At 64.2% G+C, this 57,671-nt stretch carries 47 protein-coding genes and 1 pseudogene (2 of these 48 only partly in view); 32 read left to right on the forward strand and 16 right to left on the reverse strand.

From position 1 onward, the window contains the following. Together QP552_RS08580 and QP552_RS08585 are read left to right on the forward strand one after the other, a co-directional pair. Window positions 1-580: the 3' portion of a LysR family transcriptional regulator gene (locus tag QP552_RS08580; RefSeq protein ID WP_286075576.1), read on the forward strand. It extends 296 nt beyond the left edge of the window; the window shows 580 of its 876 coding nt (coding positions 297-876); its start codon lies off the left edge, out of view; the stop codon is at window positions 578-580. 288 nt (window positions 581-868) lie between these two features. Further along, window positions 869-2,752, forward strand: a complete 1,884-nt coding sequence (locus QP552_RS08585; protein ID WP_286075578.1) for an ATP-binding cassette domain-containing protein — start codon at window positions 869-871, stop codon at window positions 2,750-2,752. 314 nt (window positions 2,753-3,066) lie between these two features. Here QP552_RS08585 and QP552_RS08590 read toward each other — a convergent pair whose 3' ends face one another. Both QP552_RS08590 and QP552_RS08595 read right to left on the reverse strand, forming a co-directional pair. Then, window positions 3,067-3,528: a cytochrome c gene (locus tag QP552_RS08590; RefSeq protein WP_019661289.1), complete on the reverse strand. Its 462-nt coding sequence runs from the start codon at window positions 3,526-3,528 to the stop codon at window positions 3,067-3,069. A gap of 9 nt (window positions 3,529-3,537) precedes the next feature. Continuing rightward, window positions 3,538-3,927: a c-type cytochrome gene (locus tag QP552_RS08595; RefSeq protein WP_286075579.1), complete on the reverse strand. Its 390-nt coding sequence runs from the start codon at window positions 3,925-3,927 to the stop codon at window positions 3,538-3,540. Between the two features lie 205 nt (window positions 3,928-4,132). Here QP552_RS08595 and QP552_RS08600 point away from each other — a divergent pair, with 205 nt between their 5' ends. From QP552_RS08600 to QP552_RS08610, 3 genes and pseudogenes are all read left to right on the forward strand, one after another. After that, a complete protein-coding gene (locus QP552_RS08600) occupies window positions 4,133-5,284 on the forward strand; it encodes a MexH family multidrug efflux RND transporter periplasmic adaptor subunit (RefSeq protein ID WP_021204157.1) in 1,152 nt (383 codons plus the stop codon). A gap of 62 nt (window positions 5,285-5,346) precedes the next feature. Then, a pseudogene (locus QP552_RS08605) lies at window positions 5,347-8,802 on the forward strand (efflux RND transporter permease subunit); the annotation flags it as partial. Continuing rightward, the gene (locus QP552_RS08610; protein WP_286075581.1) at window positions 8,799-11,879 is read left to right on the forward strand and encodes an efflux RND transporter permease subunit; all 3,081 of its coding nucleotides are present in this window, start codon (window positions 8,799-8,801) and stop codon (window positions 11,877-11,879) included. The pseudogene QP552_RS08605 and the gene QP552_RS08610, both read left to right, overlap by 4 nt. 85 nt (window positions 11,880-11,964) lie before the next feature. Here QP552_RS08610 and QP552_RS08615 read toward each other — a convergent pair whose 3' ends face one another. The 7 genes from QP552_RS08615 to ykgO all read right to left on the reverse strand — a co-directional run bounded on the left by QP552_RS08615 (window position 11,965) and on the right by ykgO (window position 17,373). Continuing rightward, a complete protein-coding gene (locus tag QP552_RS08615) occupies window positions 11,965-12,810 on the reverse strand; it encodes a phytanoyl-CoA dioxygenase family protein (protein ID WP_286075583.1) in 846 nt (281 codons plus the stop codon). Window positions 12,811-12,872: 62 nt separating this feature from the next. Then, entirely contained in the window at window positions 12,873-14,105 is a 1,233-nt protein-coding gene (locus tag QP552_RS08620; RefSeq protein WP_286075584.1) for a TraB/GumN family protein, read from the reverse strand. After that, the gene (locus QP552_RS08625) at window positions 14,098-14,628 is read right to left on the reverse strand and encodes a GNAT family N-acetyltransferase (protein WP_106550995.1); all 531 of its coding nucleotides are present in this window, start codon (window positions 14,626-14,628) and stop codon (window positions 14,098-14,100) included. Before QP552_RS08625 ends, QP552_RS08620 begins: the two co-directional genes overlap by 8 nt. Window positions 14,629-14,641: 13 nt before the next feature. Beyond that, the gene (locus QP552_RS08630; RefSeq protein WP_005409280.1) at window positions 14,642-15,529 is read right to left on the reverse strand and encodes a carbon-nitrogen hydrolase; all 888 of its coding nucleotides are present in this window, start codon (window positions 15,527-15,529) and stop codon (window positions 14,642-14,644) included. Between the two features lie 165 nt (window positions 15,530-15,694). Further along, a complete protein-coding gene (locus QP552_RS08635; RefSeq protein ID WP_286075585.1) occupies window positions 15,695-16,732 on the reverse strand; it encodes an agmatine deiminase family protein in 1,038 nt (345 codons plus the stop codon). Window positions 16,733-16,771: 39 nt separating this feature from the next. Further along, the gene (locus QP552_RS08640) at window positions 16,772-17,071 is read right to left on the reverse strand and encodes a hypothetical protein (protein ID WP_258179566.1); all 300 of its coding nucleotides are present in this window, start codon (window positions 17,069-17,071) and stop codon (window positions 16,772-16,774) included. 176 nt (window positions 17,072-17,247) lie between these two features. Further along, window positions 17,248-17,373 (reverse strand): type B 50S ribosomal protein L36, encoded by a 126-nt coding sequence (gene ykgO / locus QP552_RS08645; RefSeq protein WP_005409283.1) that lies wholly within the window; start codon window positions 17,371-17,373, stop codon window positions 17,248-17,250. 197 nt (window positions 17,374-17,570) lie between these two features. Between ykgO and cmk the strand changes: the two genes are divergently transcribed. From cmk to galU, 8 genes are all read left to right on the forward strand, one after another. Then, on the forward strand, window positions 17,571-18,248 hold the full coding sequence (gene cmk, locus QP552_RS08650; protein ID WP_286075586.1) for a (d)CMP kinase: 678 nt from the start codon (window positions 17,571-17,573) through the stop codon (window positions 18,246-18,248). 198 nt (window positions 18,249-18,446) lie between these two features. Beyond that, complete coding sequence (gene rpsA / locus QP552_RS08655; protein ID WP_005409285.1) at window positions 18,447-20,132, forward strand: 30S ribosomal protein S1; 1,686 nt, start codon at window positions 18,447-18,449, stop codon at window positions 20,130-20,132. A gap of 88 nt (window positions 20,133-20,220) precedes the next feature. Further along, window positions 20,221-20,526 (forward strand): integration host factor subunit beta, encoded by a 306-nt coding sequence (locus tag QP552_RS08660; protein ID WP_005409286.1) that lies wholly within the window; start codon window positions 20,221-20,223, stop codon window positions 20,524-20,526. 77 nt (window positions 20,527-20,603) lie between these two features. After that, entirely contained in the window at window positions 20,604-20,888 is a 285-nt protein-coding gene (locus QP552_RS08665) for a LapA family protein (RefSeq protein WP_106550992.1), read from the forward strand. A 6-nt stretch (window positions 20,889-20,894) separates the two neighbouring features. Further along, window positions 20,895-22,073 (forward strand): lipopolysaccharide assembly protein LapB, encoded by a 1,179-nt coding sequence (gene lapB / locus QP552_RS08670; protein WP_049428020.1) that lies wholly within the window; start codon window positions 20,895-20,897, stop codon window positions 22,071-22,073. A gap of 3 nt (window positions 22,074-22,076) precedes the next feature. After that, entirely contained in the window at window positions 22,077-23,066 is a 990-nt protein-coding gene (locus QP552_RS08675) for a glycosyltransferase family 4 protein (protein ID WP_106550991.1), read from the forward strand. A 3-nt stretch (window positions 23,067-23,069) separates the two neighbouring features. After that, window positions 23,070-24,983, forward strand: coding sequence for a nucleoside-diphosphate sugar epimerase/dehydratase (locus QP552_RS08680; RefSeq protein WP_286075587.1), 1,914 nt, complete (start codon window positions 23,070-23,072; stop codon window positions 24,981-24,983). Continuing rightward, window positions 24,980-25,858 (forward strand): UTP--glucose-1-phosphate uridylyltransferase GalU, encoded by an 879-nt coding sequence (galU, locus tag QP552_RS08685; protein WP_106551443.1) that lies wholly within the window; start codon window positions 24,980-24,982, stop codon window positions 25,856-25,858. Before QP552_RS08680 ends, galU begins: the two co-directional genes overlap by 4 nt. 460 nt (window positions 25,859-26,318) lie before the next feature. On the opposite strand, the gene QP552_RS08690 is transcribed toward galU, so the two are convergent. The 3 genes from QP552_RS08690 to QP552_RS08700 form a co-directional block, all read right to left on the reverse strand. Further along, complete coding sequence (locus QP552_RS08690; protein WP_057500646.1) at window positions 26,319-27,527, reverse strand: acetyl-CoA C-acyltransferase; 1,209 nt, start codon at window positions 27,525-27,527, stop codon at window positions 26,319-26,321. Window positions 27,528-27,635: 108 nt separating this feature from the next. Continuing rightward, window positions 27,636-30,008 carry a 3-hydroxyacyl-CoA dehydrogenase/enoyl-CoA hydratase family protein gene (locus QP552_RS08695; RefSeq protein WP_286075588.1) on the reverse strand — a complete coding sequence of 791 codons (2,373 nt, stop codon included), beginning with the start codon at window positions 30,006-30,008 and terminating at the stop codon, window positions 27,636-27,638. Between the two features lie 39 nt (window positions 30,009-30,047). Then, window positions 30,048-30,701: a TetR family transcriptional regulator gene (locus tag QP552_RS08700; RefSeq protein ID WP_075674688.1), complete on the reverse strand. Its 654-nt coding sequence runs from the start codon at window positions 30,699-30,701 to the stop codon at window positions 30,048-30,050. Window positions 30,702-30,983: 282 nt separating this feature from the next. Between QP552_RS08700 and ndk the strand changes: the two genes are divergently transcribed. From ndk to QP552_RS08780, 16 genes are all read left to right on the forward strand, one after another. Then, window positions 30,984-31,409: a nucleoside-diphosphate kinase gene (gene ndk, locus QP552_RS08705; protein WP_008265389.1), complete on the forward strand. Its 426-nt coding sequence runs from the start codon at window positions 30,984-30,986 to the stop codon at window positions 31,407-31,409. Window positions 31,410-31,419: 10 nt separating this feature from the next. Continuing rightward, entirely contained in the window at window positions 31,420-32,625 is a 1,206-nt protein-coding gene (gene rlmN, locus QP552_RS08710) for a 23S rRNA (adenine(2503)-C(2))-methyltransferase RlmN (protein ID WP_005409296.1), read from the forward strand. Continuing rightward, complete coding sequence (locus QP552_RS08715) at window positions 32,612-33,397, forward strand: tetratricopeptide repeat protein (protein WP_049427441.1); 786 nt, start codon at window positions 32,612-32,614, stop codon at window positions 33,395-33,397. Before rlmN ends, QP552_RS08715 begins: the two co-directional genes overlap by 14 nt. Before the next feature lie 18 nt (window positions 33,398-33,415). Further along, the gene (locus QP552_RS08720) at window positions 33,416-34,288 is read left to right on the forward strand and encodes a RodZ domain-containing protein (RefSeq protein ID WP_286075590.1); all 873 of its coding nucleotides are present in this window, start codon (window positions 33,416-33,418) and stop codon (window positions 34,286-34,288) included. A gap of 65 nt (window positions 34,289-34,353) precedes the next feature. Beyond that, entirely contained in the window at window positions 34,354-34,992 is a 639-nt protein-coding gene (locus tag QP552_RS08725; protein WP_043884373.1) for a tetratricopeptide repeat protein, read from the forward strand. Continuing rightward, window positions 34,992-36,200 carry an outer membrane protein assembly factor BamB gene (bamB, locus tag QP552_RS08730; RefSeq protein WP_106549641.1) on the forward strand — a complete coding sequence of 403 codons (1,209 nt, stop codon included), beginning with the start codon at window positions 34,992-34,994 and terminating at the stop codon, window positions 36,198-36,200. The genes QP552_RS08725 and bamB overlap by 1 nt, the downstream gene beginning before the upstream one ends. Window positions 36,201-36,215: 15 nt before the next feature. Continuing rightward, window positions 36,216-37,613 carry a ribosome biogenesis GTPase Der gene (der, locus tag QP552_RS08735; protein WP_106549640.1) on the forward strand — a complete coding sequence of 466 codons (1,398 nt, stop codon included), beginning with the start codon at window positions 36,216-36,218 and terminating at the stop codon, window positions 37,611-37,613. A 280-nt stretch (window positions 37,614-37,893) separates the two neighbouring features. After that, the gene (moeB, locus tag QP552_RS08740) at window positions 37,894-39,030 is read left to right on the forward strand and encodes a molybdopterin-synthase adenylyltransferase MoeB (RefSeq protein ID WP_286075591.1); all 1,137 of its coding nucleotides are present in this window, start codon (window positions 37,894-37,896) and stop codon (window positions 39,028-39,030) included. 223 nt (window positions 39,031-39,253) lie between these two features. Beyond that, window positions 39,254-41,086: a monovalent cation:proton antiporter-2 (CPA2) family protein gene (locus QP552_RS08745; RefSeq protein WP_286075592.1), complete on the forward strand. Its 1,833-nt coding sequence runs from the start codon at window positions 39,254-39,256 to the stop codon at window positions 41,084-41,086. A 95-nt stretch (window positions 41,087-41,181) separates the two neighbouring features. Next, window positions 41,182-42,057, forward strand: a complete 876-nt coding sequence (folD, locus tag QP552_RS08750) for a bifunctional methylenetetrahydrofolate dehydrogenase/methenyltetrahydrofolate cyclohydrolase FolD (protein ID WP_010484605.1) — start codon at window positions 41,182-41,184, stop codon at window positions 42,055-42,057. A gap of 326 nt (window positions 42,058-42,383) precedes the next feature. Continuing rightward, a complete protein-coding gene (gene guaB, locus QP552_RS08755; protein ID WP_005409308.1) occupies window positions 42,384-43,841 on the forward strand; it encodes an IMP dehydrogenase in 1,458 nt (485 codons plus the stop codon). A 107-nt stretch (window positions 43,842-43,948) separates the two neighbouring features. Next, the gene (locus QP552_RS08760) at window positions 43,949-44,425 is read left to right on the forward strand and encodes a hypothetical protein (RefSeq protein WP_049452660.1); all 477 of its coding nucleotides are present in this window, start codon (window positions 43,949-43,951) and stop codon (window positions 44,423-44,425) included. After that, on the forward strand, window positions 44,422-45,987 hold the full coding sequence (guaA, locus tag QP552_RS08765) for a glutamine-hydrolyzing GMP synthase (RefSeq protein WP_005409309.1): 1,566 nt from the start codon (window positions 44,422-44,424) through the stop codon (window positions 45,985-45,987). The genes QP552_RS08760 and guaA overlap by 4 nt, the downstream gene beginning before the upstream one ends. 192 nt (window positions 45,988-46,179) lie before the next feature. After that, complete coding sequence (locus QP552_RS08770) at window positions 46,180-47,898, forward strand: Eco57I restriction-modification methylase domain-containing protein (RefSeq protein WP_286075594.1); 1,719 nt, start codon at window positions 46,180-46,182, stop codon at window positions 47,896-47,898. Beyond that, window positions 47,899-48,639: a PaeR7I family type II restriction endonuclease gene (locus QP552_RS08775; protein ID WP_286075595.1), complete on the forward strand. Its 741-nt coding sequence runs from the start codon at window positions 47,899-47,901 to the stop codon at window positions 48,637-48,639. A 408-nt stretch (window positions 48,640-49,047) separates the two neighbouring features. After that, window positions 49,048-50,058 carry a DUF4917 family protein gene (locus QP552_RS08780; protein ID WP_286075596.1) on the forward strand — a complete coding sequence of 337 codons (1,011 nt, stop codon included), beginning with the start codon at window positions 49,048-49,050 and terminating at the stop codon, window positions 50,056-50,058. A 725-nt stretch (window positions 50,059-50,783) separates the two neighbouring features. On the opposite strand, the gene QP552_RS08785 is transcribed toward QP552_RS08780, so the two are convergent. From QP552_RS08785 to QP552_RS08795, 3 genes are all read right to left on the reverse strand, one after another. After that, window positions 50,784-52,469: a hypothetical protein gene (locus QP552_RS08785; protein ID WP_286075597.1), complete on the reverse strand. Its 1,686-nt coding sequence runs from the start codon at window positions 52,467-52,469 to the stop codon at window positions 50,784-50,786. Between the two features lie 363 nt (window positions 52,470-52,832). Beyond that, entirely contained in the window at window positions 52,833-53,189 is a 357-nt protein-coding gene (locus QP552_RS08790) for a hypothetical protein (RefSeq protein ID WP_286075598.1), read from the reverse strand. A gap of 548 nt (window positions 53,190-53,737) precedes the next feature. Further along, entirely contained in the window at window positions 53,738-54,661 is a 924-nt protein-coding gene (locus QP552_RS08795; RefSeq protein WP_286075599.1) for a LysR family transcriptional regulator, read from the reverse strand. 95 nt (window positions 54,662-54,756) lie between these two features. On the opposite strand from QP552_RS08795, the gene QP552_RS08800 reads away from it, so the two are divergent. From QP552_RS08800 to QP552_RS08810, 3 genes are all read left to right on the forward strand, one after another. Then, window positions 54,757-55,596 carry a type 1 glutamine amidotransferase domain-containing protein gene (locus tag QP552_RS08800; protein WP_286075600.1) on the forward strand — a complete coding sequence of 280 codons (840 nt, stop codon included), beginning with the start codon at window positions 54,757-54,759 and terminating at the stop codon, window positions 55,594-55,596. Window positions 55,597-55,693: 97 nt separating this feature from the next. Further along, window positions 55,694-56,431, forward strand: coding sequence for a hypothetical protein (locus tag QP552_RS08805; RefSeq protein WP_286075601.1), 738 nt, complete (start codon window positions 55,694-55,696; stop codon window positions 56,429-56,431). Between the two features lie 253 nt (window positions 56,432-56,684). Then, complete coding sequence (locus QP552_RS08810) at window positions 56,685-56,996, forward strand: hypothetical protein (RefSeq protein ID WP_286075602.1); 312 nt, start codon at window positions 56,685-56,687, stop codon at window positions 56,994-56,996. Window positions 56,997-57,122: 126 nt separating this feature from the next. Here QP552_RS08810 and QP552_RS08815 read toward each other — a convergent pair whose 3' ends face one another. Then, on the reverse strand, window positions 57,123-57,671 hold the final stretch of the coding sequence (locus tag QP552_RS08815) for a hypothetical protein (RefSeq protein WP_286075603.1). Its footprint extends 828 nt past the window's final position; 549 of the gene's 1,377 nt are visible here — the last part of the coding sequence; its start codon lies beyond the right edge, outside the window; it ends in the stop codon at window positions 57,123-57,125.

The raw sequence follows: 57,671 nt of genomic DNA on the forward strand, positions 1-57,671 counted from the left end.
GCTGGCGGCCAGTACCACCATCGGCAACTACCTGCTGCCACAGCGCATCGCCGAGCTGCTGCGCCAGGCGCCGCAGGCCGAGGTTGATCTGCGCATCGACAACAGTGCCGGCGTTGTCGCCGCCGTGCAGCGCCTGGACGTCGACGCCGGCCTGATCGAAGGCCCCTGCCACGAGCGCGGCCTGCAGGTGACCGCCTGGCAGCAGGACCCGCTGGTGATCGTGGCCGCCGCCGACGCCCCCGCTCGCTGGTCGCTGGATGAACTGCGCCGAGCACGCTGGCTGCTGCGCGAGCCCGGCTCGGGCACCCGCGAGGCGGTGGAGCAGGCGTTGTTGCCGCATCTGCGTGGCTTTGCCCAGACCCTGCAGCTGGGCAATACCGAAGCGATCAAGCAGGCCGCGATCGCCGGCCTCGGCCTGGCCTGCCTGTCGCGCCATGCCTTGGAAGAACCCTTGGCCCTCGGCCGCCTGCGCGTGCTCGAGACCTCGCTGCCCGACCTGCAGCGTACCCTGTGGCTGGTACGGCATCCCGGCAAGCAGTGGCTGCCGGGGCTGCAGGCGTTGTTGGGGCAGGTGGGGTAATTCATCAGATTCCCATGTGTCGACCAAGGTCGACACCCACCAGAGCAGAATGCCGTCACGGCAGATCGCAGGAAATTGTCGAAGGCGGGGTGGGTCCGGTTGCGGGGGCGTGAGCCGCATGGATGCGGCGACCGAGCTTACATGGACGTACTTGCAGCGTCCCCCGCAACCGGACCCATCCCGCCATCCCACAGGAAACCAGCTTTTGACGTTGCTTTGGCTGCGGCCGTTGCCTCTGCGGGTGCCGGGTGCAACCCGGCCGACGCCCCCAACCCGTACAATATGCGGATGCCTCTGATTACTCTGCAGAACGTCGACTTCAGCGTCGGCGGCCCGTTGTTGCTGGAAAAGGCCGAACTGTCGATCGAGCCGGGCGAACGCATCGCCCTGATCGGCCGCAACGGCGCCGGCAAATCCACCCTGCTCAAGCTGCTGTCCGGCGACCACAAGCCCGATGACGGCGAAGTCCGCGTGCAGCAGGGCGTGCGCGTCACCCGCCTGGAGCAGGAGGTGCCGCACGGCGCCGCCGGCTCGGTGTTCGACGTCGTCGCCGATGGCCTCGGCGAACTGGGCCAGTGGCTGGCCGAATTCCACCACCTCAGCCACGCCGAGGTGTTCGATGGCGAAGCCCTCGGCAACGTGCAGGCCAAGATCGATGCCGCCAACGGCTGGGGCCTGGACCAGCGCGTCAGCGAAACCCTGACCAAGCTCGACCTCGACGGCGAGGCCGAGTTCGGCCGCCTGTCCGGCGGCATGAAGCGCCGCGTGCTGCTCGCCCGTGCACTGGTCTCCAGCCCGGACGTGCTGCTGCTGGACGAACCGACCAACCATCTGGACATCGAAGCCATCGATTGGCTCGAAGCATTCCTGAAAGGCTGGAGCGGCAGCGTGGTGTTCGTCACCCATGACCGCCGCTTCCTGCGCGCACTGGCCACCCGCATCGTCGAGATCGACCGCGGCCAGGTCACCAGCTGGCCGGGCGACTGGGCCAACTACGAGCGCCGCCGCGAGGAACGCCTCAACGCGCAGGCGCAGGAAAACGCGCGCTTTGACAAGCTGCTGGCGCAGGAAGAAGTGTGGATCCGCCAGGGCATCAAGGCGCGGCGTACCCGTGATGAAGGCCGCGTGCGCCGCCTGAAGGCGATGCGTACCGAGCGTTCGCAGCGCCGCGATCTCAGTGGCAACGTCAAGATGGAAGCCGCGCAGGGCGTCAGCTCCGGCAAGAAGGTCATCGACGTCAAGGACATTTCGTTCGCCTTCGGCGAGCGCACCATGGTCCGCGACTTCACCACCACCATCCTGCGTGGCGACCGCATCGGCCTGATCGGCCCCAACGGCAGCGGCAAGACCACGCTGCTGAAGCTGCTGCTGGGCGAGCTGCAGCCGGCCAAGGGCGAGGTCAACGCCGGCACCAACCTGCAGATCGCCTACTTCGACCAGTACCGTGCGGTGCTGCGCGAGGACTGGAGCGCGATCGAGAACGTGGCCGAAGGCCGCGATTTCCTCGAGTTCAACGGCAAGCGCAAGCACGTGCATGCCTACCTGCAGGACTTCATGTTCACCCCGGAACGCGCGCGCGCGCCGATCACCCGCCTGTCCGGCGGCGAGCGCAACCGCCTGCTGCTGGCCAAGCTGTTCGCGCAGCCGTCCAATCTGCTGGTGATGGACGAACCGACCAACGACCTCGACGTGGAAACCCTGGAGCTGCTGGAAGAGCTGCTGGGCGAGTACACCGGCACGCTGCTGCTGGTCAGCCACGATCGTGACTTCATCGACAACGTGGTGACCTCCACGCTGGTGATGGAAGGCGATGGCGTGATCGGCGAGTACGTGGGTGGTTACAGCGACTGGCAGCGTTATGCGGCCAGCATCGCGGCGCCTGCCGCGGCCCCTGCGGCCAAGCCGGCGGTCGCCGCACCGGCCACCCCGACTGCCGCAGCTCCGGCCGCACCCAAGCGCAAGCTGGCCTACAAGGAAGCACGCGAACTGGAGCAGCTGCCGAAGACCATCGAAAAGCTGGAAGGCGATGTCGAAGGGCTGACATCGGCGATGAACGACCCGTCGTTCTACACCCGCAGCAGCGCCGAAGTGACCGCGCACACCCAGCAGCTGGCCAAGGTGCAGGCCGAGCTGGACGCCGCGTACGCGCGCTGGGAAGAACTGGAAAGCTGAGCGCCGGTCGGCGCCAGCGGCGAGGCTATTGATGTAGAGCCGAGCCCATGCACGGCTCATCGCGATCTGGCCCGAGTGCAGCCGAGCGTAGGCTCGGCTCTACCGAGGCATGCCAGCAGGCGATGTAGAGCCGAGCCCATGCTCGACTGGTAGATCCACGCCATGCGTGGATAGCGCGATCAGTGCGGACCAACGGCCCGCACCTACCGACGCCGATGCCTGTTAGATCCACGCCATGCGTGGAAGTCTGCATCTGTGCGGACCAAGGTCCGCACCCGCCAAAGCGGATTCCGCACCCACCGGGGGGCCAGCGGTTATTTGACCCCGTGCAGGTCCCGCAGCTGGCTCGGCCGGCTGCCAAAATACGCCGCCAGATCGGCGATGTCCTGATCGCTCAGGTCCTTCGCCTGCGGCGTCATCAGCATGTGCTGGCGGTCACCGGCGCGGTAGGCCTGCAGCGCGTGCGCCAGGTAGTCGCCGTACTGCCCACCCAGCTTGGGGTAGGTCGGGTCGATCGGCGCATTGCCGTCGGCCCCGTGGCAGTCGATGCAGCTCTGGTTGGTGGCCTTGCCCTTCACCTTGGCGCGGGCTTCGCCGGCGGCCTCGCGGCCTGCAGGCAGGCCAGCCGAAGAGGAAGAGCCATGTTCGCCGCTGGCATGGCCCGGGTCGGCGGCGGATTTCTCGCTGTTTTCCACCTGCGACTGCGAACAGGCGGCCAGCAGCAGGGCAACGGACAGAGCGATGGCATGACGCATCGGATGCGCGGCTTTCGACATGGGCGGGCCTTACTTGACGGTGGACAGGTAAACAGAGAGATCGGCGATCTCCTGTTCGCTGAAGCTCATCGACTGCGCCTGCATCGTCGGATGCCGGCGCTTGCCCTGGCGGTACTCGGTCAGGGCCTGGGCCAGGTACTGCTGGGTCTGGCCGCCGATCTTCGGCACCCGGTAGCTGGGGTAGGCGTTCTTGTAGCCGGTGATGCCGTGGCACCCCTGGCAGGTGTAGGCCAGCACGCGGCCATTGTCGAAGTTGCCGGTGGGCGCGGCAGGCGCCGGCGTAGCGGCAGCAGCCGGGGCCGGAGCGGGTGTGGCAGGAGCAGGAGCGGGCTGTGCGGCGGCCCCAAGGGGCAGGAGGACGGCCAGAGCGAGACAAGCGGCGAGCGGCTGCGGGCGCATGGTGTCGTTTCCGGGGATTCGGGTCTGGTCGTTCCGGCGTGGGGTACGGAACGACCCGAGTATAGCCTCAGGTTTCATCTAGCTGAAATGGGGTCGGTCCGACCGATGGCGTGAAGGCACCATGACCTTTGGGATATGGTGTGGCCGTGAAGTGGTGCATTACTTTGCTACCACACCTGTCCACGCATCCTCCAGGGACCTGACGATGTCGCACCCAACCTTCCTGTCCGGCCGTCGCAGCGGAATCTGTGCCGCCGCACTGCTGATCTCCACCTCCCTGCTGCTGGGCGGTTGCGCCGCAGGGCCCAATTCCGAAGCCAAGGCCGCCGAGACCAAGGAGGAGAAGAAGGTCGACGCGGTGCCGGTCGAAGTGGCGGTGGCCAGCCACCGTGCGGTCGCGGCCAGCTACACCGGAACCGCTGCGCTGGAGCCGCGCGCCGAATCGCAGGTGGTCGCCAAGACCTCGGGCGTGGCGCTGGCGGTGCTGGTCGAGGAAGGCCAGCGGGTGACCGCTGGCCAGCCGCTGGTACGCCTGGACCCGGATCGCGCACGCCTGGCTGTTGCCCAGAGCGAAGCGCAGATGCGCAAGCTGGAAAACAACTACCAGCGCGCCCAGAAACTGGTTGGCCAGCAGATGGTCAGTGCCGCCGATGTCGACCAGCTGCGCTTTGATCTGGAAAACGTCCGCGCGCAGTACCGCCTGGCGACGCTGGAACTGTCCTACACCACGGTGGTGGCGCCGATCTCCGGCGTGATCGCCTCGCGCTCGATCAAGACCGGCAATTTCGTGCAGATCAACACGCCGATCTTCCGCATCGTCGACAACTCGCGCCTGGAAGCCACCCTCAACGTGCCCGAGCGCGAACTGGCCACGCTGCGTGCCGGCCAGCCGGTAACGTTGGCCGCCGATGCACTGCCGGGCCAGAGCTTCACCGGCACCGTCGACCGCATCGCGCCGGTGGTGGATTCGGGCAGCGGCACGTTTCGCGTGGTCAGTGCCTTCGATGGCGCCGCCCATGCGCTGCAGCCCGGCATGTTCGGGCGCATCCGCATCGATTACGACCAGCGTGCCGATGCGCTTGTGGTGCCGCGCCTGGCGCTGCTCGACGACGGTGAGCCGGCGGTGTTCCGGGTGCGCGAAGGCAAGGTCGCACGCGTTCCGGTCAAGCTGGGTTACGCCGAGGGCCCGTGGGTGGAGATCCGTGATGGCCTGGCGGCCGGTGATCAGGTGGTCACCGCCGGCAAGGTCGCGCTGCGCGACGGTACCGCGGTGCAGGTGATCGCCGATCCGAAGGCAAAGGCGAAGACGGTTGCAGCGGCCGCCAAGCCGGCGGACAAGGCCGGGAGCAAGCAATGACCGCCCCGGGCCACGACCACGGTGCCTCGCCGGCGAGCGACGGCGCCGCCGCCGGCATGCGCGGCGGCCTGGTGGAATTCGCCACCCGCCGCCGCGTGACCATCGCCATGTGCACGGTCACCCTGCTGCTGTTCGGCCTGATCGCGCTGGGCAACCTCAAGGTCAACCTGCTGCCTGACCTGAGCTACCCGACGCTGACCGTGCGCACCGAGTACACCGGTGCGGCGCCGACCGAAATCGAAACCCTGATCACCCAGCCGGTCGAAGAAGCGGTGGGCGTGGTCAAGAACCTGCGCAAGCTGAAGTCGGTCTCGCGCACCGGCCAGAGCGACGTGGTGCTGGAATTCGCCTGGGGCACCAACATGGACCAGGCCAGCCTGGAGGTGCGCGACAAGATGGAAGCGCTGAACCTGCCACTGGAGGCCAAGGCCCCGGTGCTGCTGCGCTTCAATCCGTCCACCGAGCCGATCATGCGCCTGGTGCTGTCGAGCAAGGACGCGCCGGCCACCGATGCCGATGCGATCCGCGAGCTGACCGGCCTGCGCCGCTATGCCGATGAAGACCTGAAAAAGAAGCTGGAGCCGGTCACCGGCGTGGCGGCGGTCAAGGTCGGTGGCGGCCTGGAAGACGAGATCCAGGTCGACATCGACCAGCAGAAGCTGGCGCAGCTGAACCTGCCGATCGACACCGTCATCAAGCGCCTGAAGGACGAGAACATCAACATCTCCGGCGGTCGCCTGGAGGAGGGGTCGCAGCGCTTCCTGGTACGCACCGTCAACCAGTTCGCCGACCTGGAGGAGATCCGCAACCTGCTGGTCACCACCCAGGCGTCGAACGGCAGCGCGGCCGACTCGGCGCTGCAGCAGATGTTCAACATCGCCGCGTCGACCGGTTCGGCGGCCGCCATCGCGGCGGCCTCGGCGGCGCAGAGCGCATCGTCCGGCGGTGGCTCCAGCGTGGTCGCCAATGGTGTGCCGGTGCGCCTGAAGGATGTGGCCACCGTGCGCCAGGGCTACAAGGAACGCGAAGCGGTGATCCGCCTGGGCGGCAAGGAATCGGTTGAACTGGCCATCTACAAGGAAGGCGATGCCAACACCGTGTCCACCGCCGAAGCGCTGCGCAAGCGCCTGGAGCAGATCAAGGGCACGTTCCCGTCCGATGTCGAGATGACCACCATCGAGGACCAGTCGCGCTTCATCGAGCACGCCATCGCCGACGTCAAGAAGGATGCAGTGATCGGCGGCCTGTTGGCGATCCTGATCATCTTCCTGTTCCTGCGTGATGGCTGGAGCACGTTCGTGATCAGCCTGTCGCTGCCGGTCTCGATCATCGCCACGTTCTTCTTCATGGGCCAGCTCGGCCTGAGCCTGAACGTGATGTCGCTGGGCGGCCTGGCACTGGCCACCGGCCTGGTGGTGGACGATTCGATCGTGGTGCTGGAGAGCATCGCCAAGGCCCGCGAGCGCGGCCTCGGCATCCTGCAGGCGGCGATTGCCGGTACCCGCGAAGTGAGCATGGCGGTGGTCGCCTCGACCCTGACCACCATCGCGGTGTTCCTGCCGCTGGTGTTCGTCGACGGCATCGCCGGCCAGCTGTTCCGCGACCAGGCACTGACCGTGGCGATCGCCATTGCGATCTCGCTGCTGGTGTCGATGACACTGATCCCGATGCTGAGCTCGCTGAAGGGACGGCCGCCGCTGGCGTTCCCGGAAGAGGCGCCGAACGAGCCGTGGCAGCCACAGAACCGCTGGCAGAAGCCGGTGGCACTGGGCCGTCGTGGTGCCGTCGCAACCGTGCGCTGGAGCTTCTATGCACTGGCCTGGCTGGTCGTGCGGGCGTGGCGTGGCGTAGTGGCGGTGGTCGGCCCGGTGATGCGCAAGGCCAGCGACCTGGCAATGAAGCCCTACGCCGGTGCGGAGCGCGGCTACCTGCGCCTGCTGCCGAGCGCGCTGGCCCATCCGGGCAAGGTGCTGGGCGTGGCCACGATCATCTTCGTGGCGACCATGGCGCTGGTGCCGATGCTCGGTGCCGACCTGATCCCGCAGCTGGCACAGGACCGCTTCGAAATGACGGTGAAGCTGCCGGCCGGCACGCCGCTGAAGCAGACCGATGCGCTGGTGCGCGAGCTGCAGCTGGCCCACGGCAACGGCGAGGGCGTGGCGTCGCTGTACGGCGTCAGTGGCAGCGGCACCCGTCTGGATGCCAGCCCGACCGAGAGCGGCGAGAACATCGGCAAGCTGACCGTGGTGATGGAAGGCGGTGGCAACGCGCGTACCGAAGCGGAGATCACCGAGCGCCTGCGTGACACCATGGGCCAGCATCCAGGCGCACAGGTCGACTTCGCGCGGCCGGCGTTGTTCAGCTTCTCCACGCCGCTGGAAATCGAGCTGCGCGGGCAGGACATGGCGACGCTGGAAGTGGCTGGCCAGCGCCTGGCGGCGATGCTGCGTGGCAATGCGCACTACGCCGACGTGAAGTCGACGGTGGAAGAGGGCTTCCCGGAAATCCAGATCCGCTTCGACCAGGAGCGCGCCGGTGCACTGGGCCTGACCACCCGACAGATCGCCGATGTGGTGGTGAAGAAGGTGCGCGGCGACGTAGCCACCCGCTACAGCTTCCGTGACCGCAAGATCGACGTGCTGGTGCGTGCCCAGGAGGGCGACCGCGCCAGCGTGGAGAGCATCCGCCGGCTGATCGTCAATCCGGGCAGCACCCGCCCGGTCACGCTGGACGCGGTGGCCGACGTGGTCGCCACCACCGGCCCCAGCGAGATCCATCGCGCCGACCAGACCCGCGTGGCTGTGGTCTCGGCCAACCTGCGTGACATCGATCTGGGCGCCGCCATGCGCGAAGTGCAGCAGATGGTGGCCGAACAACCGCTGGGCGCAGGCGTCGGCCTGCATATCGGCGGCCAGGGTGAGGAGCTGGCGCAGGCGGCGAAGTCGCTGATCTTCGCCTTCGGCCTGGCGATCTTCCTGGTCTACCTGGTGATGGCCTCGCAGTTCGAGTCGCTGCTGCATCCGTTCGTGATCCTGTTCACCATCCCGCTGGCACTGGTCGGCGCGATCCTGGCACTGATGCTGACCGGCAAGCCCATCTCGGTGGTGGTGTTCATCGGCCTGATCCTGCTGGTCGGCCTGGTCACCAAGAACGCGATCATCCTGATCGACAAGGTCAACCAGCTGCGCGAGGCCGGCGTGGCCAAGCACGAAGCACTGGTGGAAGGTGCGCGCTCGCGCCTGCGGCCGATCATCATGACCACGCTGTGCACGCTGTTCGGCTTCCTGCCGCTGGCGGTGGCGATGGGCGAGGGTGCCGAAGTACGCGCACCGATGGCGATCACCGTGATCGGTGGCCTGCTGGTGTCGACCCTGCTGACCCTGCTGGTGATCCCGGTGGTGTACGACCTGATGGATCGCCGCGGTGATGCCTATTACCGCGAGCGTGGCCGAAAGCACGCCGGTGAGATCGAGCCGGGTGCGGCGGGCAGCGCGGCGGGCGCGGAGGAACCGGCATGAGTGTTGCCGAGTTCTCCATCCGGCGCCCGGTCACCACCATCATGTGTTTCGTGTCACTGGTGGTGATCGGCCTGATCGCTTCGTTCCGGCTGCCGCTGGAAGCGCTGCCGGACATCTCCGCGCCGTTCCTGTTCGTGCAGATCCCGTACACCGGTTCGACACCGGAGGAAGTGGAGCGGACCATCATCCGCCCGGTGGAGGAATCGCTGGCGACGATGACCGGCATCAAGCGCATGCGCTCGTCGGCCACCTCCGAAGCGGCGTTGATCTTCATCGAGTTCAGCGACTGGGACCGCGACATCGCCATCGCCGCCTCCGATGCACGCGAGCGCATCGATGCGATCCGCAGCGACCTGCCCGATGACCTGCAGCGCTACAACGTGTTCAAGTGGTCCAGCAGCGACCAGCCGGTGCTGAAGGTGCGCCTGGCCAGCACCACCGACCTGACCACCGCGTACGACATGCTCGACCGCGAGTTCAAGCGGCGCATCGAGCGTATCCCCGGTGTGGCCCGCGTCGACATCACCGGCGCGCCGCCGAACGAAGTCGAGATTGCCATCGACCCGAACCGGCTCAACGCGCACGGCCTGAGCATCAATGAGCTGAGCGAGCGCCTGCGCACGCTGAACTTCTCGATCTCGGCCGGACAGATCGACGACAACGGCCAGCGCGTGCGCGTGCAGCCGGTGGGCGAGATCACCGACCTGCAGGAAATGCGCGACCTGGTGATCAACGCCAAGGGCCTGCGCCTGGGCGACATCGCCGACGTGCGCCTGAAGCCGGCGCGGATGAACTACGGGCGGCGCCTGGACGGCAACCCTGCGGTCGGCCTGGACATCTTCAAGGAGCGCAGTGCCAACCTGGTGGAGGTGTCGCGCGCGGCGCTGGCGGAGGTTGAAGCGATCCGCGCCGAAGCATCGATGCGCGACGTGCAGATCAAGGTGATCGACAACCAGGGCAAGGCGGTAACCTCCTCGCTGCTGGAGCTGGCCGAGGCCGGTGCGGTGGGCCTGATCCTGTCGATCACGGTGCTGTTCTTCTTCCTGCGCCATTGGCCGTCCACGCTGATGGTGACCCTGGCCATTCCGATCTGCTTCACCATCACCCTGGGTTTCATGTACTTCGTCGGGGTGACGCTGAACATCCTGACCATGATGGGCCTGCTGCTGGCCGTGGGCATGCTGGTCGACAACGCCGTGGTGGTGGTGGAGAGCATCTACCAGGAGCGCGAGCGCATGCCCGGGCAGCCGCGGCTGGCCTCGATCATCGGCACCCGCAACGTGGCCATCGCGCTCAGCGCCGGTACGCTGTGCCACTGCATCGTGTTCGTGCCGAACCTGTTCGGCGAGACCAACAACATCAGCATCTTCATGGCGCAGATCGCGATCACCATCTCGGTCTCGCTGCTGGCCTCGTGGCTGGTTGCGGTCAGCCTGATCCCGATGCTGTCCGCGCGCATGGCCACGCCCAAGCTGGTGCACTCGCAGACCGGCCTGATCGCGCGGCTGCAGCGCCGCTACGCCAGGCTGCTGGACTGGTCGCTGCACCATCGTGGCTGGAGCCTGCTCGGCATTCTGCTTGTCGTGCTGGTCAGCCTGGTACCGATGAAGCTGACCAAGATCGACATGTTCGGTGGTGACGGCGGCAAGGACATCTTCATCGGCTACATGTGGAAGGGCGCCTACACCTACCGGCAGATGTCCGAGGAAGTGGCGCGGGTGGAGAACTGGATCGATGCCAACCGTGAACGCCTGCACGTCAAGCAGGTCTATTCCTGGTACAGCGAGCAGGAAGGCAGCTCGACCGTGGTCACCCTGGACGAGAAGTACGCCAAGGACATCAAGGCACTGCAGGAAGAACTACGCAAGGGCCTGCCGAAGTCGGCGCGTACCGACTACTTCGTCGGCAACCAGGGCGGCGATGGCGGTGGTGGCGGCAACCAGGGCGTGCAGGTGCAGCTGGTCGGCGATTCCAGTTCGATGCTGCAGGAGATCGGCCAGGAAGTGGTGCCGCTGCTGGCCCAGCGCGCCGAGCTGCGCGACGTGCGCATCGACAACGGCGAGAAGGGCGGCGAACTGAAGGTGCGCGTTGACCGCGAACGTGCGGCGGCGTTCGGCTTCAACGCCGAACAGGTGGCCAGCTTCGTCGGCCTGGCGCTGCGCGGTGCGCCGATGCGCGAGTTCCGCCGTGGCGACAACGAAGTGCCGGTGTGGGTGCGTTTCGCCGGTGCCGAGCAGAGCAGCCCGGAAGACCTGGCCGGTTTCAGCGTGCGTACCGGCGATGGCCGCAGCGTGCCGCTGCTGAGCCTGGTTACCGTTGATGTCGGTTCGTCAGCCACCCAGATCGGCCGCACCAACCGCCAGACCACGCTGACCATCAAGGCCAACCTGGCCGAAAAGGTCACCGCACCGGATGGCCGCAAGGCGATGGAGTCGGTGCTCAAGCCGATGAACTTCCCGGCCGGCTATGGCTACACCTTCGATGGCGGCGATTACGGCAATGATGACGAGGCGATGCAGCAGATGGTGTTCAACCTGCTGATCGCGCTGGTGATGATCTACGTGGTGATGGCGGCGGTGTTCGAGTCGCTGCTGTTCCCGGCGGCGATCATGAGCGGCGTGCTGTTCTCGATCTTCGGCGTTTTCTGGCTGTTCTGGATCACTGGCACTTCGTTCGGGATCATGTCCTTCATCGGCATCCTGGTGCTGATGGGCGTGGTGGTGAACAACGGCATCGTGATGATCGAGCACATCAACAACCTGCGGCGCGGTGGCATGGGACGCACGCAGGCGCTGGTGGAGGGCTCACGCGAGCGATTGCGCCCGATCATGATGACGATGGGCACGGCGATCCTGGCGATGGTGCCGATCTCGTTGACCAATACGCAGATGTTCGGCAACGGCCCGGAGTACGCACCGATGGCGCGCGCGATTGCCGGCGGCCTGGCGTTCTCGACGGTGGTCAGCCTGCTGTTCCTGCCGACGATCTACGCGGTGCTGGATGACCTGCGCAATGCCGTGACGCGGCTGATCCGCCGCGCGCGCGGTCTGGAGGTCGTGGCGGGGACCGCGGTGTAGTGGTCGAGCTTGCTCGGCCGTAATGCGCGACAACGTGTTGTGGTGTGGGGGAGGCCGGTCGTAGTGGGGCGGCCTCCCCCTTTTTTCAGGCGCGTCGCAGGAACCAGGTGCGCCGTGTGTATTCGTGGCCAAAATCGACCTGGCCGAAGCGGGCGATTTCACGGTCTCCCCGCCGGTAGTAGCGCCAAGGTGCCTTGCTTTGTGCGGGCTTGGCGCCGTAGAACACGTCCATGTGGCCAACCGGCATTGATTTGGGGGTGACGTGCATGACGACGCTGCGGCGGGTGCCGACGGACGAGTGGGGCGCACCACCATGGAACAGCTGCGGGTGCCATACGATCACGTCGCCCGGCTGCATATGCACCGGCTGCGCCTGTAGCCCGGCCTCTTCGCATTGGCGCGCCACTGCATCCTGGTAGGCGGCCCAGCCTTCGCCCGACATCGGGCTGACTGGCCCATCACCAAACACCTGGTGGCGCAGCGCCTGGACGTCGATGGCGGGCAGCAGATGGCTGCCCGGCACCACAAGCAGGGGGCCGTTGCTGTCGTCTACCGCATCCAGCGCGGTCCAGACGCCCAGATAGCGTTCGCCGGGCGAAGTGCAGAACATCGGTGTGTCACGGTGCAGCGGCTGTTCCGAGCCGCGCTCGTAATAAAGGCTGGTGTAGAGGGCGGTCTGCTCGCCAAGGAAGCGATCACAGACTTCGATCGCTCGATTCTCGGTGAGCAGGCGGGTGATTGCATCCACGACAAGATGCAGATTGACAACTCTGTACAGGCGCTGCTGCTCGTCCAGGTTGCGCCCGACCGCGCCGGGGTTACGCACCTTGAAACGATCGATGCGCTGGTTGATGTCCTGTACCAACTCAGGCGCGATGGATTGGCGGATTACGACATAGCCATCGCGCATCAAGTCGTCGAATGCTTCCATTGCCTGCCCTCATCCTTAAAGGAGTTGAGTATAGCGGGCCTGCGCCGATGCGAAGAGCTGGGTTATCCCGCCACCTTGCCCCAAACCTTGAACGTGGTGAGCCACAGACCGAGCATGCTGCCGATGTTGGTCAGCATGAAGGTCAGCACCACGCGGGTGACGCGGTTGCGGTACCAGCCCTTCAGACTCTGCGCATCGTCGCGCAGTTTCAGGAAGTCCTCGTAGGCCGGCTTGCGCAGGCGCGCTTCCACCAGCGCCGAGAACGCGCCGGTGGGGATGCTCAGGCGGAACGGCTTGAACGGGGCCACCGCGATCGCGGTGAGGATGCTCAGCGGATGGCCGCCGGCCAGCAGGCAGCCCAGGCCCGCCAGGCCGCCGGTGTACATCGCCCAGGTTGCCAGCAGTTCGGTACCCACGCCGAGGCCGCCTCGGTAGAAGCCCACGCCGATGCCGGTCGCCACGATGGCCAGGATGCCCAGCGTGAACCACGGGATGTTGCGCTTCTTCGGTACCGCTTCCAGTTCGGCACGCAGTGGCGCCGGTGCTTCGGTGTCGGTTTCCAGGTAGCGCGCCAGGCCTGCAAGGTGACCTGCACCGACAACCGCCAGCACTTCACGCTGCTGCGGGTTGTGTTCCTCGCGCAGGCGCGTGGCCATGTAGCGGTCGCGCTCGCCGATGATGGTCTCGTACAGCGCCGGGCTCTCGCTGGCGAACTCGCCGAAGCTCGACTCCAGCATGTCGCCCTGCTTGAGCTTCTCGATCTCGTTTTCGCCCACTTCCTCGGACGAGAACAGGCCGGCACCAAGGCCGGCGACCAGCTTCAGCTTGCCGAAGAAACCCAGCCGCTGCGAGGCGCGGCGGAAGGTCAGGCCGACCTCGCGGTCGATCAGGTGCACCGGCAGGTTGCGCTCGCGGGCCAGTTCCACTGCGCGCTTCAGTTCCGCGCCGGGCTCGATGTCCAGCTGTTCGGCCAGGCGGCGCTGGTAGGCGGACAGGGCCAGGTTGGCGGCGAACAGGGCGACGCGGCCCTTGCGGATCACCTCGACCAGGTCGAGCTTGGCCAGCGTGTCTGGATCACTCAGTGCCTGCAGGCGCTGCGCGTCAAGCTCGACGGCCACCGCATCGAAACGGCCGCTGTCGATGGCTTTCTCCACCGCCTCGACGCTGGCACGCGAAACGTGGGCAGTGCCCAGCAGGGTGTAGCGCACGCCGTCGCGTTCGACGACGCGCACCGGCTGGCCGGCGAACAGATCGTCGCCGGTCTCGGGAAGGGTTTCGGTCATGGGTTCATTCATTGGAAGGTGCGGTGTCGGCGCCGTCGCCGAGCGCGCGCTGCATCTGCACGGTATCCAGCCAGCGGCCGTGCTTGCGGCCGAGGCCACGGAACACGCCGACCAGCTCGAAGCCGAAGCGTTCGTGCAGCTTGATTGAAGCGGTATTGGTGGGTTCGCCGATCACCGCCACCATCTGCCGGTAGCCACGCGTCACGCAGGCGTCGATCAGGGCCTGCAGCAGGCCGGTGCCGACGCCCTTGCCCTGGAAGCCGGCATCGACGTAGACCGAGTTTTCCACGGTCCACTGGTAGGCGACGCGGGTGCGGTAGGTGTTGGCATAGGCATAGCCGGCCACCTGGCCGTCGATCTCGGCGACCAGGTAGGGGAAGCCGCGATCGACGATGTCGCGCATGCGGCGCAGCATCTCGGTCGCGTCCGGGATGTCGTACTCGTAGGTGTTGACGAAGTCGGTCACTTCCACCGCATAGATCGCGGTGATCGCGTCGATGTCGGCCGGGCCGGCATCACGGATGAGGACGGCCATGCGCGGCTCCGGCTCAGTCGATGTAGCGCTTGAGCAGGTCACCGTACGCGTCGATGCGACGGTCGCGCAGGAACGGCCAGATGCGGCGCACGTGCTCGCTGCGCTGCAGGTCGACATCGCACAGCAGAACCGTGGCATCAGTGCCGGCTTCGGCCAGGAACTCGCCCTGCGGGCCCAGCACGTGACTGTTGCCCCAGAACTGGATGCCCGACGCACCCAGCGGCGATGCCTCGTGGCCGACGCGGTTGCAGCTCAGCACCGGCAGACCATTGGCCACAGCGTGGCCGCGGTGGCTCAGCACCCAGGCGTCGCGCTGGCGGGTCTTCTCGTCCTGGACGTCGTCCGGGTCCCAGCCGATCGCGGTCGGGTACAGCAGCAGTTCGGCACCGGCCAGCGCCATCAGGCGCGCCGCTTCCGGGTACCACTGGTCCCAGCACACCAGCACGCCAAGGCGACCCACCGAGGTATCGATCGGCTTGAAGCCGATGTCGCCCGGGGTGAAGTAGAACTTTTCGTAGAAGCCCGGATCGTCCGGGATATGCATCTTGCGGTACTTGCCGAGCAGCGTGCCGTCCTTCTCGAACACCACGGCGGTGTTGTGGTACAGGCCGGCGGCGCGGCGTTCGAACAGCGAGCCGACCAGCACCACGCCATGCTTCTTGGCCAGAGCGCCCAGACGCTCGGTGCTCGGGCCCGGAATCGGCTCGGCCAGGTCGAACTCGTCCACCGATTCGTGCTGGCAGAAGTACGGGCCGTTGTGCAGTTCCTGCAGCAGCACCAGTTTCGCGCCCTGCGCAGCCGCCTCGGCCACGCGTGCTTCGATCACCGCCAGGTTGGCGGCGGCATCACCGTGGTTGCGCTCCTGGATCAGGGCGACGGTAAGGGGGCTGCGCGAGTTCATGCGGGGCGTTCCTGCGGGGGAAAACCTGCATGTTAGCGCGGATGGACGGCGACGGCGTGTCGCGCGCTGAATGGGTGCACGCAACCGGTAGCGCCGGGCCATGCCCGGCGGATTTTCCAGATGCGGCAGCGTTCGCCGGGCATGGCCCGGCGCTGCCGGTTCGGCTTACGCCTTCAACAGCCCTGCCGGCAGCTGCATGGTGATGCAGTGCAGGCTGCCGTTCTGCCAGATCAGCGAGCGGCAGGGTACCTGCACGATCTCGCGGCCCGGGTGCGCCTGCGCCAGCACGTCGCGGGCCAGGTCGTCGGCCGGATCGCCGTAGGCCGGCATCAGCACCGCGCCATTGACGATCAGGTAGTTGGCATAGGAGGCGGCCAGGCGGCGGCCCTCGTCGATCACCGGCTGTGCCCACGGCAGCGGGAACAGGCGGTACGGCTGGCCATCCTTGGTGCGCAGCGCGGCCAGTTCGTTGCCCATCGCCTGCAGCTCGGCGTAGTGCGAGTCGCTCTCGTCGTCGCAGGCCTGATAGACGATGCTGTCAGCCGAAGCGAAGCGGGCGAGGGTATCGATATGCGCGTCGGTGTCGTCGCCTTCCAGGTAGCCGTGGTCCAGCCACAGCACGCGGTCCTGCTGCAGCCAGTCGGCCAGGTCGGCGCTCAGGCAGTCGCGGTCGCGGTCGGGGTGGCGCTCGTGCAGGCACTTCCAGGTGGTCAGCAGGGTGCCTTCGCCGTCGGTTTCGATGCCGCCGCCTTCCAGCGCGAACGGGATGCTGCGCACCGGCGCGTCGTTGAACACGCCGGCCTGGTCCAGCACGCCCACCAGCTGGTCATCCAGGGTGGCGTCGAACTTGCCGCCCCAGCCGGTGAAGCGGAAGTCCAGCAGCTGGAAGCCGCCGTCGGCACGGCGCAGGGTGATCGGGCCGGAGTCGCGCAGCCAGGTGTCGTCGTAGGCCGCCGTGGTGAAGTGGACCTTGTCCATGTCGATGCGGTTGGAGCGCAGCCGCATCTCGGCGTAGGTCTCCACATCATCGTCGGCCACGCAGATCAGCACCGGCTGGAAGCGGGTGATGGCCGCGACCAGGGCGATGTAGGTCTCTTCCACCTGGCCCAGGCGGTCAGCCCAGTCAGTATCGGCGGTGGGCCAGGCAATCAGGACGCCACTCTGGGCTTCCCACTCGGCAGGAAAACGAAGGGTCTGGTTCATGGTCTCGCTACACAGGCCCGCCCATGGCGGGTAAAGGGATCAACGGATCGGCGGCTTCGGGCCGATTTCGTTCGGGTCCGCCTGGTTGGCCACCACGTCGATCACCTTCTGCTTCTCGAAGTAGACGGTGAACTGCGGGTACACCCAGCGGTTGATGGTCGGCCATTGCCGTTTCTGCCCGCCGCGCGGCTGCAGCTGCTCGCTCGGCGCGCCGAACTGCGCCTGCACCTGCTGCATGCTCTGGCCGCGCACGGGCAGGGCACCGGCCGGCTTCTCGCGGGCGCGGTCGACAAGCAGGGTATCGGCCAGCGCCGGCGTGGCGGCGACCAGCGTGGCCATCACGGCCAGGACAGACAGGTAACGCTTCATCTCGATCTACTCCCCAGTGGTCAAGAAAGGCGATTACAGCAAAAACGGCAGGAAAAAGCCGCATAAACAAAAAACCGCCCGAAGGCGGTTTCTTGCATCGGGTCGGCCCCGCGTAGGGCCAGCCGCAGCCGCGAGGGCTGTTGGGCTTAGCGCTGACGCGCCTTGAAACGCGGGTTCGACTTGCAGATGACGAAGATCTTGCCGCGACGACGGACGACCTTGCAGTCGCGGTGACGGGCCTTCGCCGACTTCAGGGAGGACAGGACTTTCATGGCATACCTCGGCGTAAACAGTAGTTGTTCGGGTGGAGCGTGGCCGCGATATGCGAAAGACAATCGGCAGTTGACGCTCGTTCAAGCCCGCCATTCTACCGGGCTTTTTGTCGATGTTTCAAGTGGTTGCGCGAAAGTCGCCGCGCGGGCCCCCGGGCAGGGGCTAGAATGACCCCTTCATACGCTCTGGGAACCCCATGAATCCACTCGCCCCCGTCCTGACCATCGACGGCCCTTCCGGGGCCGGCAAGGGTACCATCAGCCGCATCATCGCGCGCCGGATGGGCTGGCATTACCTGGATTCGGGCGCGCTGTACCGTGCAGTGGGCGTGGCCGCGAGCTGGGCAGACATCGACACCTCCGACGCCTCGGCGCTGGTGCGCTGCACTTTCGACACCCATGTTCAGTTTGTTGAACAGGGTGAGTCGATGCGGGTCATGGTCAACGGCACCGATGCCACCGACGAGCTGCGCCTGGAGACCACTGGCGCCCTGGCCTCGGCCATTGCCGCCATTCCCGAGGTGCGCGCGGCCCTGAAGGAGCGCCAGCGCGCATTCAGGGAGCTGCCCGGCCTGGTCGCCGACGGTCGTGACATGGGCACGGTGATCTTCAAGGACGCCCCCTGCAAGGTCTTCCTGACCGCCAGTGCCGAGGAGCGCGCCGAGCGCCGGCATAAGCAGTTGAAAGACAAGGGGGTTTCTGTTAACTTTGATGACCTCCTGCGCGAGATCATGGCCCGCGACGCCCGTGATGCTCAGCGTACCGTGGCGCCCCTGAAGCCGGCAGACGATGCTGTCCTCATCGACACCACAGGCATCGGCATCGATGATGTCGTTGCCCGAGTGATGGATCTGCTTCCGGTTCCGGCTGCCTGATCCGTTCGCGCGGGAGCACTGCCAGCTGCATCGGTGGTGGTCGCGCAAAGCAGTGCTGTACCAGCTCCGTCGCGCAATGATGCGTGGCGGTTTTCCTACTACACACGACCTGCGTTTCCGGGGTCGACCAACAGGCGGGCGGTCGCCATTCCCCTGAAGGGGACGCCACCGACCCATGTGTCCAACAGAGTAAATCTAATGACCGAATCATTTGCCGAACTGTTTGAAGCCAGCCAGGCCAACCTGGCCAAGCTGAAGCCGGGCGCCATCGTCAGCGGTACCGTTGTTGAAGTCCGCGGCGACGTCGTGGTGATCAACGCTGGCCTGAAGTCCGAAGGCATCGTGCCGATCGAACAGTTCCGTAACGACGCTGGCGAAATCGACGTCGCCGAAGGCGACATCGTCAAGGTCGCCCTCGACTCGATCGAGAACGGCTTCGGCGAAACCGTCCTGTCGCGCGAGAAGGCCAAGCGCGCGATGGTGTGGGACGAGCTGGAAGAAGCGTTGGAAAAGAACGAAACCATCACCGGCCGCATCAGCGGCAAGGTCAAGGGTGGTTTCACCGTGGACATCAAGGATGTCCGCGCCTTCCTGCCGGGTTCCCTGGTCGATGTGCGCCCGGTGCGCGATCCGGCCTACCTGGAAGGCAAGGAACTCGAGTTCAAGCTCATCAAGCTGGACCGCAAGCGTAACAACGTCGTGGTCTCGCGCCGCGCTGTCGTCGAAAGCGAGCACTCGGAAGAGCGCGAGCAGCTGATGGACAAGCTGCAGGAAGGCGCGATCCTGAAGGGTGTCGTCAAGAACCTGACCGATTACGGCGCGTTCGTGGACCTGGGCGGTATCGACGGCCTGCTGCACATCACCGACATGGCGTGGAAGCGCGTGCGTCACCCGTCGGAAGTCGTGAACGTCGGCGACGAGCTGGACGTCCGCGTGCTGAAGTTCGACCGCGAGCGCAACCGCGTTTCGCTGGGCCTGAAGCAGCTGGGCGAGGATCCGTGGGACAACATCGGCCGTCGTTACCCGGCCAACAGCCGCGTCTTCGGCAAGGTCTCCAACGTCACCGATTACGGTGCATTCGTTGAGATCGAGCCGGGCGTCGAAGGCCTGGTGCACGTCTCCGAGATGGATTGGACCAACAAGAACGTCAACCCGTCCAAGGTTGTCCAGGTTGGTGATGAAGTCGAAGTGATGGTGCTGGACGTCGATGAAGAGCGTCGCCGTATCTCGCTGGGCATGAAGCAGGTTGCCGCCAATCCGTGGGAAACCTTCGCTGCCACCCACAAGAAGGGTGACAAGGTGTCGGGCCAGATCAAGTCGATCACCGACTTCGGCATCTTCATCGGCCTGGACGGCGGCATCGACGGCCTGGTCCACCTGTCCGACATCAGCTGGAACACCACCGGCGAAGACGTCGTTCGCAACTTCAAGAAGGGCGATACCCTGGACGCCGTCGTCCTGGCTGTCGATCCGGAGCGCGAGCGCATCTCCCTGGGCGTGAAGCAGTTGGAGCAGGATCCGTTCGGCCAGTACATGGCTGCCAATCCGAAGGGCTCCAAGGTTGAAGGCGTGGTGAAGGAAGTCGACGCCAAGGGCGCGATCATCGAGCTGGCTGACGGCATCGAGGGTTACGTTTCGGCTCGCGACATCGCCAACGAGCGCGTTGACGATGCTACCCAGCACCTGAAGGTCGGCGACAAGATCGAAGCCAAGTTCGTGGGCATGGACCGCAAGGGCCGTACCCTGCAGCTGTCGATCAAGGCCAAGGACGACGCGGAAATGCGCGAAGTGCTGGAGGAATACCAGTCCTCTTCGGCTTCCAGCGGCACCACCCAGCTGGGCGCGCTGCTGCGTGCACAGCTGAACGGCAACAAGTCCGAGTAATCGGCCTTACGCTGTTTGTTGTTTCCTGGACGGCCCGGGCTTCTGCCCGGGCCGTTTCAGGCTGAGATGCCCCTGATGTGAGCCGGTAATGACCAAATCCGAACTGATCGAAATCCTTGCGCGCCGCCAGGCGCACCTGAAGGCCGATGATGTCGATCTGGCGGTGAAGTCGTTGCTGGAAATGATGGGCGGTTCGCTGTCCGCCGGGGATCGCATCGAAATCCGTGGTTTTGGCAGCTTCTCGCTGCACTATCGTCCGCCGCGCCTGGGTCGCAACCCGAAGACCGGCGAATCGGTTGCCCTGCCGGGCAAGCACGTCCCCCATTTCAAGCCGGGCAAGGAACTGCGCGAGCGGGTCAGCAGTGTGCTGCCGCTGGACGCCGATCCGGCCTGAGCCCCCCGTCGCGCCACCGCGTGCGAATCCAGCCGCGGGTCGGATAAGCTACGGACTCCTGCCACTGGAGCTGTCGCATGAAGGTCTTTCGTCTGCTGGTCCTGCTGGCGGTCCTGATCCTTGGGCTGATCATTGGTGCGGTCAACATGACCGCGATGTCGATCAACCTGCTGTTTACCCAATTGAATACCTCCGTCGGCGTGGCGCTGATTGCGGCCCTGCTGATCGGTGTCATCGTCGGTGCCGGCCTGGTGCTGGTGAGCGTGGTCATTCCGCTCTACAGCCAGCTGCGCCGTGCCAACAAGTCCGTGGCGGCAACGCCGGCCGCGGGTGTTTCCCCCCAATCTTTTGATGGACGCTGATCGAAGATGGATTTCGTCACCGAGTGGCTGTGGTTTTTCCTGTTCGTTCCGCTGGCCGCACTGGCCGGGTGGGTGATCGGCCGGCGTGGCGGCCAGCGCCACGGTGACAACCAGGTCAGCCGCCTGTCCAGCACTTACTTCCGTGGCCTGAACTACCTGCTCAACGAGCAGCCGGACAAGGCCATCGAACTGTTCCTGCACATCGCCGAGCTGGACAAGGAAACCTTCGAGACCCAGGTCGCGCTGGGCCACCTGTTCCGCCGCCGCGGTGAAGTCGACCGCGCCATCCGCCTGCACCAGGGGCTGGTCAACCGCCACGACCTGAGCGACGCGCAGCGCGTGCAGGCCCTGCTGGCGCTGGGCGAGGACTACATGAAGTCCGGCCTGCTGGACCGTGCAGAGACCGTGTTCACCGAGCTGGCACAGTTGGACCAGCGCGCCCCGCAGGCGCTCAAGCACCTGATCGGCATCTATCAGGCCGAGCGTGACTGGGAAAAAGCGATCGACAACGCCACCCGCTTCGAAGACGTCACCGGCGAGCCGATGGGCAAGCTGATCGGGCAGTTCGAATGCGAACTGGCAGAACGCTTCCGCGGTGCCGGCAAGCTGGAAGAGGCGAGGGCGGCGATTGCCCGCGCCTACCAGGCCGACGCCATGTCGGTGCGCGCCGGCATCATCGAAGGTCGCCTTGAGACGGATGCGGGCAACGCTGAAGCCGCCGTGCGTGCATTCGAACGTGCCGCGCGCAACGATCCGGAGTACCTGCCCGAGCTGCTGCCCGCGTTGATGGAAAACTACCGCAAGGTCGGCGATCTGGGGGGCGCGCGTGCGTTCCTGTCGGAAATGACCGAACACTACCGTGGCATCGCCCCGGTGCTGGCCCTGACCCGGCTGATGGAAGAGCAGGAGGGCGTGGCTCCGGCCCGAGCCTACCTTGGTCGTCAGCTCAAGGATCGTCCGTCGGTGCGCGGCGAATCCGCGCTGATCGACCTGACGCTGGCCGAGGGCGCCGATTCCACTGCGACCCTGCATGACCTCAAGCACATCACCGATCAGCTGCTGGTGCGCAATCCCGCTTACCGCTGCACCCGTTGCGGGTTCGGTGCACGCACCCATCATTGGCAGTGCCCGAGCTGCAAGGAGTGGGGCACGGTCAAGCCACTGCTGAACTACGCGGTGCTCTGATCCATGCCGTGGCTCGTGATGGGCGCGCTGCTGGGGCTGGCCCTGTTGAGTGCGGGGTTGACCTGGGCGGCACGGGGTTATGCCCTGCGCCAGCAACTTATGGACCAGCCCGGCGAGCGTCGCAGCCATAGCGTGGCAACGCCACGCGGTGGCGGTATCGCCATCGTCATCAGCCTGCTGGTCACCGCCGGTGCAGCGATGTGGGTCTGGCCCGAATCGACACCGAGCCTGCTGGTGGCCAGCCTGGGCCTGGTACTGGTGGCAGGCATCGGCTGGTGGGACGACCACCGGCCGTTGCCGGCCATGCGCCGCCTGCTGGTGCACTTCGTTGCCGCCGCGCTGCTGGCCGCCCTGGTCAAGGTGCACGGTGGAAGCTGGTTGCTGGCCGGGCTGGTGCTGGTATTCACCGCCTCGTTGATCAACATCTGGAACTTCATGGATGGCATCAACGGTATTGCCGCCAGCCAGGCCATTGTTGTCGCACTGGGCCTGGCGCCGGTGTTGCCCTGGCCGTATTCGCTGGCAGCGGTGGCGCTGGGGCTGGCCTGCCTGGGTTTCCTGCCGTTCAATTTCCCGCGGGCCCGGATCTTCATGGGTGATGTCGGAAGTGGCGCGCTGGGCTATGCAGTCGCCGTCGTCCTGGCCATCGCCGCGGTGCGTACCGATATCAACTGGATCCTGCTGCTGGTGCCGGCTTCGGCGTTCCTCGTGGACGCGGGCTTCACACTGGCGGCGCGCATCATTTCCGGACAACGCTGGATGGAACCCCATACCCAGCACGTCTACCAGCGGGCGGTGCAGGCAGGAGCCAGCCACGCCCAGGTGACAGGGATGTACTTTGCTTTGGGCCTGTTCAGTATTACAGTGCTTAATGTCTGCTCCAATTTGCAGCCGAGGTGGGAGGCTGTCCTGGCGGTCGCGTGGTTTCTCGCGCTGAGCGTCCTCTGGCTCCTCCTGCGCAATGGATTGCGTCACCGACAAGGAAATACCTGACTTATGGCTTCACCCTGGCGGGACAGAATTCTCGGCCTGATGCCGCGTTCGGCCATCGTCTGCCACGACCTGTTCATGGTCTGGGCATGCTGGCAGCTGCTCCACGCCGGGCGGTACTCGATCCTCCCCAACGCGCCCGCGCTTCCGCTCTGGAATGTCGACACCACGCTGGTGCTGCTGCTGCAGGGCCTGGTGTTCTGGCGCGTAGGCCTGTATCGCGGGCTGTGGCGCTTTGCCAGCGTCAGTGACCTGCTGAACATCTTCAAGGCCAGCTTCATCGGCCTGGTCGGCATCGTGCTGGTGCTGATGTGGAAGCGCTTCGACGGCGTGCCGATGTCGGTGCTGGTGATCTATCCGTTCGCGCTGTCGGCGCTGCTGGGCGCGCCGCGCCTGCTGTACCGGGCCTGGAAGGATTACCAGGCACTGCAGTCGGATTCGAGCGCGCGCCGCGTGCTGATCCTGGGTGCCGGGCAGGCCGCTGAGACCCTGGTTCGGGATCTGCGCCGCTCCGGCAACTTCGAGCCGGTCGGCCTGCTGGACGACGCACCGCACCTGCGCGGTGCCAAGCTGCAGGGCCTGCCGATCCTGGGCAGCCTGGATGATGCCCCGGCCGTGGTCCGCGAGACTGCAGCCAAGTTGCTGGTGATCGCCATGCCCTCGCTGGATGCCGCAGGCATGCAGCGGGTGGTCGCCATCTGCGAAAGCACCGGCGTGCCGTTCCGCACCGTGCCCAAGCTGAGCGACATCCTGCAGGGCCAGTCGCTCCCCGGCCAGCTGAAGGAAGTGGCGATCGAGGATCTGCTCGGCCGCAAGCCCATTACCCCGGACTGGAACCTGATCCGCGGCTGGTTGGGCGGGCGCACCGTGATGGTCACCGGTGCCGGTGGCTCGATCGGCTCGGAACTGTGCCGCCAGTGCGCGCGCCATGGCGCCGGCCGCATCATCCTGCTGGAGATCAGCGAGCTGCTGCTGCTGACCATTGAAGGTGAGCTGCGCCGCAGCTTCCCCGATATCGAGATCGAAGCGGTGCTGGGCGATTGTGGCGATCCTGCGGTGATCCGCCATGCGCTGTCGCTGCATCCGGTCGACACCGCGTTCCATGCTGCCGCTTACAAGCATGTGCCGGTGCTGGAGCGGCAGCTGCGCGAAGCCGTGCGCAACAACATCCTGGCGACCGAAAACGTGGCCCGCGCCTGCCTGGAAGCCCGCGTCGAGCATTTCGTGTTCATCTCCACCGACAAGGCGGTTGACCCGGTCAACGCGCTGGGTGCCAGCAAGCGCTATGCCGAGATGATCTGCCAGAGCCTGGACCAGAAGTCCACGCATACTCGTTTCGTCACGGTGCGCTTCGGCAATGTGCTGGCCTCGGCCGGCAGCGTGGTGCCGCTGTTCCGGGAGCAGATCCTGCGTGGTGGGCCGGTCACGGTCACCGATCCGGAAGTCAGCCGCTACTTCATGACCATCCCCGAGGCCTGCCAGTTGATCCTGCAGGCAGCGGCTTCGGCCTCGCACGGTGCGATCTATACGCTCGACATGGGCGAACCGGTGCCGATCCGGCTGCTGGCCGAGCAGATGATCCGCCTAGCGGGCAAGCAGCCGTACAAGGATGTGCAGATCATCTATACCGGCCTGCGTCCGGGCGAGAAGCTGCACGAGACCCTGTTCTATTCGGACGAGGACTATCGTTCCACCGCGCACCCGAAGATTCTCGAGGCCGGTGTGCGCATGTTCTCGCGCGATCTGGTGCTGGGCAACGTTCCACGCCTGCGCGAGGCGGTGTGCAGCTATGACACCGACAGCATCAAGGAAGTCCTGTTTGCGACGATGCCGGAGTTCTCTCCAATCGAACAGGATGCTTACATTTCATCCGCTAAAGTCGTGCCCTTTCCGGCACGCGAGGCCAACAGGCACCAATGAGCAAGCGAATTCGCAAAGCGGTTTTCCCGGTAGCAGGGCTGGGGACGCGTTTTTTGCCAGCAACCAAGACCGTGCCGAAGGAGATGCTGCCGATCATTGATCGGCCGCTGATCCAGTACGCAGTGGATGAAGCAATCGCGGCGGGCTGTGACACGCTGGTGTTCATCACCAACCGTTACAAGCATGCAGTCGCCGACTATTTCGACAAGGCCTACGAACTGGAGCAGAAGCTCGAGCGCGCTGGCAAGCAGGAGCAGCTGGAGCTGATCCGTCACGTACTGCCCAATGGCGTGCGCGCGATCTTCGTGACCCAGGCCGAGGCGCTGGGCCTGGGCCATGCGGTGCTGTGTGCCAAGGCCGTGATCGGCGACGAACCGTTCGCGGTGCTGCTGCCGGACGACCTGATCTGGAACCGCGGCGACGGCGCGCTGAAGCAGATGGCCGATCTCAACGAAGCCAGTGGCGCCAGCGTCATTGCGGTTGAAGATGTGCCGCACGACAAGACCGCCAGTTACGGCATCGTCGCGACCGAGGCCTTCGATGGCCGCAAGGGCCGCATTTCGCAGATCGTGGAGAAGCCGAAACCGGAGGACGCACCGAGTGATCTGGCGGTGGTCGGCCGCTACGTGCTGAGCCCGAAGATCTTCGAGCTGCTGGAGCAGACCGGCAGTGGCGCCGGTGGCGAGATCCAGTTGACCGATGCGATCGCCGAGCTGCTGAAGATCGAAGAGGTGGACGCCTATCGCTTCGAAGGCACCCGTTTCGACTGCGGCACGCACCTGGGCTTGGTGGAAGCGACGATCCGCTTCGCGCTGGACAACCCGAAGCTGGCAGGGCCGGCGCGGGAGAAGCTGGCGGCGATGCTGGCGGAATGAGGTTTTCAAGCGTTCCGTTCGCGGCGCCTTGACTGATACGTGGGGGAGGGGGCGGATGGCCCTCTCCAAAACACGCCAAAGCCCTTCCATGGTGCTCGATGGCGCCATCCATGGCGCCAACGGTTTTGGAGAGGGCCATCCGCCCCCTCTCGACAGTTTCCGTGCTACGCGGACGGGAAGGGCGGAATCAAGGGCAGGGGCAAAAGCAAAAAAGGCAGCCATTGGCTGCCTTTTTCGTTTCCGGAACATCTACGCATGGCGTGGATCTACCGCTCTTGCCTTTGCTCACCCTCCGCCGCGCGGAATGTTGGGTGGCGCGGGTGGGTGAGGCTGACCGGGACTGTCAGCGGCATGGATGCCGCTGCCAAGCCCCCAGGGACGGGTTCACGGCGTGTCCCGGGCAGCCTCACCCACCCGGGCCCCACAGCCAACCAACAATCAGCCGGCAACGCCTTGATCCTTACAGCGCCTCGAAAATACCCGCTGCGCCCATGCCGGTGCCGATGCACATCGTCACCATGCCGTACTTCTGCTGGCGACGACGCAGGCCGTGCAGCAGGGTCGCGGTACGGATCGCGCCGGTCGCGCCCAGCGGGTGGCCCAGGGCAATCGCGCCGCCCAGCGGGTTCACCTTGCTCGGGTCCAGGCCGCAATCGCGGATCACGGCCAGCGACTGCGCAGCGAAGGCTTCATTCAGTTCGATCCAGTCCAGCTGGTCCTGGGTCAGGCCGGCCTGCTTCAGCGCCTTCGGAATCGCGGCGATCGGGCCGATGCCCATCACTTCCGGGCGCACGCCGGCCACCGAGAAGCTGACGAAACGCGCCAACGGGGTCAGGCCGTAATCCTTGATCGCCTGTTCGGACGCCAGCAGCACCGCGCCGGCGCCGTCGCTCATCTGCGAGGAGTTGCCAGCGGTGACGGTGCCGCCGAACTGGCCGTTGCGGAACACCGGGCGCAGCTTGGCCAGGCCTTCAGCGGACGAGTCCGGGCGCGGGCCTTCGTCGGTGTCGGCGATCTTGTTGCGGGTGATGATGCGCTGGCCATCGGCCAGGTCCGGCAGGTGCGAGACGATTTCGTACGGGCTGATCTCGTCCTTGAAGTCGCCGTTCTGGATCGCGGCCATGGCCTTCTGGTGCGAGGCGAGGGCGAAGGCGTCCTGGTCTTCGCGCGAGACCTTCCACTCTTCGGCCACCTTCTCGGCGGTAATGCCCATGCCGTAGGCGATGGCCACGTGGTCGTTGTCGAACACGCTCGGCGCCATCGCGATCTTGTTGCCCATCATCGGCACCATCGACATCGACTCGGTACCACCCGCCAGCATCAGGTCGGCGTTGCCCAGGCGGATCGCGTCGGCGGCCTGCGCCACGGCCTGCAGGCCGGAGGAGCAGAAGCGATTCACGGTCTGCGCGGCGATGGTGTTCGGCAGGCCAGCCAGCAGCACGCCGATGCGCGCCACGTTCATGCCCTGCTCGGCTTCCGGCATGGCGCAGCCGATGATCGCGTCATCGATGCGGTTGACGTCCACGCCCGGGGCCTGCGCGACGACGCTGCGCAGCACGTGCGCAAGCATGTCGTCGGGGCGGGTGTTGCGGAACATGCCCTTGGGCGCCTTGCCGACCGGGGTGCGGGTGGCGGCGACGATGTAGGCGTCCTGGATTTGCTTGGTCATTGCAGTGATCTCTCGAAGTTTTTGCCGGTGTGCCCACCAAGGTGGGCACCTACCAGAGGCGGAGGGGTGTCCACCGAGGTAGGCACCCACCAAAAGCAGGGGTGGCGATCAGTTACGCAGCGGCTTGCCGGTCTTCAGCATGTGCGCGATGCGGGCCTGGGTCTTTTCCTGCTGGGCCAGTTCGACGAAGTGCTTGCGCTCCAGGGTCAGCAGCCACTCTTCGTCCACCAGGGTGCCGCGGTCGACCTTGCCGCCGCACAGCACGGTGGCGATGCGCTCGGCGATCTCGTAGTCGTACGGGCTGATGAAACGGCCTTCCAGCATGTTGACCAGCATCATCTTGAAGGTGGCGATACCGACGTCACCGGCGACCTGGATGCGGCGTGCCGGCAGCGGCGGACGGTAGCCCGCTTCGGCCAGGGCGCGTGCTTCGGCCTTGGCAATGTGCAGGGCTTCGTAGCTGTTGAACACCACCTTGTCGGTGCTGCGCAGCAGGCCCAGTTCCTTGGTGTTGACCGCGGAGTTGGACACCTTGGCCATCGCCACGGTCTCGAAGGTCTTCTTCAGTTCGGCGAACACGTCACCGCCCGGGCCCGCGGCCTGCGAGGCACGCACGGCCAGTTCCTTCAGGCCACCGCCGGCCGGCAGCAGGCCGACACCGGCTTCGACCAGGCCGATATAGCTTTCCAGGAAGGCCACGGTCTTGGCGCTGTGCATCTGGAACTCGCAGCCGCCGCCCAGGGCCAGGCCGCGAACCGCTGCCACCACCGGCACCAGCGAGTACTTGATGCGCTGGCTGGTGCGCTGGAAGTTGGCGACCATCTCTTCGAACTGGTCGACCTTGCCGGCCTGCAGCAGGCCGAGCGCACCGGCCAGGTCGGCACCGGCGGAGAAGGGTTCCTTCTGCTGCCAGATCACCAGGCCCTGGAAATCCTTCTCGGCGCGGCTGACGCATTCCTGCAGGCCATCGAGCACCTGGTCGGACACGGTGTTCATCTTGGTCTTGAAGCTGACCACGGCGATGCCATCACCGTCATGCCACATGCGCAGGCCGTCGTTCTCGAACACGGTCTCGCCCGGCGCGAACTTCTCGCCCAGCAGCGGATCCGGGAAGCGCTGGCGCTGGTACACCGGCAGCGACGAGCGCGGCAGCTTGGCGTTGCGCGACGGGCTGTAGCTGCCCTCGGCGGCGTGCACGCCGTCGCGGCCATCGAACACCCAGTCCGGCAGCGGGGCGTTGCTCATGCTCTTGCCGGCGACGATGTCATCGGCAATCCACTGCGCGACCTGCTTCCAGCCCGCGGCCTGCCAGGTTTCGAACGGGCCCAGCGACCAGCCGTAGCCCCAGCGGATGGCCAGGTCGACGTCGCGCGCGGTTTCGGCAATGTCGGCCAGGTGGTAGGCGCTGTAGTGGAACAGGTCACGGAAGGTCGCCCACAGGAACTGCCCCTGCGGGTGCTGGCTCTCGCGCAGCTTGGCGAACTTCTCGGCCGGGTTCCTGATCTTCAGGATCTCGACCACTTCCGGTGCGGCGGTGCGGTCGGCCGGACGGTAGTCCTGCTTCTCCAGGTCCAGCACCACGATGTCCTTGCCGACCTTGCGGAAGATGCCGGCGCCGGTCTTCTGGCCCAGCGCGCCCTTGGAAATCAGCGCGTCCAGCCACTTCGGCGACTTGAAGAATTCATGCCACGGGTCGTTGGGCAGGGTGTCGCCCATGGTCTTGATGACGTGGGCCATGGTGTCCAGGCCGACCACGTCGGAGGTGCGGTAGGTGGCCGACTTCGGGCGGCCGACCAGCGGGCCGGTCAGGCCGTCCACTTCATCGAAGCCCAGGCCGAACTGCTGGGTGTGGTGGATGGTGGACAGGATCGAGAACACGCCGATGCGGTTGCCGATGAAGTTCGGGGTGTCCTTGGCGTACACCACGCCCTTGCCCAGGGTAGTGACCAGGAATTCCTCCAGGCCTTCCAGAACTGCGGCATCGGTGGTGGTGGCCGGGATCAGCTCGGCCAGGTGCATGTAGCGCGGCGGATTGAAGAAGTGCACGCCGCAGAAGCGGTGGCGCAGCTGCTCGGGCAGCACGTCGGCCAGCTTGTTGATGCCCAGGCCCGAGGTGTTGGACGCCAGCACCGCGTGGTCGGCCACGAACGGGGCGATCTTCTTGTACAGGTCCTGCTTCCAGTCCATGCGCTCGGCGATGGCCTCGATGATCAGGTCGCAGTCCTTCAGCTGCTCCAGGCCGGATTCGTAGTTGGCCGGGGTGATGGCTTCGGCCAGCGACTTGCTGGCCAGCGGCGCCGGGCTCAGCTTGCCCAGGTTGGCGATCGCCTTCAGCACGATGCCGTCGGCCGGACCTTCCTTGGCGGGCAGGTCGAACAGCACGGTGTCGACGCCAGCGTTGGTGAGGTGGGCGGCGATCTGGGCACCCATGACGCCGGCACCCAGCACGGCGGCGCGGCGGACTAGCAGGGAATTGGACATGGTGTAGGGCCTTTGTTGGTCAGCAGTTACTGGGTGGAATCAAAGGGAAGCGGGCAGGGCGCTGGCGCGTGCGGCGGCGCGGAACCCGGCTTCGGCGAAATGGATCAGTTCGTGGGCGGCATGGGCACGATGCGCCGCTTCGGTGACACCGGCGGGACGCTTGATCAGCCCGAAGTCAGCCATCGCATAGGTCAGCGAGCCGGCCAGGAAGTCGAGGCGCCAGTACAGCTCCTCCTTGCTCAGGTCCGGCACGCATTCGCCGATGGCCTTGCCGAACGCACGCAGCACGTGGCCGTAGTGGTCGGACAGGAACTTGCGCAGGTTGTCATTCTTCTCGGCGTAGGCGCGGGCGATCACGCGCACGAAGGCGCCGCCGTTCTGGCGGTCCTGGGCCAGTGCCAGCGCCGGCTCGACAAAGGCGGCCAGCACCGGGCGCAGTTGGCCAGGGTGCTCTGCGCGGGCACGTTCCAGCTGTGACAGGCGGGCGCCGGTCATCTCGTCCATGCGGCGGCGGAACACCTCGTTGACCAGGTTTTCCTTGGAGCCGAAGTGGTAGTTGACCGCTGCAATGTTGACGTCGGCCTGGCTGGTCACCTGGCGCAGCGAGGTGCCGGCGAAGCCGTGCTGGGCGAACAGCTCCTCGGCGGCACCGAGGATCCGGTCCTTGGTCGAGAAGTGGGCGGGCTTGGCCATCGGTGGGCGGACCTTAATCAAACGATTGTTTGATACTAGAACCAGACGGTACCGTATGGCATTTTGCAGTGCAGCAAAATTGCCCGGACCGGTTACAGGGCATTCAGTAGTGCCAGCCCATGGCTGGCAACGGGGGCCGGCCTGCCAGCCATGGGCTGGCACTACTGAGCAGGATCTCTTACAATTCGCCTACGTTTATCAGGCTAAGCCCGCGTCCCGACGCGGGTTTTTTTCATGTTACCCTTCGGGCCATCAGCGGCCCGATTCCATTGGAGACATCCCATGGCGCTGGAGCGCACCCTTTCGATCATCAAGCCGGACGCCGTTGCCAAGAACGTCATCGGCGAAATCTACGCCCGCTTCGAGAAGGCCGGCCTGAAGGTCGTGGCCGCCAAGTACAAGCAGCTGTCGCGCCGTGAAGCCGAAGGCTTCTACGCCGTGCACCGCGAGCGTCCGTTCTTCAACGCGCTGGTCGAGTTCATGATCTCCGGCCCGGTGATGATCCAGGCCCTGGAAGGCGAGAACGCCGTCCTGGCCCACCGCGACCTGCTGGGCGCCACCAACCCGAAGGAAGCCGCCGCCGGTACCATCCGCGCCGACTTCGCCGAATCCATCGATGCCAACGCCGCCCACGGCTCGGACTCGGTCGAGAATGCCGCGATTGAAATCGCCTACTTCTTCGCCGCCACCGAAGTCGTTTCGCGCTGAGAGTAATGCCGTGAACGAGGTCGTACAGTCCCCCGCCATCCAGCCGCTGCCGAAGTCGGCACCCACGGCTGGCAAGCAGAACCTGCTCGACCTCGATCGCGCGGGCCTGGAGAAGTTTTTCGTCGAAGTCCTTGGCGAAAAGAAGTTCCGTGCCCATCAGGTGATGAAGTGGATCCACCATCGCTACGTCACCGACTTCGATGAAATGACCGACCTCGGCAAGGTCCTGCGCGCCAAGCTGCAGGCCCATGCCGAGGTACTGGTTCCGAACATCGTGTTCGACAAGCCCTCCGCCGACGGCACCCACAAGTGGCTGCTGGCGATGGGCGTGGATGGCAAGAACGCCATCGAGACCGTGTACATCCCGGACAAGACCCGCGGCACGCTGTGCGTGTCCTCGCAGGTCGGTTGCGGCCTGAACTGCACGTTCTGCTCCACCGCCACCCAGGGCTTCAACCGCAACCTGACCACCGCCGAGATCATTGGCCAGGTGTGGGTTGCCGCACGCCACCTGGGCAACGTGCCGCACCAGATGCGCCGCCTCACCAACGTGGTGATGATGGGCATGGGCGAGCCGCTGATGAATTTCGACAACGTCGTGCGCGCCATGAGCGTGATGCGCGACGATCTGGGCTACGGCCTGGCCAACAAGCGCGTGACCCTGTCGACCTCCGGCCTGGTGCCGCAGATCGATCGCCTGTCCGCCGAAAGCGACGTGTCGCTGGCCGTTTCCCTGCATGCGCCGAATGACGCGCTGCGCGAGACCCTGGTGCCGCTCAACAAGAAGTACCCGATCGCCGAGCTGATGGCCTCGTGCGCACGCTACCTGCGCGCCAACAAGCGCCGCGAATCGGTCACCTTCGAATACACCCTGATGAAGGGCATCAACGACAAGCCCGAGCATGCCCGCGAACTGGCCCGCCTGATGCGCCAGTTCGACAACGCGGTGCAGGCCAAGGATTCGGGCAAGGTCAACCTGATCCCGTTCAACCCGTTCCCGGGCACCCGCTACGAGCGTTCGGAAGAAGCGCACATCCGCGCCTTCCAGAAGATCCTGCTCGACAGCAACGTGCTGACCATGGTCCGCCGCACCCGTGGCGACGACATCGACGCCGCCTGTGGCCAGCTCAAGGGCCAGGTGATGGACCGCACCCGCCGCCAGGCGGAGTTCAACAAGACGCTGCAGGCGGGGAAGGGGAGCGATGCCGCGGCCTGACCGCCTCTGGCTGGTTCTGCTCGCAGGCACGCTGGCCCTCGCGGTCGGCGGCTGCAAATCCCATCCCAAGGCCAAGCTCGGCCCGAGCGAGGCGCCGGTCTACTCCGTCCGTGATCCGGATGGGGTGCGGCAGCAGGTGCGCTGGCAGGAGTTGCTGACCCTGGCCGGCCGCGACATCCAGGGCGGTAATCTCGATGCTGCCGAGCGCAAGGCGCGCGAAGCCCAGAAGCTGGTGCCCACGGCCCCCGACGGCCTGGTCCTGCTGGCGGGCATCGACGAGCGTCGCGGTCGCAGCCAGCAGGCCGGCGAGAACTTCCGCAAGGCCGCCGAGCTGGCGCCGCAACGCGGCGACGTGCTCAACAACTATGGTGCCTGGCTCTGCCAGCAGGGCCAGGCGGCCGAATCGCTGATCTGGTTCGATCGTGCCCAGCGGGCGCCGGGCAATCCCGCCGTAGCCGAAGCACAGGCCAATGCCGGCAGCTGTGCGCTGGATGCAGGCCAGTTCGAGCGTGCCGAGCGCGACCTGCGCGCAGCGCTGGCGACACTGCCCGGCAACCCGGTCGCATTGGAGGCCATGGCCCAGCTCAGCTTCCGCCAGGGCCGCTACATGGAGGCCCGGGCCTTCGCCGAACGTAGGATTGCGGCTGCACCCGCAACGCGTTCCGTGTTACAACTTGCGTCTCAAATCGAAGCGCGGCTGGGTGATCGGGCGGCATCTGACCGCTATCTTCAGCGCATTCGACAGGAATTTCCGCAGGAAGCGGGCTCCTAACTCCAGGGTTGATGCATTGTGATTGATGACCAGACTGTGAGCGCTCTCGAGACTGCGGCCGGCTGCGGCACCCGCCTGCGCCAGGCCCGTGAAGCGGCCGGACTGACCCTTGAGGATGTCGGCTCGCGCCTGCGCATGCCGGTCCAGGTGGTCAAGTCGCTGGAAGAAGAGCAGTGGCAGAAGCTGGGCGCGCCCGTCTTCGTGCGCGGCCAGCTGCGCAGCTACGCGCGCCTGCTTGATGTCGACGTGAGCCAGCTGCTCGAGCAGGCCCAGGTGGGTCCGGTGGTGCCGCCCACCCTGGTCAGCCATACCCATACCCCGCGTGCGCGCCGCATCGCCGAGAACCTCGGCCGGCGCGTGCTGTATGTCGGCATCACCGCCGTGCTGGCCGTGCCGGTGTGGTTCGCCACCCGCGGCCATTTCGATGGCAGCGCCACGCCGTCGCCGAACACCGCCTCGCTGGACGCGATCCCGGCCGCTGTGCCGGTGGCCCCGTCCGCTGCGGGTGCCGAACCGGCAGCCCCGGTTGAAGTCGCGAGTGCCCCGGCCAGCAAGCCGGCCGCAACCCCGTATGTCGCTTCGCTGTCGCCGGTGCCGCGTTCGGCACCCGCTGCGCCCGCGGCTGCCAATACGCTGGAGATGCAGTTCAGCGGCGACAGCTGGGTCGATATCGGTGGTCCGGACGGCGCCACCGTCGAGAAGGCGCTGATCAAGTCCGGCGAGAGCCGCAGCTTCACGCCGGGCCAGGTGACCCGGGTGACCCTGGGCAACGCCTCGGCGGTCCAGGTTCAGCAGAACGGCGCTATCGTCGATCTGACCCCCTACCAGCGAGCCAACGTGGCACGCTTTCAGGTATCCTCTGAAGGCTCCGTAGTCCCGGTTTCGCACTGAGGCGCGGTTTCACCACCTTCGATTAAACCCAATGGTCCCTCCCGATGGGCGGGGCGAGAGTACGCATGGCGATCGACGATCTGCTCGACGAGCACGAACAAAGTGAACGCGTCCGCAGCTGGCTGCGGAAGAATGGCGCCAGCATCCTCGGTGGCGTAGCCATCGCGATCGGTGCCATTGCCGGCTGGCAGTGGTACCAGAAGGATCAGGGCGGCAAGCTGGCCTCGGCCAACGTGGAGTACCAGAAGGCGCTGGTCGGCCTTCAGCAGAACAAGCTCGACGATGCTGCCAAGGCCGTGAAGGCGCTCGAAGCCGGCCCGTCCAGCATCTACGGCGACCTCGCGGCGCTGCAGCTGGCCAAGGCCCAGGTCGACGCCGGCAAGAATGAAGAAGCGCTGGCCACCCTGCGCGCCGTGAAGGTCGAAGGTGACCTGCAGCGCGTGGTCGACCAGCGTGTGGCCCGCCTGCTGGTGGCCACCGGCAAGAGCGACGAGGCGATCAAGCTGCTGGGCAGCGCCACCGACAGCAGCAGCCTGGAAATCCATGGCGATGCGCTGCTGGCGCAGGGCAAGCGCGATGACGCCCGTGCACAGTACGAGAAGGCGCTGAAGTCGCTGGACGTGGCAGCGCCGCAGCGGCGCCTGCTGGAAACCAAGGTTATGGATGCCGGCGGCACGGTCGCCGCCCCTGCGGAGTCGGTTTGATGAGTCAGAAGGTCATGATCACCCGCGTCGCCACCGTGCTCCTGATGGGCATGGCCCTGACCGGCTGCAGCACCATGAAGGGCTGGTTCGCCGGCAAGGACGCGGCAGCGAAGAAGGCCCAGGAGCCGGCTGAGCTGGTCAAGTTCGAGCCGAGCGTGAAGGTCAACAAGGCCTGGTCGGTCAACCTCGGCAAGGGCGAGCGCCGCATCGGCGTGCGCCAGGGCCCGGCCGTGGCCAATGGCCATGTGTTCGCCGCAGCGATCACCGGTGGCGTGCATGCCATCGACCTGCAGACCGGCAAGAAGGTCTGGACCTGGGAGCCGCAGAAGGAAAAGAAGAAGCCGAAGCTGCGCCTGTCCGGCGGCCCGGGTGTCGGTGAGAACCTGGTCGTGATCGGCACGCTCGATGGCCAGGTCATCGCGCTGGACATCAACGACGGCAGCGAGAAGTGGCGCGCCCGTGTTCCGGGTGAAGTCATTGCCGCGCCGGCCGTGGCCCAGGGCCTGGTGTTCGTGCGCAGCAACGATGGTCGCGTCACCGCCTTCGATGCCGGCAACGGCACCCAGAAGTGGTTCAACCCGAGCGAACTGCCGGCGCTGACCGTGCGCGGCAACGCGCCGGTGGTCACCGGTCCGGGCGTGCTGTTCATCGGCAAGGACGAAGGCGCGGTTGCCGCGATGGCCATGCAGGATGGGCGTACCCTGTGGGAACAGAACCTTGGCAACGGTGAAGGCCGTACCGAGCTGGACCGCATGGCCGACGTCGATGGCGCTCCGGTGCTGGAGGGCAACACCCTCTTCGTGAGCAGCTTCAAGAACCAGACCATGGCCATCGAAGGCCCGACCGGTCGCCCGCTGTGGGCGCGTGACCATGGTGGTGCAGGTGGCGTGGCGGTGTCGTCGGGCAATGTGTTCGTCACCGACAACAAGGGTGGCGTGTTCGGCCTGGACAAGGCGACCGGCGCTGCCATGTGGTCGCAGACCGAGCTGGCGCGTCGTTCGCTGACCGGCCCGGCGCTGCACGGTGATTACGTGGTCGTCGGTGACTACAAGGGATACGTGCACTGGTTGAAGACCTCCGATGGTGCGATGGCGGCACGGGCGAAGAGCGGCGGCGACGCCCTGCTGGCCCAGCCGGTCGTCGTAGACGGGGTGCTGCTGGTGCAGAACGTTGATGGCAAGCTGACCGCCTTCCGGTTGGCAAATTAAATTGGAGTAATCGCGATGCTGCCTTTGGTCGCCCTGGTTGGACGGCCGAATGTCGGCAAGTCGACTATTTTCAATGCGCTTACGCGCACCCGTGACGCGCTGGTCCATGACCAGCCCGGCGTCACCCGTGACCGCAACTATGGCGTCTGCCGCCTCGACGAGGACAACCATTTCCTCGTCGTGGATACCGGCGGTATCGCCGGTGAGGACGAAGGCCTGGCGGGCGCTACCACGCGCCAGGCCCGGGCTGCCGCGGCCGAAGCCGATCTGATCCTGTTCGTCGTGGATGCCCGCGAGGGCACCTCGGCGCTGGACGACGAGATCCTGGCCTGGCTGCGCAAGCTGTCGCGCCCGACGCTGCTGCTGATCAACAAGATCGACGGCACCGACGAGGACAGCGTGCGTTCGGAGTTCGCCCGCTACGGCTTCGGCGAAATGCTGACCGTCTCGGCCGCACATCGCCAGGGCCTGGACGACCTGCTGGACGAAGTGATCCAGCGCCTGCCGGAAGAAGGCAGCGGCGAAGAGCTGGACAACGACCCGAATCGCATCCGCATCGCCTTCGTCGGTCGCCCGAACGTGGGCAAGTCGACCCTGGTCAACCGCATCCTCGGCGAGGAGCGCATGATCGCCTCCGATGTGCCGGGCACCACCCGCGACTCGATCGCAGTGGACCTGGAGCGCGACGGCCGCGAGTACCGCCTGATCGATACCGCCGGCCTGCGCCGTCGTTCGCGCGTGGACGAGGTCGTCGAGAAGTTCTCGGTGGTCAAGACCATGCAGTCGATCGAGCAGTGCCAGGTGGCCGTGCTGATGCTGGACGCCACCGAAGGCGTGACCGACCAGGACGCGACCGTGCTCGGTGCCGTGCTCGACGCCGGCCGCGCGCTGGTGATTGCCATCAACAAGTGGGATGGCCTGACCGAGTACCAGCGCGAGCAGGCCGAGACCATGCTGTCGCTGAAGCTCGGCTTCGTGCCGTGGGCCGAATCGGTGCGCATCTCGGCCAAGCACGGCTCGGGCCTGCGCGAGCTGTTCCGCGCCGTGCACCGCGCGCACGAATCGGCGAACAAGACCTTCACCACCAGCGAAGTGAACAAGGCGCTGGAAGTGGCCTACGAGACCAACCCGCCGCCAACCATCCGCGGCCACGTCTCCAAGTTGCGCTACGTGCACCCGGCCGGCGCCAACCCGCCGACCTTCATCGTGCACGGCACCCGCCTGAAGGAGCTGCAGGAGTCGTACAAGCGCTACCTGGAGAACTTCTTCCGCAAGCGCTTCAAGCTGATCGGCACGCCGGTGAGCTTCATCTTCCGAGAGGGTGCCAACCCGTACGAGGGCAAGAAGAACGTCCTTACCGAGCGGCAGATCAAGGCCAAGCGGCGCTTGATGAAGCACGTCAAGGGCAAGTGATTCACGAAAAGGCGGCCGCAGGGCCGCCTTTTTCGTTTGAACGCCGCGACGGGGTAACGGCGATGGCGTGACATTGATGGGGCAGTGGCGGCGGGCTAACCGCGACTGGGTAACGGCGACTGGGTAGGGTCGACTGGGTAGGGTCGACTGGGTAGGGTCGACTGGGTAGGGTCGACTGGGTAGAGTCGACTGGGTAGAGTCGACTGTTAGTCGACTACCGCGCGAAGCGCGGGGTTTCGGCATTCCACGACACCCCCGACGGCCGATCTACAATGGGTGCATGAGCATTCCCGAGCTTTCCCCGCAGCAGGCGCATGAACGCCTCGCCCACGGCGCCGTGCTGATCGATGTGCGCGAGGCGCAGGAACGGGCCGGTGGCATGGCCGAGGGCGCGCGTGGCGTGGCCAAGGGTGAGCTGCAGGCCAACCCGGCCGTGCATCTGCCGGCGCAGCACCAGGAAATCCTCCTCATCTGCCAGAGCGGCAAGCGCTCGGCCGATGCTACGCGTTTCCTGTTGGAGGCTGGCTACACAAACGTCGCTTCGGTGACGGGCGGCACCGTGGCCTGGCGCGAGCAGTCGCTGCCGTTGGTGCAGCCGCTGGCCAGCGCTGCCGACCGCGATTTCTTTGATCGCTATTCGCGGCATCTTCTGTTGCCACAGGTAGGCGAAGCTGGCCAGCGCACGCTGCAGCAGTCGCGCGTGCTGGTGCTGGGCGCGGGTGGGCTGGGTGCCCCGGCTGGCTTCTACCTGGCCGCCGCTGGGGTAGGGCACCTGCGCTTCGCCGACCACGACCGCGTGGAGCGCAGCAACCTGCATCGGCAGATCGTGCATACCGAGGCCAGCGTCGGCCAGCTCAAGGTCGACTCCGCACGCGAACGGTTGCTGGCACTGAATCCCTCCATCGAGGTCGAAGCGGTGCCGGAGCGGGTCACCTCCGAGAACGTGGATGCGCTGCTTGAGGGCGTGGACGTGGTGCTGGACGGCTCGGACAACTTCCCGCTGCGCTACCTGCTCAACGACGCCTGCATCAAGCACGCCAAGCCGCTGGTCTATGCCGCCATCGAGCGCTTTGATGGCCAGGTAAGCGTGTTTGACGCTGGCCGCCAGCGTGGCGTGGCGCCGTGCTACCGCTGCCTGTTCCCGGAGCCGCCGCCGCCGGAATTTGCGCCGAACTGTTCCGAGGCGGGGGTGCTGGGGGTGCTGCCTGGGTTGGCGGGCGTGCTGCAGGCCACCGAGGTGTTGAAGCTGCTGCTGGGCATCGGTGAGCCGCTGGTCGGCCGCCTGCTGCGCTTCGATGCGCTGGGCATGCGCTTCCGCGAGACCGGCATCCGCCCGGACCCGCAGTGCCCGGTGTGCGCGCCGGGCGTGCCGTTCCCGGGGTATATCGATTACGCCGCGTTTTGCCGGGGCGGGTGATTGCCGTAGGTAGCGCCGGGCCATGCCCGGCGGGCAATTACGCGTGGGATGTAAAACCGCCGGGCACGGCCCGGCGCTACCGTCGATAGATTCGGGATGATGCCGGGGGTCATTCCCTGCATCGTTCCACCTCCAAGACAATCCGGCGCAACATGCGTGCTATTGCCGTCATCGGCATTGCTCTATTGTTGAACCCGATTCTGGATCTTGGGGAAAACACCGCATGGCGGTAGAAGCAGCGACCAGCGAGCTGGTCAAGGTCGTGGCCCTGTTGGGTGCGGCGGTGGTGATGGTGCCCCTGTTCCGCCGGGCCGGCCTGGGCTCGGTACTGGGCTACTTCGCCGCTGGCCTGGCGATCGGGCCGTTCGGGCTGGGCTGGTTCTCCGACCCGCAGGCCATCCTGCATACCGCCGAACTCGGCGTGGTCATGTTCCTGTTCGTGATCGGCCTGGAAATGCGGCCCTCGCACCTGTGGAGCCTGCGCAAGGAAATCTTCGGGCTGGGCACGCTGCAGATCGTCACCTGTGCGCTGGTGCTGACCAGCATCGCCAAGCTGTTTGGGTTGCCCTGGCAGGTGGCCTTCATCGGCGCCACCGGCTTCGTGCTGACCTCCACCGCGGTGGTGATGCAGCTGCTGGCCGAGCGCGGTGACATCGCGCTGCCGTCGGGGCAGAAGATCGTCTCCATCCTGCTGTTTGAAGACCTGCTGATCGTGCCGTTGCTGGCGCTGGTGGCGTGGATGGGCCCGAGCGCGGGCAGTGCCGATGGCGAGGGTTCGCGCTGGCTGTCGGTGGCGATCGGTGTCGGCGCCATCGTCGGCCTGGTGCTGGTCGGCCGCTTCCTGCTCAACCCGCTTTTCCGCGTGCTGGCCGAGTCGAAGGCGCGCGAGGTGATGACCGCTGCCGCGTTGCTGGTGGTGCTGGGTGCGGCGCTGCTGATGCAGCTGTCGGGCCTGTCGATGGCGATGGGCGCGTTCCTGGCCGGCGTGCTGCTGAGCGAATCCACCTTCCGCCACCAGATCGAAGCGGACATCGAACCGTTCCGCGGCATCCTGCTCGGCCTGTTCTTCCTCAGCGTCGGCATGGCGCTGGACCTGGGCGTGGTGGCCGGCAACTGGCAGCTGATCCTCGGCCTGGTGCTGGCGTTGATGGCGGCCAAGGCGCTGTGCATCTACGTGGTGGCGCGCATCATGGGCAGCGACCATGCGCAGGCGCTGGATCGCGGCGTGCTGATGGCGCAGGGCGGCGAGTTCGCCTTCGTGCTGTTCTCCGCCGCGGCATCGGCCGGCGTGATCAACATGGAGATCAATGCCAACTTCACCGCCGTGGTGGTGCTGTCGATGGCGCTGACCCCGCTGGTGGTGCTGCTCTACAAGCGCATCGCGCCGAAGCCGACGGTGAACATGGACGGCGTGGACGAGGCCGACGGCCTGTCTGGCAGCGTGCTGCTGATCGGCTTCGGTCGCTTCGGCCAGGTCGCCAGCCAGTCGCTGCTGGCGCGCGACGTGGACGTGACCATCATCGACAACGATGTGGAGATGATCCAGAGCGCGGCGCGCTTCGGTTTCAAGATCTATTACGGCGATGGCACCCGCCTGGATGTGCTGCATGCCTCGGGTGCAGCGACTGCACGTGCGATTGCGGTGTGCGTGGACAAGGCCGAGGCCGCAGACCGCATCGTTGAACTGGTGGCGCACGAGTTCCCGCAGGCCAAGCTGATGGTGCGCTCGTTCGATCGCGAACATTCGCTGCGATTGATTCACGCCGGTGTCGATTTCCAGATCCGCGAGACGTTTGAGTCGGCGGTGCTGTTCGGCCAGGCCGCGCTGGTGGAACTGGGCGCGGATGAGGATGATGCGGTGGAGATTGCCGCCGAGATCCGTCGTCGCGATGCCGAGCGCTTCGAGCTGGAGATTGCTGGCGGTGGTTTGAATGCCGGCGCGCGGATGATCTATGGCAACGCCCCGCAGGGCGTACCGACGCCGACGCCGTTCACCGCCCCGAAGCGGGAGAGCAAGACGCTGAACCCGCAGGATGTGCCGGAAGAGGAAGAATGAGGTGCCGCGCATCGCGGTCGCCCGGATTGGCGGTGGGCGAGGGCGCCTGAATCGGGGACAATAGCGTCCCCGCCGCCGCCGTCCCCCCGCTCCCGATGACCGATTCCGCCCCCCAGCATCCTGCCCGCATCCTCGATGGCCGCCGCATCGCCGAGGACCTGCTCGACAGCCTGAAGGTGCGCGTCGACGCCCGCGTGGCCGCCGGCGGCAGCCGCCCAGGCCTGGCCGTGGTGCTGGTGGGTGGCGACCCGGCCTCGACCGTGTACGTGCGCAACAAGCGCCGCGCCGCCGAGAAGGTCGGCATCGAGGCGCATGACTACGATCTGCCGGCCGGTACCACCGAAGCCGAGCTGCTCGACCTGATCGACCAGCTCAACGCCGATCCGAAGATCAACGGAATCCTGATCCAGCTGCCGCTGCCGGGCATCCCCGATGCGCGCCGGCTGATCCAGCGCATCGATCCGCGCAAGGACGTGGACGGCTTCCACCCGGAAAACGTCGGTCACCTGGCCCTGCGCGAGTTCGGCCTGCGCCCGTGCACCCCGCGCGGCATCACCACGCTGCTGGGCCACACCGACCAGCCGGTGCGCGGCCGCAACGCCACCATCGTGGGCGTGAGCAACCACGTCGGCCGCCCGATGGGCCTGGAACTTCTGATTGCCGGCTGCACCGTCACCAGCTGCCACAAGTTCACCCCGAAGGACGTGCTGGAACAGGCCGTGCGCAACGCCGACATCCTGGTGGTGGCCGTGGGCCGCCCGGGCATCGTGCCGGGCGAGTGGGTGAAGCCGGGCGCGGTGGTGATCGACGTGGGCATCAACCGCTTGGATGACGGTCGCCTGGTGGGCGATGTCGGGTTTGAGGCGGCAGCCCAGCGGGCCAGCTGGATCACCCCGGTGCCGGGTGGCGTCGGCCCGATGACCGTGGCCACGTTGATGCAGAACACGCTGGAAGCGGCCGAAGCCTCCTGAGGGTAGCGCCGGGCCATGCCCGGCGGATGTTTGCGGCGCCGCTGCGCTCGCCGGGCATGGCCCGGCGCTACCGGGGTTGCATTGATGCCCCGCGATTCCCGCCGACCCGCTCCTGGTAGGTGCCAACCTTGGTTGGCACGATCCGTCCGGCACCTAGACCCCAGATGGGCCCATGGACCCGATGGATGTGTGCCAACCAAGGTTGGCACCCAGCCAAGCCCCCTGAACCAATCACCGCCCACGCGACACTGCGTCGCATCTACCCCCTGCCACACGGCGCGAAAACAGGGTAAAATGTCGCGCTTCCCCACATCTCGGGTATGCCGATGCTGCGCATCCAGGCTGAAGCACTCACTTACGACGACGTCTCGCTCGTCCCCGCCCACTCGACCATCCTGCCCAAGGACGTCAACCTCGAAACGCGGTTGACCCGAGACCTGAAGCTGAAGCTTCCGATCCTGTCCGCCGCCATGGATACCGTCACCGAAGCCCGCCTGGCCATCGCCATGGCCCAGCTCGGCGGCATGGGCATCATCCACAAGAATCTCAGCCTGGAACAGCAGGCCGCGGAAGTGGCCAAGGTCAAGAAGTTCGAGGCCGGCGTCATCCGCGACCCGATCACCGTCGGCCCGGAAACCACCATCCGCGACGTGCTGGCCCTGACCCAGGCGCACAACATCTCCGGCGTGCCGGTGGTGGGCAGCGACGGCCTGCTGGCCGGCATCGTGACCCACCGCGATATGCGCTTCGAGACCGAGCTGGACGATCCGGTCCGCCACATCATGACCAAGAAGGATCGCCTGATCACGGTCAAGGAAGGCGCCGCGTCTGATGAAGTGCTGCAGCTGCTGCACCGCAACCGCATCGAGAAGGTGCTGGTGGTCAATGATTCGTTCGAACTGCGTGGCCTGATCACCGTCAAGGACATCCAGAAGAACACCGACTTCCCGAACGCTGCCAAGGATCTGTCGACCCGCCTGCTGGTCGGCGCTGCCGTCGGCGTGGGTGGCGATACCGATCGCCGCGTGGAAGCGCTGGTCGCCGCCGGCGTGGACGTGATCGTGGTCGATACCGCGCACGGCCACTCGCAGGGCGTGCTGGACCGCGTCAGCTGGGTGAAGAAGAACTTCCCGAACGTGCAGGTCATCGGTGGCAACATCTGCACCGGCGAAGCCGCACTGGCGCTGCTGGACAGCGGCGCGGACGCAGTGAAGGTGGGCATCGGCCCGGGCTCGATCTGCACCACGCGCGTCGTCGCCGGCGTCGGCGTGCCGCAGGTCACCGCCATTGATCTGGTGGCCGAAGCGCTGCAGGACCGCATCCCGCTGATCGCCGACGGTGGCATCCGCTACTCGGGCGACATCGGCAAGGCGCTGGCCGCCGGTGCCTCGACCATCATGGTCGGCGGCCTGCTGGCCGGTACCGAAGAATCGCCGGGCGAGACCGAGCTGTACCAGGGCCGTTCGTACAAGAGCTACCGCGGCATGGGTTCGCTGGCTGCCATGGAGAAGGGGTCGAAGGACCGCTACTTCCAGGACGCCGCCACCGCCGACAAGCTGGTGCCGGAAGGCATCGAAGGCCGCGTGCCGTACCGCGGCCCGGTGGGCGGCATCATCCACCAGCTGATGGGCGGCCTGCGCGCCACCATGGGCTACGTGGGCTGCGCCACCATCGAAGACATGCGCAGCAAGCCCAAGTTCGTGAAGATCAGCGGCGCCGGCCAGCGTGAGAGCCACGTCCACGACGTGACGATCACCAAAGAGCCGCCGAACTACCGCGCCTGATGCGCTTGCGAACTGCTCTTGCGATTACGGGCAGCCTGCTGATGGCAGGCTGTTCGTTGTCCGAACCGCCGCCGCGCTCCGGGTCTCCGGGCGCGGCGGTTTCGCAATTGCAGGACGTACAGGCGTGCCAGAACGCGTTCTCGCTGCCGAAGGGCTGGCAGGTGCAGGCCGCTGGCGAGCAGCGCTGGCTGCTGAAAGGCACCGGCGAGCGCCCACTGCAGGTCACGCTGCAATGCATTACCGAGCTGCTGCACGGGCCGGATGATCCGGTGCTGACGCCGGTGCTGGGTGCGCTGGAGCCCGCACGGATGAGCGTGCAATGGGCGTCCTGGGGCGCTGCGGAGTCGGGCTTCTCGATGGCCGCGCTGCAACGGCGCATCGTGCCCGGCACCGAGGTGCAGGAAATCGCCGAGCTGCCGCGCGCCGACCGCGCCAATCCCAACGCACCGCACGGCCTGCTGATGCTGCGCTGGGACGAGGAAGACCCCTCACATATTCAACAACGCGAGGCATTCATCGCCACGCTGACGCAGAGCCTTGAAGCGCCGGGCGCTGCGAAAAACACCACTGGAACGGCACCATGACCAACATCCATAACGACAAGATCCTCATCCTCGATTTCGGCGCGCAGTACACGCAGCTGATTGCCCGCCGCATCCGCGAGCTGGGCGTCTATTGCGAAATCTGGGCGTGGGACCACAACCCGGCCGACATCGCCGCGTTTGGCGCCAAGGGCATCATCCTGTCCGGTGGCCCGGAATCGACCACGCTGCCGGGTGCCCCCGCCGCGCCGCAGGAAGTGTTCGACAGCGGCCTGCCGATCTTCGGCATCTGCTACGGCATGCAGACCCTGGCCGCGCAGCTGGGCGGTGCTACCGAAGCAGCGGATCAGCGCGAGTTCGGCCACGCCGAAGTGAACGTCATCAACCCCGATGCACTGTTCAAGGGCCTGAGCGACCACGGCGGCGAGCCGAAGCTGAATGTCTGGATGAGCCACGGCGACCACGTCTCCGTTGCGCCGCCCGGCTTCACCATCACCGCCACCACCGACCGCATTCCGGTGGCCGCCATGGCCAACGAAGAGAAGCGCTGGTACGGCGTGCAGTTCCACCCGGAAGTGACCCACACCCTGCAGGGCCAGGCGCTGCTGCGCCGCTTCGTGGTGGACGTGTGCGGTTGCCAGACCCTGTGGACCGCCGCCAACATCATCGACGACCAGATCGCCCGTGTGCGCGAACAGGTGGGCGATGACGAAGTGATCCTGGGCCTGTCCGGCGGCGTCGATTCGTCCGTCGTGGCCGCGCTGCTGCACAAGGCCATCGGCGAAAAGCTGACCTGTGTGTTCGTGGATACTGGCCTGCTGCGCTGGCAGGAAGGCGACCAGGTGATGGCGATGTTTGCCGAGCACATGGGCGTAAAGGTGGTGCGCGTGAATGCCGCCGACCGTTACTTCGCCGCGCTGGAAGGCGTGAGCGACCCGGAGGCCAAGCGCAAGATCATCGGCAACCTGTTCGTTGAGATCTTCGACGAAGAGTCGAACAAACTGAAGAACGCCAAGTGGCTGGCGCAGGGCACCATCTACCCGGACGTGATCGAGTCGGCCGGCAGCAAGACCGGCAAGGCGCATGTGATCAAGAGCCACCACAACGTGGGCGGCCTGCCGGAGCACATGAAGCTGGGCCTGGTGGAGCCGCTGCGCGAGCTGTTCAAGGACGAAGTGCGCCGCCTGGGCGTTGAACTGGGCCTGCCGCGCACCATGGTCTACCGCCACCCGTTCCCGGGCCCGGGCCTGGGCGTGCGTATCCTGGGTGAAGTGAAGCGCGAGTACGCCGAACTGCTGGCCAAGGCCGATGCCATCTTCATTGATGAGCTGCGCAAGGCGGACCTGTACGACAAGACCAGCCAGGCCTTTGCCGTGTTCCTGCCGGTGAAGTCGGTGGGCGTGGTGGGTGATGCGCGGGCTTATGAGTGGGTGATTGCGCTGCGGGCTGTGGAGACGATCGACTTCATGACGGCGCATTGGGCGCATCTGCCGTATGAGTTCCTGGGGACGGTGAGCAACCGGATCATCAATGAGTTGCGGGGGGTGTCGAGGGTTGTTTATGACATCTCTGGGAAGCCGCCGGCGACCATTGAGTGGGAATGAGGCTGGACGGACATTGACCCGCAGAAACGGGTATGAGCAGACCGAAAAGCCCGCGCATGTGCGGGCTTTTCTCATCCTGAGGCGGTTGCACCGGTTACGCTTCGCGTCACCAGGCGCTCTGCATCTATGGCAAGGTAGTCGGTACGTTTTGAGCTCGATTCCATGGTCCGACAAGTAGACGTCGTAAAAGGCATGCACCTCAAGGTTGCTTCTAAAGCCACTGCGGGCCGCAAATCCCTGGTCAATGCTGCAACTGAGGCAATGGCGGCAGGAGCGGATAGCAAGGCACGAGGCGCTGTTTTCACGCGCCCTGAGGTTGTTGATTTTATTCTGGATCTGTCTGGTTATAGGGAGGATCAACCCCTTCACGAGAAACGGATTCTTGAGCCGTCTTTTGGTCGAGGGCAATTCTTGTTTCCGATCATTGATCGATTGCTGAACTCATGGATGTCTGCTCGTCCGGAAGGTTCCCCATTGAACGAACTGGGCGATGCGATCCGGGCGATAGAGTTGCATCATGACACCTTTCGAGATACTAGAATTGGTGTAATAGCGTTGCTCGTGCATCGCGGAATCGCCGTTGAAGAGGCGGAGGTTCTGGCTGGGCGCTGGCTGTCCCAAGGGGATTTCTTGCTGGTTTCGATTGAGGGAGAGTTCGATTTTATAGTTGGCAATCCTCCCTATGTTCGTCAGGAGATGATTCCCGGGCCGTTGCTTGCTGAGTACCGCGATCGCTACGTTACGCTCTATGACCGGGCCGATCTCTACGTCCCCTTCATCGAGCGATCCCTTTCGATGCTGGCGAATGCCGGAAACTTGGGCTTCATCTGTTCGGATCGTTGGACGAAAAACCGCTATGGTGCACCATTGCGGAGCCTCGTAGCCGAGCGATTTCATCTCAAAGTCTATGTTGATATGGTCGATACTTCGGCCTTTCATTCTGATGTGGTCGCCTATCCGGCAATTACTATCGTCAGTCGTGAAAAGCCAGGTGCGACGCGGATCTCTCATCGGCCGGAAATCGACCGAGCAGCTTTGACTTCACTTGCGAGTTTGCTCTTGGTCCCCATGCTGCCGAATGGCAGTAGTGAGGTGCGCGAGCTGACGGGCGTCACTAACGGTACCGAGCCGTGGCTGCTGGGGTCATCCGATCAAATGGCGTTGATCCGGCGCCTGGAGGAGTCTTTCCCGTCGCTGGAGGAGGCAGGGTGTAGAGTTGGAATCGGGGTGGCTACTGGTGCAGACAAGGCCTTCATCGGCGATTTCGCCGCTCTTGATGTCGAGCCAAGTCGAAAACTGCCGCTTGTAACGACTAAAGATATATCGAGTGGCGAGGTGGTCTGGCGAGGGCAAGCTGTTGTAAATCCCTTTGCTGAATCGGGCGAGTTGGTAAGTCTTGAAAGGTTCCCACGATTGCGTCGGTACTTGGAGGCACGGCGAGGTGTGATTGTTGCTCGCCACTGTGCACAGAAGAATCCAGAAAAATGGTATCGAACGATTGATCGCATCACGCCTTCACTTGCGGCAAGGCCGAAGTTGTTGATTCCAGACATTAAGGGTGAAGCAAATGTCGTGTTCGAAGGCGGGAAGTTATATCCACATCATAATCTTTATCATGTGACCTCAGATGACTGGGAACTTCGGGCATTGCAAGCTGTCTTGCTGTCCGCCGTTTCTCGAATGTTTGTGGCAACTTATTCGACAAAGATGCGGGGCGGATTTCTTCGCTTTCAGGCTCAATATCTTCGCCGAATTCGCATCCCGCGTTGGGTGGATGTGCCAATGTCCCTGCGCCTTGAGCTGGCTGATGCGGCAATCAAGCGCGATGTGCAAGCGTGCAATCGCGCAACGTTTGAGCTCTATGGCCTGAGTTGTGAAGAAAAATCTGCCCTCGGTGAAAATGGAGAATAAATGGCACTCGATCTTGTCAATTACGAAGATAAAGCCCGCGAGGCTGTAAAAGCGTTCTGGGGTAGTCGCGAGGTAGCAAGGCAGAAGCAACTTGAGGCGGGCAAGGCTGACCAAGGTGAGCGTGCAGGAGTTACTGCTGGAAAGAACATGGACGGATTTCTATCTCTGCTGATAGAAATTATTAAAGCTAATGGGCTGGGTCACGCTGAGGTTCACTTGGGGCGGGCAATGTTGGCCCTGCCTGGATATTTTAGACCGACCAAGCTGTGGGATATTCTCGTTATACACAAAGGGCAGTTGATTGCTGCTATCGAGCTTAAAAGTCAGGTAGGTCCTTCGTTCGGCAATAACTTCAATAATCGAACGGAAGAGGCCATTGGGACAGCTCATGATCTATGGACAGCTTATCGAGAAGAGGCTTTTGGTAAACAGCCGCGTCCCTTCGTCGGGTGGATGATGATGGTTGAAGATGCAGTGGAATCCCGTAAGCCAGTTCGTGACTCGTCACCTCATTTCCCAGTGTTTGAGCAGTTTAAGGGCGCTTCTTATCTTCAGCGGTATGATTTGCTCTGTCAGCGTCTTGTTCAGGAGCAGCTCTACACGACGGCTGCAGTAATTTCCGCTGAGCGTAGCGCCGTGAGCACGGGCACCTATAGTGAACTTTCCTCCATGACAAGTTTGAGGACATTTGTGTCTACCTTGGCGGGTCACATTGCAGCCGAAGCTGCAAGATTGGGCTGACGTGATCAACATTTGCAGAGCGAAACAGTATTCGCCATCAATCTTGCCTTTGGATTCTATGATTTGGCGGGTAGTAAGCCTGTTTCGTCCAGCCGCTGATGATTCGATGATTGTGTGGAGTGTTGATGGTTGGGGTGAGCCCATTCGGTAGGTGCTTAGTTCGTCGCTACAGACTCGCATTGAAAGGTCTAGTGATCAGCAGTACACGCATCGCTGGTGCGACTCGCCCGCCTGAACTGGTTGCGCAGGAAAATCTAAATATAGTCTTGTCAGGGGATGCTTTGTGATGGCGGCTCGCTTTCTTTCAGTAATGTTGAGTTTATTATTGGCCGGCTGAGCTCGGGTTCCATATGGTGGGGTATTGTTTTGGATGGATGCCTGTTTCCTATAGGTAAGGGATGATCAGAGATGAGGCATAAAGTTGCGCAATGGGGCGATATTTCCGAACACTATCAACGCGGCGCGATCGTGGTGGGAAATGGGGCCAGTATCGCGGTGTCGCCCAACTTTTCCTATGGATCGCTTCTTGATCACGCAAAGAAGAATGGTCTCTTAACCGAAGATGTTCAGATTCTCTTTAATTTTTTCGACACGCAGGATTTCGAACTCGTCTTGCGACTTGTTTGGCAGGCCAACAATGTAAATAAATCTCTAGAGATTCCTGACGACCGAACACATGAAGCCTACCGGCATGTTCGAGATTGCTTGATCGAGGCTGTACGAGCTGTCCATCCGGAGCACGAAACTGTAAAGGCTCATCTCCCTCTAATGTGTCGATTTCTAGAATCGTTCGGTACGGTTCTGTCGCTCAATTACGATCTGTTGATTTACTGGGCAATGACCCATGGGCTCAATGGTGATGGTCGACATCGATTCAAAGACTGTTTTCTCTGGAACCGAAGATTTGATGATGATTGGTCGAAGTATCGCGAACTCTATAAGGAGCGAACTAACACGCTCGTATTTTATCCACATGGCAGTTTGGCACTGTGTCGAGATGTCGTGGAGCAGGAGTTTAAGATTCATGCGGCTGGTGCTCGTCTACTTGAGGCGATACTGGCTGAGTGGCAAAGCGAGCGCGCCGTGCCGCTCTTTGTAAGCGAGGGGACAAGAACACAGAAGATTTGTTCGATCCAGAGCAGCTATTACCTTTCGACCGTGTACCGTGAGGTACTAACTTCCGTGGCAGGTACGTTGACCATTTTTGGCTGGGGAATCGGAGAGCATGATCGCCACCTCCTTCAGCGTATGCGCAATGCAGGAATCAAGCGTGTCGCTGTTTCGGTTTTTCGCAACGATCAGGTTTATTGTAACTATGCCTACCAGATTATCCGAAACGACTTGGGGGAAGTTCACGTGGATTTCTTCGACAGCGAAAGTCCTGGGTGCTGGATTCATCCGATTCGCACGCAAGATTGATTAAGTCTCCTGTTTGTGTTTTCAGGTTGACTTTGCGTGGCGGCAGGCTGGGCATTTGCAAATGCAGTGTGGACGCGAATTCGTAGTGTGTTTAGGGAGGTGTGAAGTGGTTGCTCATCCATTCAGCCCATCTGAATGGAGTGCTCGCATCGGGAGCTTCAGTGAAGACTCCTTGGGAATAATGCGATTTGGACCGAACGATCCAGGCGCGTCGACGATTCTGTCATTCCAAGAGGGGGAGGGGCTTTCGTTCCGGGAGGTGCGGATTGATCGAGTTCGCCTCGCGGCTAAATTAGACCGCGAGGTGGGAGGATCGAGTGTTCGCTAAAGTCAATTTAATAGGATCATCTAGCGGCGCACGCGCTTCTTAACTCGAATTCCTTCAAGTATGTCGTCCGAGAAGTAGTAATCGACGCATGATTTGAAGTAATGAGCATTCTTGATTGAAGAGAATTCAAGTATGAGTGGCGATCCGATGGAGAATTTTGCGTTTGTGAGTCCGCTGATTGAGCCCCATCCTTCAATTGCGCACATCAGTCCACGCAGCATACTAGCAATTTCGTCCGCGTCTTCAGCTTTTACCTTGTCCATGTGCACGCTAACCCGGGGCGTATACGCTGGGTCCAAGAGCTCCTGAATCTTCATGAGTGCCTCTAAAGTAAGTAATGCAAGTTGATGAAAATATGGGTCTGTTCGATTATCTGGCTAGTAGTCGGCTGCATGGCCTAGTCGGGGTTCTTGACATGACTGAAGAGCAGGCCTGTGACCGAGTTCTTCCTCTCTGTGTCGATCGCCTTCTGTTCTTTGAACCTTGAGCGTATGTCTCTCAAGTTTGGAAGTCCGAGTATTCCCAGAAGCCCTGAGGCTGCCCCCAATAGGGGGCTGGCAGTTGTGGCAGCGGTAACGGCAATTGTGCCAGTTACCACAAGGCTGCCCACATCAAATCCGTAGAGCTTGAGCTTATTCTTCTTTGCCTCAAGAATATCCTTCTGGTGCCCATCGAATGCGCGGTTTAAGTTATCCACGACTTGGTCTGACGTACGATGAAAGTTCTCTGGCTTTGCTGATATTAACTCATCAATGCCGAAGCTGAGTATCTGACGGAGTTCTTCGGCTTGTCCGTTCTTCCTTATCTCAAGGACGGTATCTATCGGTACATTGCCTAGCCAAGATAGATTGTAGTCGTGCTGTGAAATTAGTGCATGTGTTATATGCTCTGCTTTCGAATCCTGGGCACGTTGACTGTCCTTGTCTGCCTGATATTCGGTGAACCAGCGGAAGTATTCCCACGAAGTTCTGGCAGAGATTAGGGGGGTGCTGCCGAACTGCTGAGAAATCATCGCCGTCGCCAACGCTTGTGGCATACGTCCAACAGTAGCGCTGTAAATCTGATCCCCAGGATTTGTTGGGTCAAAGCCGGGTAAGGTCGGTTGAACTTCGGTAATTGCCCGTCGTAGCTGCGCTTCGGCACCTCTTTGCCATGTGGTGTCAAAAAGAACTCGTTCAGGCCGTTTCAGCTCGGCCAGCACACTCTCAATACTATTAAGGCTGCTGCAGAACTCTCGATAATGAACCAGGTCATCGAAGCGGCGATCAAATATATAACCGGCATGCGTCAATATCTCGGGGGTGGCTCTGATCAAAAGGTCTGAATTCTCTCCTCGCGTGATGTCATCAGAATGAGGGAGGATAATGGCGATTGGCGGAGAGAGATTTGCGGTCGCCAAGCTTCGGTAGGTAAGTGCGTTCACTGCATGCTTAATCAGCAATGCAGCAATCTCGCGATCAGGAAGGACGCCTAGAAGTGGAGCAATTCGCAGGATCGGACACGGTAGTACTATAGTATCAAGGTACAGGCCGGCACTGGATACTGGGTTCTCAGAATAGGCAGGGAAGAGGTCGCCTGAGAAAGATGCTTTCAAGTGAGCGCTATCTTGTAGGTGAAATACCCCAGCTTCGGAGGCGAACGACCAGAAATCTTTCAGGTCGTTGACCATCTCCGGCATTCCATCTACGATGTGCTGGACAAAGTCTGATTTACTTGAAACGGCTCGCGCAAATTGCTCTGGAGTGCATCTGTTTTTGAGCACTTCATCGAGCATCCAGCCGAATTGAGAGGATAAGAAGCTGAAGTAATTCTCTTGAATGTCTGCAAGGCTGCAGGCGGACTTTGCCTCTTCACGGTAAGCGAAATGTTTCAAGGCAAGGATGGCGCTGCGTATTCTACCGTCTACAGTTGCCGGATTTACGAGCCCGCTTGGAGAAAGTTGTATGGCCTTGAAGCTTCTATAGAAGTCGTCGGCAAGATGTTCGGCGAAATGCAACTTGCCTTCCGCAAGCCTCCTCTGCAACAGGAACACTCTGTCAGTGAGATCCCTGATTTCATCTTCTGACTGCTGATGAACGCTCATGCCTAGCTGCATCCCTTCTCTACCGTTCAATTGAGGAAATGGGTCAACGAACCGCCGTGCGTCCATGTCGTCGCAAGCGTACTAGGGCCGGCGACAGTGGCGATCGCAGTGCGCACGGCTTGGGAGATATGGAAGCAGCAAAGCATCCTATAGCTCCAATTCGTTAGGCCTGTCCTATGATATGCGGTAACGCGGAATTTTGAAGGGGATCCTTCCGACGGATGGTAAAGCATTGGCATTGATCGGTAGGGCGCTTGATCATACAGCACGCGCTTTTCCTGAGAGCCTAAGAATATTCTGGGTATTGAGCAGAGGGAATATAGCTGATGAAGTTCTAAGTGGACGCATATCGCTTGGCACGAGTCACTCCGGCCTAACCTCCCGACAAGCCCACTCAACCAACCCGCGACAAGCCAGAAACAACCCATCAACAATCCCCTCATCCAAATGCCGCTCCGGGTCCGCTGCCACCCGGCAGCGGTCCGCCGCGTGCAGCAGCTCCAGCACCGTCAGCGCCCCCACCATTGCGCGCTCGCTCCTGGCCAGACTCACGCGGCGGCCGGGTGACACATCGGTCTCTGGCCACGGGTGCCCATCGGCTCCCTCGCAGCTGCGCATGCGCTTGAGGATGCCGAGGAGGTAGTTCAGGTCGGGCAGGGGAGTGTCGTCGTTGATAGGTTCAACAACGGTGTACGAAGAGAAGGTGTCGGATTCGTTCATGGCGTCGGCTTCCGTGGCTGTGCTTAACAGCGCCACCGCGAAGGGTGGCGGACGATGCGTGGCTGCAAACCGGAAGAATCGATGTCATAAGACCGGCGGGCCCGAGGGCCCCCACGCACCGCCCGCCATACAGGCCGACGGATTGCCCGCCGGCACCGGTTAAGGACGGTGCCGACGGGCAAGCGCAAACTACAGACATCGCTTTCTTCGGGTTTGCAGACCCGACCACCCTTTGTCGGTGGCGCGCCATGATGTTTACGCCGCCGCTTCGAATGCCAATAGAAATTCGCGAAGGGATCGCGGAATTCGAGAGCGAAGAACTATTGTGGCACGCACCATTCGTGCAGCACGCGACACCGCCAGACGCATTCGCGCCGCTGCTCTGTTGATTGCGATTCGGAATGACGCAATCGCCTGCACCACAAGCGAATAGCGCGACGGCCTTCTTTGCAGCAGTTCTTAGTTCGCCTCAACAGGCAACAGCGCCCAATCAGCCGCACGCCCCGAAAAGCGGTTCAAACACGACACCGCCAGCCAGCATCCCAGCCTCAACCAGCACCATCCCCAACCACCGCCGCATTCCCCACCAGCAACTCAATCATCGCCCGCGCCGCCGCCGACTGCCGTCTATGCGGCGCATAGATCACCGAGAACGGCCGCGATCTCCCCCGCAGCTGCAGCAGCACTTCCACCAACTGCCCACGCTGCAGCCGCTCGCGCACGATGAACTCATAGCTCTGGCAGATGCCAATCCCCTGTTCGGCCAGCGACACCACGCCCAGCACATCGTCAGTGGTCTCGATGGACGAACGCGGCAGCCAGTCCACGTCACGCCCGCCATCGAGGAAGATCCACGGCGCCAACCGCCCGGTACGCGGCATCAAGAACGGCAGGCACAGGTGCTGCTGCAGATCCTCCAGCGTCTGCGGCGTACCCCGGCGCTGCAGGTACTCCGGTGAAGCCACCAGCAGAAGCGGCGCGTCTTCCAGCTTTCGCCCCACCAGCCCGCTGTCCGGCAGCTGGCCCAGGCGGATGGCCAGATCGAAGCCTTCGGCCACCAAGTCCACGTTGCGGTTGGTGATGTTCAGTTCCACCTGCACCTGCGGGTACTGCTGCGCAAAGCGCGCCAGCACGGGCGGCAGCCGGTAGTGACCATAGGTGGTGGGCACGCTCAGGCGCACGCGGCCGGCCAGCGCACCGTCCTGGGCCAGTACGTCGCGCTCGGCGTCGTCCAGCAGGCCGAAGGCCGTGCGCACCTGTTCCAGATAGAGCCGCCCGGCGTCGGTCAGGCCCACGCGGCGGGTGGTTCGCTGCAGTAGCTGCCGGCCCAGTCGCGCTTCCAGGCGGGTCACCGCGCGGCTCAGCACCGAGGGCGTGGTGGACAGCGCCACCGCTCCGGCCGTGAACGAGCCGTGCTCGACCACCGCCAGGAACACCTCCACATCGCCCAGGTAGTCGAACTTGCGGCTCATTTGACTCTCCGGGGAACAGATGTTTTGCGATGGGGCCAATTTATCGCCGCTGGGGCGATGAATAAAGTGGCGGCCATTCCCTGATAGGAGATCCCATGAACCTGATGACCCGGCTGGCCGCAGCGCTGGCCCTGACCTTGGCCGCCAGCGGCGCGCAGGCCGCCAACGTGCTGGTGGTGCTGTCCGACGAAAACCACCTGGACCTGAAGGACGGCAAGGTGCTGTCCACCGGCTTCTATCTCAACGAGCTGATGCAGCCGGTCAAGCTGCTGCTGGACGCGGGCCACGAGGTGACCTTCGCCACGCCGCAGGGGCGGGCGCCGACGGTGGATGCGTCCTCGGTGACGGCGGCGTACTTCGGCAACGATGCGGCGCAGCTGAAACTGCACAAGGACCTGCTGGAGAAACTGGCGCTGACCTCGCCGACGGCCTCGCCGGTGGTCAGCCTGGCGCGCGTCGAGCAACAGGGCTACGCGCGTTTCGATGCGGTCTACATTCCCGGTGGCCACGCGCCGATGCAGGACCTACTGAAGAGCCCGGCGCTGGGCCGGCTGCTGGCCGACTTCCACCAGCGCAACAAGACCACTGCGCTGGTCTGCCACGGGCCGATCGCGCTGCTGTCCACGCTGCCGGATGCGGGTGGTTTTGTGGAGAAACTGGAAGCGGGGGTGACGCCGGCTACGCCGAAGTGGATCTACAGCGGCTACCAGATGACGGTGATCAGCAACCAGGAAGAAGAGCAGGCCAAGCCAATGTTGGGTGGCGGTGAGATGAAGTTCTACCCGCAGACCGCGTTGCAGCGGGCGGGTGCGAAGTTCAGCAGCAACACCACGCCGTGGACCGGGCATGTGGTGGTGGACCGCGAGCTGATTACCGGGCAGAACCCGGCCTCGGCGTTGGAGGTGGGGCAGCGGTTGGTGGAGCGGTTGAAGTAGGGCGGGTTCTGCATGGCATGCGGTGCCGTGGCACCATGGCAGACTGGCCTCGACCTTATGGCGGGGCCGGTTCTCCAGGGAAGCCATTCACTACGACATGCGAACGTCCATCCTCTTCACTCTCTCCGTCCTGTGCCTGACCCTGTTGTCTGGCTGCGCCAATGGGCCGGACTACCACCATTCCAATCGCGAGATTACCGGCGCGTTCGTGGCCGACGACGGCAAGCTGTACCTGCTGCCGGTCTATGACGAGCCGATGCGCTTCGATGCCGCGCCGTTCCGTGATTACCGCGCCCTGATGGACAGCCCGCTGCGCGAGGCCGTGGTCTGCGCGCAGCTGTACTTCCGTGAGGACTGGCGCGTGCCGGCCGACCGGAGCAAGGTGCATGGCAGCTACGCGCTGCTGCTGCGGCCGGAGCAGGTGACGCCGGAACAGGCGGCGCAGTTCAAGCTGGAGCGGTTGGAGATCAGCCCTCGGGTGGCCAAGGCCATCGCTGCGTTGACGCGCCAGCCGTACATCCTTGAAGCCCGGAGCCGTTACGAGCTGGCGGCCAACCCGGACTGCAACCTTTCCAGGCAGGGCGGCAGCTATTACAGCGCGCTGTTCGAGAGTGATGGCGAGCGTGTGAAGCTGCCGGACGCTGCTGCGCTGGCCGCGAAGGCGAAGCTGGCGCAGTCGATTACCGCGCGGGCTGAGCGGATTCGGCCGGACGATACGGACAAGCCGGGCGTTGGGACAGCGGCCGGGAAGGTGCTGGGCGCGGCGTTGATCCCTGTGGCGGTTCCGGTGTTTGTGTTGAGCCTGCCGTTCCTGGGGCCGGATCATTGGAAGTGATGGGGCGTTGAGGGCAGAGCATCCACGCATGGCGTGGATCTACTTGGGCATCGCCAATGCCTGAACGTTCATGTTGGAGATCTGTGTGCCAAGCACATTGGAAGTTGTTCTGAAGACCGTAGGCTTGATCGTCCTCACGGCACTTCCGTTGGGGATCCTTTGGTTCATCCTTCGGCGAATGTCAGCGACTGCCCGCTCTGCCGTTAAAACGGGGCTGCGTGTGCATCCCCCTCGCCGGATCTCCGGTACATCCATGACCTTGGTGATGGTGGAAGGCAAAGAGGATCGCGAGCACTATTTCTTTGATACAGAATCCTTTTACCTGCGACGTGGGCCGGTGCCTACGGCGGTTCCGCTTTCGCAGATCACCTCAGTCACACGAACGTCCGACAGGATCTACGGGCGGTATGTCTGGCAGGTGTGCTTCAGCAAAGCATCGGGCAGAAAGTGCGTGACGTTCACCAACAACCTGACGCTGTTCAACCGCGATTTCCTGCTCTTCCTGGAGGCGGTGCGGAAGGCCAATCCGCTCGCGACCGTTGATCAGGCGGGTCTGCTCTTCTGATTGCGCGGGACATCAGCGGCGCCGATTGGCAAATAGAGGGGCCAGGAGGGCGGGTTGCCTTGGACACGGTGCTGGATGAATCAGATGTGCGGGCGATGAGGGAGTGAATCCACGCATGGCGTGGATCTACCGGCACCTTGGTGTGCCACCTGCCACACAGCTTGCCCGCCAATGCTCCCAGGTCCTGCCATCGATGCCGGCCTTCAGCGCAATGCCCTGCAGCTCCGCCCAGTTCTTCGGCGAAGGCGAGGCCAGCAGCCCACGCATGAAGGCCTGCATCTTCGCCTCGCCCACCTGATTTTCCAGAGAGAGCAGCAGCAACGGCCCATAGACGTAGCGATACATCTCACCCAGGTCCGAGTTGCCATCGATGGCATCGAATGCCGGCAGCGGCGTGCTCTGCTTGTCGAGGGCCGCCTGCAGCCTTGCAACATAGCGATCGGACGCTGCATCCCCGCTGATCTCCCGCAGCGCCTTGATCGACAGGAACTCAGCGCTGGATTCCAACAACACCCAGAAGTAGGGCCCCTGCGGACGGTTGAGCGTCCCGAAGTAGTAATGGCCCATTTCGTGCGCGATGTACTGCACGCGGCGGTCGGCGTTCTCGCCGCCGGCCAGCAGTGAATCGGCCACGTTGCCGATGCTGCCGCTCATGGCGATGGTCGGCCAGGTGGC

It is taken from the genome of Stenotrophomonas sp. 59 (assembly GCF_030291095.1).
GTDB classification, from domain to species: domain Bacteria; phylum Pseudomonadota; class Gammaproteobacteria; order Xanthomonadales; family Xanthomonadaceae; genus Stenotrophomonas; species Stenotrophomonas maltophilia_Q.

Coding starts and splice junctions, on each gene's coding strand:
- QP552_RS08585 (WP_286075578.1), top strand. CDS start 869: ATGCCTCTGATTACTCTGCAGAACGTCGACTTCAGCGTCGGCGGCCCG.
- QP552_RS08590 (WP_019661289.1), bottom strand. CDS start 3,528: ATGTCGAAAGCCGCGCATCCGATGCGTCATGCCATCGCTCTGTCCGTT.
- QP552_RS08595 (WP_286075579.1), bottom strand. CDS start 3,927: ATGCGCCCGCAGCCGCTCGCCGCTTGTCTCGCTCTGGCCGTCCTCCTG.
- QP552_RS08600 (WP_021204157.1), top strand. CDS start 4,133: ATGTCGCACCCAACCTTCCTGTCCGGCCGTCGCAGCGGAATCTGTGCC.
- QP552_RS08610 (WP_286075581.1), top strand. CDS start 8,799: ATGAGTGTTGCCGAGTTCTCCATCCGGCGCCCGGTCACCACCATCATG.
- QP552_RS08615 (WP_286075583.1), bottom strand. CDS start 12,810: ATGGAAGCATTCGACGACTTGATGCGCGATGGCTATGTCGTAATCCGC.
- QP552_RS08620 (WP_286075584.1), bottom strand. CDS start 14,105: ATGAATGAACCCATGACCGAAACCCTTCCCGAGACCGGCGACGATCTG.
- QP552_RS08625 (WP_106550995.1), bottom strand. CDS start 14,628: ATGGCCGTCCTCATCCGTGATGCCGGCCCGGCCGACATCGACGCGATC.
- QP552_RS08630 (WP_005409280.1), bottom strand. CDS start 15,529: ATGAACTCGCGCAGCCCCCTTACCGTCGCCCTGATCCAGGAGCGCAAC.
- QP552_RS08635 (WP_286075585.1), bottom strand. CDS start 16,732: ATGAACCAGACCCTTCGTTTTCCTGCCGAGTGGGAAGCCCAGAGTGGC.
- QP552_RS08640 (WP_258179566.1), bottom strand. CDS start 17,071: ATGGCCACGCTGGTCGCCGCCACGCCGGCGCTGGCCGATACCCTGCTT.
- ykgO (WP_005409283.1), bottom strand. CDS start 17,373: ATGAAAGTCCTGTCCTCCCTGAAGTCGGCGAAGGCCCGTCACCGCGAC.
- cmk (WP_286075586.1), top strand. CDS start 17,571: ATGAATCCACTCGCCCCCGTCCTGACCATCGACGGCCCTTCCGGGGCC.
- rpsA (WP_005409285.1), top strand. CDS start 18,447: ATGACCGAATCATTTGCCGAACTGTTTGAAGCCAGCCAGGCCAACCTG.
- QP552_RS08660 (WP_005409286.1), top strand. CDS start 20,221: ATGACCAAATCCGAACTGATCGAAATCCTTGCGCGCCGCCAGGCGCAC.
- QP552_RS08665 (WP_106550992.1), top strand. CDS start 20,604: ATGAAGGTCTTTCGTCTGCTGGTCCTGCTGGCGGTCCTGATCCTTGGG.
- lapB (WP_049428020.1), top strand. CDS start 20,895: ATGGATTTCGTCACCGAGTGGCTGTGGTTTTTCCTGTTCGTTCCGCTG.
- QP552_RS08675 (WP_106550991.1), top strand. CDS start 22,077: ATGCCGTGGCTCGTGATGGGCGCGCTGCTGGGGCTGGCCCTGTTGAGT.
- QP552_RS08680 (WP_286075587.1), top strand. CDS start 23,070: ATGGCTTCACCCTGGCGGGACAGAATTCTCGGCCTGATGCCGCGTTCG.
- galU (WP_106551443.1), top strand. CDS start 24,980: ATGAGCAAGCGAATTCGCAAAGCGGTTTTCCCGGTAGCAGGGCTGGGG.
- QP552_RS08690 (WP_057500646.1), bottom strand. CDS start 27,527: ATGACCAAGCAAATCCAGGACGCCTACATCGTCGCCGCCACCCGCACC.
- QP552_RS08695 (WP_286075588.1), bottom strand. CDS start 30,008: ATGTCCAATTCCCTGCTAGTCCGCCGCGCCGCCGTGCTGGGTGCCGGC.
- QP552_RS08700 (WP_075674688.1), bottom strand. CDS start 30,701: ATGGCCAAGCCCGCCCACTTCTCGACCAAGGACCGGATCCTCGGTGCC.
- ndk (WP_008265389.1), top strand. CDS start 30,984: ATGGCGCTGGAGCGCACCCTTTCGATCATCAAGCCGGACGCCGTTGCC.
- QP552_RS08715 (WP_049427441.1), top strand. CDS start 32,612: ATGCCGCGGCCTGACCGCCTCTGGCTGGTTCTGCTCGCAGGCACGCTG.
- QP552_RS08725 (WP_043884373.1), top strand. CDS start 34,354: ATGGCGATCGACGATCTGCTCGACGAGCACGAACAAAGTGAACGCGTC.
- bamB (WP_106549641.1), top strand. CDS start 34,992: ATGAGTCAGAAGGTCATGATCACCCGCGTCGCCACCGTGCTCCTGATG.
- der (WP_106549640.1), top strand. CDS start 36,216: ATGCTGCCTTTGGTCGCCCTGGTTGGACGGCCGAATGTCGGCAAGTCG.
- moeB (WP_286075591.1), top strand. CDS start 37,894: ATGAGCATTCCCGAGCTTTCCCCGCAGCAGGCGCATGAACGCCTCGCC.
- QP552_RS08745 (WP_286075592.1), top strand. CDS start 39,254: ATGGCGGTAGAAGCAGCGACCAGCGAGCTGGTCAAGGTCGTGGCCCTG.
- folD (WP_010484605.1), top strand. CDS start 41,182: ATGACCGATTCCGCCCCCCAGCATCCTGCCCGCATCCTCGATGGCCGC.
- guaB (WP_005409308.1), top strand. CDS start 42,384: ATGCTGCGCATCCAGGCTGAAGCACTCACTTACGACGACGTCTCGCTC.
- guaA (WP_005409309.1), top strand. CDS start 44,422: ATGACCAACATCCATAACGACAAGATCCTCATCCTCGATTTCGGCGCG.
- QP552_RS08770 (WP_286075594.1), top strand. CDS start 46,180: ATGCACCTCAAGGTTGCTTCTAAAGCCACTGCGGGCCGCAAATCCCTG.
- QP552_RS08775 (WP_286075595.1), top strand. CDS start 47,899: ATGGCACTCGATCTTGTCAATTACGAAGATAAAGCCCGCGAGGCTGTA.
- QP552_RS08780 (WP_286075596.1), top strand. CDS start 49,048: ATGAGGCATAAAGTTGCGCAATGGGGCGATATTTCCGAACACTATCAA.
- QP552_RS08785 (WP_286075597.1), bottom strand. CDS start 52,469: ATGAGCGTTCATCAGCAGTCAGAAGATGAAATCAGGGATCTCACTGAC.
- QP552_RS08790 (WP_286075598.1), bottom strand. CDS start 53,189: ATGAACGAATCCGACACCTTCTCTTCGTACACCGTTGTTGAACCTATC.
- QP552_RS08795 (WP_286075599.1), bottom strand. CDS start 54,661: ATGAGCCGCAAGTTCGACTACCTGGGCGATGTGGAGGTGTTCCTGGCG.
- QP552_RS08800 (WP_286075600.1), top strand. CDS start 54,757: ATGAACCTGATGACCCGGCTGGCCGCAGCGCTGGCCCTGACCTTGGCC.
- QP552_RS08805 (WP_286075601.1), top strand. CDS start 55,694: ATGCGAACGTCCATCCTCTTCACTCTCTCCGTCCTGTGCCTGACCCTG.
- QP552_RS08810 (WP_286075602.1), top strand. CDS start 56,685: ATGACCTTGGTGATGGTGGAAGGCAAAGAGGATCGCGAGCACTATTTC.